Genomic DNA, 55,158 nt, shown 5'->3' with positions numbered 1-55,158 from the left:
TGGGCGAGGCAGAGGCCCGTCGCGCCGGCGGGCCGGATGGTGGCGCCGTCACGGACGAACTTCTGGTTGGCGCCGCCGTGGCAGTTCCAGATGATGAGCGCCTTGCCCGCCTGGAAGCCGGAGGATGGCACGTCCAGGCAGCGGTCCTGGGTGAGCTCGGTGTGGACGCTCCGGCGGGCGGAGTCGTACCACCAGCCCTGGTTGCGGCCGCCGTGGCAGTCCCAGCCGAGCACGCCGGTCTCGTTGGCCGAGGAGGCCGCCTCGACGTCCAGGCAGTTGCCGGTGTCCTGGTTCCTCAGCGGTTTGTACGCGTCGTCCCAGGCGACCGGGAAGAGCGTCGGCCGGCCCGAGGAGTCGACGTCGGCGCAGCCGGCCTCGCGGAGACCCGAGTCGTAGATCTGCGTGAGGCAGGAGGCGAAGGCGGCGTGTCCACGCGCGTTGGGGTGGAAGGACTGCCGGACCGAGTTCTCGTCCGGGGTGCCGGGCTTGGAGAGGTCGATGTAGAGACCGCGGGCCCAGGTGTCCTCCATGCAGACCTCGTGGCCGTGGAAGAGCCGCGAGTTGTCGAGGTAGACGGCCCCGGTCGAGGCGGCGGCCTTGCGCATGCCGCGTTCGAAGGCGGGGACGGCGGTGTTGCGGCCCCAGACGGTGTCGGAGTCGTAGCCGAGTCCGCCGCAGATGAGCTTGCCGGGGAAGGAGGGGTTGTCGTGGAAGTCGGGGCCGATGGGGCTGGGGTAGCCCATGAGGACGAGCTTGTAGTCGCCGTCGGCGTAACCGGCGTCGCGCATGACGGTCTTGAGGTCGCGGACGGTCTGCTCGACCTTGGGGACGAGCGCGTCGACGCGGGCCTGCCAGCCGGGGGCGTACTTGGGCTCGCAGGCGCCCTGGAGGAGCAGGTAGCGCTGGACGCAGTCCGTCATGACGGGGCCGAACTGCAGGTCGTCGTTGGCTCCGGCGACGAGCAGGACCATCTTGATGCGGGTGTTGCGGGCCTTGACGGCGAGGTTGTCGCTCTGGACGAGCTCGTCGGCGTACTGCTTCGAGCCACCGATCCTGATGTTGCCCGTGTACGCGCCGGAGCAGGAGACGTTGAAGGTGAGGTCCGCGGGGATGCCCGTGCGGTGGATGGCGGCGTCGGGCGAGCGGTGGCACCAGTTGGTCGGGCCGTTGGTGGGGGGCTCGTAGGTGCCGACGCCCTCGCCGGAGATCTCGCTGTCGCCGAGTGAGATCAGGCCGGTCTTGCGCTGCGCGAGCGGGCGCTCGGCCGGGTCGCCGTAGATCCTGGTGGCCTCGGCGGCCCGGATCGCCTCCAGCTCGGGCGGGAGCGGTACGGATGCGGTGACCGCCGCCGGACCGGCGGCCGGGCCGGTGGCGGGGGTCGCGCCGGCGGGGGCCGCCGCGGTCATCGTGCCGAGCGCGGCGGCGGCCGCGGCGACGGCCGCGATGGGCCAGCGGAGTCTGTACCTGGTGCGCTTCATTGCGCCTCCTGGAAGTGGGGTTACCCACGGTTTTTACTGGCCGGTACGCGTGTTGGGAATACATCGAACAAGACAAGTGCTCAACTTTTTCGGGGGGTTGGGGGTCTCCCCCCGATGGGCACGGCCAGGAGGTTGAGGAAGAGATGACGACGAACAGCGCAGCCGACGAGTACCGCGTCGAGCACGACTCCATGGGCGAGGTGCGGGTCCCCGCGCACGCCAAGTGGCGTGCGCAGACCCAGCGGGCCGTGGAGAACTTCCCCGTGTCGGGCCAGCGCCTGGAGCGCGCCCACATCGAGGCACTGGCCCGGATCAAGGCCGCCGCGGCCACGGTCAACGCCGAACTGGGGGTGATCGAAGCGGACCTGGCGGAGGCGATCGTCTCGGCGGCGCAGGAGGTCGCCGAGGGGCGGTGGGACGACCACTTCCCCGTGGACGTCTTCCAGACCGGCTCCGGCACCTCGTCCAACATGAACACCAACGAGGTGATCGCCACGCTCGCCGGCGAGCGGCTCCCGGAGGGCCGGGACGTCCACCCCAACGACCATGTGAACGCCTCGCAGTCCTCCAACGACGTCTTCCCGTCCTCGATCCACATCGCGGCCACCGGCGCCGTCACCCGCGACCTGATCCCCGCGCTCGAACATCTGGCAGGCGCCCTGGAGCGAAAATCGGCCGAATTCGCGACGGTCGTGAAGTCGGGCCGCACCCATCTGATGGACGCCACCCCGGTCACCCTCGGCCAGGAGTTCGGCGGCTACGCGGCCCAGGTCAGGTACGGCGTGGAGCGGCTGCGCTCGGCACTCCCCCGACTCGCCGAACTCCCCCTCGGCGGTACGGCGGTGGGCACCGGCATCAACACCCCGGCCGGCTTCTCCGCGGCCGTCATCGCGGAGGTCGCGCGGGCGACCGGGCTGCCGCTGACGGAGGCCCGCGACCACTTCGAGGCGCAGGGCGCCCGCGACGCCCTCGTGGAGACGTCCGGGCAGCTGAGGACCATCGCCGTCTCCCTCACCAAGATCTCCAACGATCTGCGCTGGATGTCCAGCGGCCCGCGCACGGGCCTGGCGGAGATCAACCTCCCCGACCTCCAGCCCGGCTCGTCGATCATGCCGGGCAAGGTGAACCCGGTGGTCCCGGAGGCCGTCCTGATGGTCGCCGCGCAGGTGACCGGAAACGACACCACGGTGGCGGTGGCGGGCGCGGCCGGGAACTTCGAGCTCAACGTGATGCTGCCGGTGATGGCCAAGAACCTCCTGGAGTCCGTACGACTCCTGGCCAACGCCTCCCGGCTGCTCGCGGACCGCACGGTCGACGGGATCACCGCCAACGTGGAGCGCGCCCGCGAGTACGCCGAGTCCTCGCCGTCCGTGGTGACCCCGCTGAACAAGTACATCGGCTACGAGGAGGCCGCCAAGGTCGCCAAGAAGTCCCTCGCCGAGCGGAAGACGATCCGCGAGGTGGTGCTCGCGTCCGGATACGTCGAGCGGGGCGACCTCACGGTGGAGCAGCTGGACGAGGCGCTCGACGTGCTGCGGATGACGCACCCGTAGGCGAGGGCCGACGCACCCGAAGGCGAGGGGCCGACGCACCCGTGGGCGAGGGGCCGACGCACCCGAAGGCGAGGAGGCCGACGTACCCGTGGGCGACGGGGTGGTCCGTCCGCCGCGACGGCTGACTCATCCGCACCCCTGCGTGACCTGTGCCGCAGCGCCGGTGGGAGCGCGCCCCTAAGATCTGCGCATGACAGACTCGGGCGGCCCTCAGCAGCATTGGGCGCCAGGGGAGCAGATCCTCTGGCGCTACCGCGACAACGGCACCGGCGCCGTGCACATCTGCCGGCCGGTGACCGTCGTCCAGGACACGCCCGAGCTCCTCGCCGTCTGGATGGCACCCGGCACCGAATGCGTACGGCCGGTGCTGACCGACGGGACGCCCGTGCACGAGGAGCCGCTCGCCACCCGGTACACCGCTCCGCGCACGACGGAGCGGTCCCACTGGTTCGGCAGCGGCGTCCTCAAGCTGGCCCGGCCCGGAGACCCTTGGTCGGTGTGGCTGTTCTGGGAGCGCGGCTGGCGCTTCCGCAGCTGGTACGTGAACCTGGAGGAGCCGCGGACCCGTTGGTCCGGCGGCGTCGACTCCGAGGACCATTTCCTCGACATCTCCGTCTATCCCGACCACAGTTGGCTGTGGCGGGACGAGGACGAGTTCGCGCAGGCCCAGCGGTCGGGCTTGATGGACCGTGAGCAGGCCGCGCGGGTGAAGGCGGCCGGGGCGAGGGCGGTGGAGCAGATCCGGGCCTGGGGGACGCCGTTCGCGGACGGCTGGGAGAACTGGCGGCCCGATCCGGGGTGGCCGGTGCCGCGGTTGCCCGGCGACTGGGACCGCACTCCGGCCCACACGGCCCCGTGAGACCCTTGATGCGCCCCCGGGGTTCAAACGTAGGATCGTCCTCCGCACGGCAGAAGCGGATCGAACAGCACGTCAGACCGACCGAAGACCACGTCAACGACTGAGCACAGCACAGGACCTGACCACAAGTCATCCACGAGGGGGAGAGCAGTGCCGGACGTGCGCCCGGGTGTTCCGACCCCTGCCGTTGCCGCCTCTCGCGGAACGTCCACATCCGCTGCATACGAGGGGTTTATCCCTGCCGAAGGCGCGGCATCGGCGAGAAGAGCGAGTGCATCGCACCACCGGCCCGGACGGACGGAATCCCACGCGTGACGGAGCATCCCACCTCCCACGAAGGCCGACAGCCGCTGGCTGCCCGGCCGCAGGAACGCGCACGCCCTCGCCAGGAGGCGGCGGCCGCCGGCCTGCCCTCCGACGTGCCCGCCCAGCCGGGCGGACCGGCGGACCGGACGGCGAAGGCCGCCGGTACGGGCACACCGGCGGCGGCCGGCACCCCCGCGACGGCGAGAACGGCGGGCGCGGAAGGAACGGCGGAAGCACCCGGCGCCTCCGGAGCACCCGGCTCGTCCGCCTCCCCCGACGCTCCCGCCTCCCCCGACGCTCCCGATTCCCCCGGCTCCCCCGGTTCTCCCGCTGAGGCGTCCGGCCGCCCGGCCGGCGCGCCCGGAACCGGCGCCGGGGCCGTCGCCGTCGCCGTGGCAGCTCAGATCCCCGGCGCGGGCCGGGGCCCCGAGGGCGCCGCGCGGCGCGAGGGCGAGCGGCTGCGGTTCGTCGGGGCCGCGACCCGCCGGATCGCGCGCGGGCTCGACCTCGACGAGATCGTGCTGGGCCTGTGCCGGGCGACCGTGCCCACCTTCTCCGACGAGATCCTGGTCTATCTGCGCGATCCACTGCCGGTGGGCGACGAGCGCCCGGTGGCGCCGTTCGTCTTGCGGCTGCGCCGCACCGACCGGCTCCGGTTAAGCGAAGTGGAGGGCGAGGAGCTCGTCCTCGTACCCGATCCGGATCCGACCCCCGCGGCCGAACTCTGCGAGGTGCGGTCCGGCGGGGCGCTCGCCGAGGTGCTGCGCGGCGTGCGGCCGGTGTTCGGCGACTCCGCCGCCGCCAAGGCCGCGCTGACCGAGCTCCTCGGCCCCGAGCACCCGCTGCCCGGCGGGCTGCGGGCGGTCCTCGCGCCGCTGCGCGGCCGGCGCCGGGTGATCGGCGCGGCCGTCTTCCTGCGCCGTCCCGAGCGGGCCGGCTTCGAACCGAACGACCTGCTCGTCGCGGCGCAGCTGGCGACGCACACCGCGCTCGGCATCGACAAGGCCGTCCTGTACGGCCGTGAGGCGTACATCGCGGACGAGCTCCAGCGGACGATGCTGCCGGACTCCCTCCCGCAGCCGACGGGTGTCCGGCTCGCCTCGCGCTACCTCCCGGCCGCCGAGACGGCCCGGGTCGGCGGCGACTGGTACGACGCGATCCCACTGCCCGGCAGCAGGGTCGCCCTGGTCGTCGGCGACGTCATGGGCCACTCCATGACCTCGGCGGCGATCATGGGGCAGCTGCGGACCACCGCGCAGACCCTGGCGGGGCTCGACCTGCCGCCGCAGGAGGTCCTGCACCACCTGGACGAGCAGGCGCAACGGCTCGGCGAGAACCGGATGGCCACCTGCATGTACGCGGTGTACGACCCGGTCTCGCACCGGATCACCGTGGCCAACGCGGGCCATCCGCCGCCGATACTGCTCCACCTGGGCGGCCGCGCCGAGGTGCTGCGGGTGCCGCCCGGCGCCCCCATCGGGGTCGGCGGCGTCGACTTCGAGGCGGTCGAGCTGGACGCCCCGGCGGGCGCCACGCTGCTGCTGTACACGGACGGTCTGGTGGAGTCCCGGCTGCGGGACGTCTGGACCGGGATCGAGCAGCTGCGGGAGCGCCTCGCGGCGACCGCGCAGCTGACGGGCCCGGACCACTCGCCGCCCCTTGAGGCGCTCTGCGACGACGTCCTGGACATGCTGGGTCCCGGTGACCGGGACGACGACATCGCGCTGCTCGCGGCGCGGTTCGACGGGATCGCGCCGAGCGACGTGGCGTACTGGTTCCTGGAGCCGGAGGACGCGGCTCCGGGGCGGGCGCGCCGGCTGGCCCGGCGGGCGCTGGCCCGCTGGGACCTGGAGGAGCTGACGGACTCGGTCGAGCTGCTGATCAGCGAGGTCGTGACGAACGCCGTGCGGTACGCGGAGCGGCCGGTGACCCTGCGGCTGCTCCGGACGGACGTGCTGCGCTGCGAGGTCGGCGACGACTCGCCACAGCTGCCCCGGCAGCGGCGGGCGCGGGACACGGACGAGGGCGGTCGTGGCCTGTTCCTGGTGAACCGGCTGGCCAGGCGGTGGGGGGCGACCCGGCTGTCGGGCGGCAAGGTCGTCTGGTTCGAGCTGGCCACGCGCTGAGGCTTCTGAGGCGTGACATGACGAATGGGCCGGACCCCGCGGGGTTCGGCCCATTCGTCATGTCACGGTGCTACACGTTCAACGGCCCGGCCGCTGCGTGACGCTCTGGTCCGTCTGCTCCGGATCCGGGTCCGGGTTCGGCGGCTGAGCGGTCGTCGGGTCGGTCGTCGGCGGCGCGATCGTGGGCGGTGACGTCGGCTCCTGGGTCGGCGGCGTGGTGACGGGGTCGCGCGTCGGCTCCGGCGGCGTGGTGACGGGGTCGCGGGTCGGCTGCGGCGGCGTGGTGGCCGTCGAGGTCGGCGGGGGCGTCGGGTCCGGGGACTCGGTGGTCGGCTCCTCGGTCGGCTCCTCCGGCGTCGCGGTGGTCCCGGTGGGCTCCGGGTCCGGCTCGTAGGAGCCCGTGCTGTCGGTCTCCAGGTCGAAGGTGGCGTCGGAGCCGCCGCCGAGTGCCCTGGTGGTGTAGTCGCCCCAGATCTGCGCGGGGGTACGACCACCGTTGGCGCGGCCATCGTTGATGGTGTTGGTCAGGGTGACCTGGTTGCCCTTGGTGTCCTCGCCGAAGAGGCCGACGGCGGTGACGAGTTCGGGCGTGTAGCCCACGAACCAGGCGGAACGGTTGTTCTCGGAGGTGCCGGTCTTGCCGGCGGCCTGGTAGTCGCCGGCGGCGCGGAAGCCGGAGCCGTTCTGTACGACGCCCTGCATGGCCTGGGTGACGGTGTCGGCGGCCTCGCGGCTGACGACCTGGCTGCCGATCGCGTCCACCGGGTCCACCTTGCGGTCCTTGTGGACGGCCGCCTTCACCAGGGTCGGGGTGACCTTCTTGCCGTGGTTGTCGAGCGTGGCGTACACACCGGCCATGTCCAGGGTCGAGGCACCCATGGTGCCGAGGGACATGGCGGGGGTCTCGCCGAAGTCCGCGCCGTCCTTCATGCCGAGGGCGAGCGCGGTCTGCTTGGTCTTGCCGAGGCCGACGTCGACGATCATCTGGGCGAAGACCGAGTTGATCGACTTGTTGGTGGCCTTCTGGACGGTGACGGGGCCGTAGCTGTAGTCGTCCTCGTTCTCGGGCGCGAAGTCGATGTCGGTCCCCACGACCTTCCGCTGGCTGGTGCCGTCGTAGATCGTGCCGAGACCTATGGTCCGCCCGTCCTGGGTCTCCGCCATGTGGTCGAGGGCGGAGGCGAGGACGATCGGCTTGAAGGTCGAGGCGGGCTGGTAGTCGCGGCGGGTGGCGTTGGACACCCAGTGCTCGGTGGCGCCGAGGCCGCCGTACATGGCGACGACCGCGCCGGTCTTCGGGTCGACGGAGGTGGCGCCGGCCTGGACGGTGGCCTGCTTCTTGTCGCCCTTGCGGTCGATCTTGTCTTCCAGCTGCCGGTCGACGGCCTTGACGAGGTCCTTCTGCTTCTTCTCGTCGATGTTGAGCGTGATCGTCCAGCCGCCGGCCTTGATGTCCTCCTCGCTGACGCCCTGGCGCATCAGCTCCTGGTTGGCGGCCTCGACGATGTAGCCGGTCTGGCCCTCCATGCCGGGGGCGGGCTTGGGCTTCTGCGGCACGGGGAACTTCATGCCGGCGCGCTCGGCCTGGGGGAGCCAGTCCTCGCCGACCATGTTGTCGAGGACGTAGTTCCAGCGCTCCTCGACGAGCTTGCGGCCGGTGGAGCTCGCGGAGGTCCAGTCGTACTGGTTGGGCGCCTGGAGCAGCGAGGCGAGATAGGCGCCCTGGGCGGTGGTGAGCTGGGTGGCGTCGACGCCGTAGTAGGCGCGGGCGGCGGCCTGGATGCCGTAGGCGCTGCGCCCGTAGTAGCTCGTGTTCATGTACCCGGCGAGGATCTCGCTCTTGCTCGTCTCCTGGTCGACCTTGACGGCGATGACCATTTCCTTGAGCTTGCGCGTGGCCGTCTGGTCCTGGCTCAGGTAGAAGTTCTTGACGTACTGCTGGGTGATGGTCGAACCACCCTGCTTGCCCTGGCCGGTGAGGGTCGACCAGGCGGCGCGCGTGGTGCCCTTGATGTCGACGCCGTTGTCCCGGTAGAAGCTCTTGTTCTCGGCGGCGACGAAGGCCTTCTGGACCTTCTCGGGGATCTTCTCCAGGCCGACGATCTCGCGGTTGATCTGGCCGGTGCGGGCGAGGATCTTGCCGTTGGCGTACTTGTAGATGTTGCTCTGCATGGTCGCCTCGGCGTTGGCCGTCGGCACGGGGACCAGGAGGTAGACGACGTACAGGGCGCCCATGGCGAGCAGGCAGAACACGAAGAAGGTGCCCAGGAGCTTCTTCCAGGAGAAGAAGCGGCGTATGCCGCGTCTCTTCGCCTTGCTCTTGTCCGGTCGGCCCATGGGTCCTGTCGCTCCAGTCGTCGTGTGTCTCGGCGCCTCGGCTGTCTTCCGTCCACGCCGGATCAGCTCAGCAAGCTAACACCGACGATGCAGACAAAGGGCAACCGATCACGCCTTTTCCGGACGTGAGAATCAGCACCCACCCCCAGAGGAACCGACGCTCGAAAGAGCCTGATGGTTGCGTCGCCAGGGCCGCCGAACCGGGCGCGGCCGGCGGTTCCCGCTCGCCGTCCCGTCACTATGCACACCGCGTATACACCCCGTGTACAGTGACGCGCATGTCCATCGGTCACACCCTTCTGGGGCTCCTGGAATCCGGACCGCGCCACGGCTACGACCTCAAGCGCGCGTTCGACGAGCGGTTCGGCCACGACCGGCCCCTGCACTACGGCCAGGTCTACTCGACCATGTCCAGGCTCCTGAAGAACGGCCTCGTGGTCGTCGAGGGAGTCGAGGCGGGCGGCGGGCCCGAGCGGAAGCGGTACGCGATCACCGAGGCCGGCATCACCGATGTCGCCGCCTGGCTCGCCACGCCCGAGAAGCCCGAGCCGTACCTCCAGTCCACGCTCTACACCAAGGTCGTCCTGGCGCTGCTCACCGGCCGCGGGGCCGCCGACATCCTCGACACCCAGCGATCCGAGCACCTGCGGCTGATGCGCGAGCTCACGCGGCGCAAGAAGGACGGCGACCTCGCCGACCAGCTCATCTGCGACCACGCCCTCTTCCACCTCGAAGCGGATCTGCGCTGGCTGGAACTGACCGCCGCCCGCCTCGACCGGCTCGCCGAGGAGGTCCGCCGATGACCGGCGCCCAGCCCTCCCGGGTCCCGCTCCTCCGGGCCACCGGCCTCGGCAAGACCTACGGCTCCACCCCGGCGCTGGCGGGCGCCGACTTCTCCCTCCGCGCCGGCGAGGTCGTCGCCGTCATGGGCCCCTCCGGCTCCGGCAAGTCCACCCTGCTGCACTGCCTGGCCGGAATCGTGCGCCCCGACACGGGCACGATCATCTACGACGGCCGCGAGCTCACCGCGCTCTCCGACACCGCGCGCAGCGCCCTGCGCCGTACCGACTTCGGCTTCGTCTTCCAGTTCGGCCAGCTCGTCCCCGAGCTGACCTGCGTCGAGAACGTCGCCCTCCCTCTGCGTCTCAACGGCGAGAAGCGGAAGGCCGCCGAGGCCAGGGCCGTCGAGTGGATGGCCCGACTGGAGGTCGACGACACCGCGGCCAAGCGCCCCGGCGAGATATCCGGCGGCCAGGGCCAGCGCGTCGCCGTCGCCCGCGCGCTCGCCACCTCCCCGCGGGTGATCTTCGCCGACGAGCCGACCGGCGCGCTGGACTCCCTCAACGGCGAGCGGGTCATGCGGCTGCTGACCGACGCCTCCCGGGACACCGGCGCCGCCGTCGTCCTTGTCACCCACGAGGCCCGGGTCGCCGCGTACTCCGACCGCGAGATCGTCGTACGGGACGGTTCCGTCCGGGACGCGGAGTGGGCGGTATGAGCCTCGCCACCTGGGCCCGCGACCTGGTGCTCGGTGCCCGGTTCGCGGTCACCGGCGGCCGTTCCGGCCTCCTCCGCACCCTGCTGACCGCCACCGGCGTCGGCTTCGGCGTGGCCCTGCTGCTCCTCGCGGTCTCCCTGCCCAACATGCTCTTCCAGCGGGAGGTACGGGAGTCCGTCCGCGCCGTCGACGGCAGCGAGCAGATCGACTCGCCCCGGGACGACTCCTTCCTCCACCTCGGCCGGACCACGACCTACCGGGACGACGTCGTCACCGGACTCCTGGTGACCCCCGAGGGCGACGCGCCGCCGGTCCCGCCGGGCACGGCCGAGCTGCCGGCCGTCGGCGAGATGGCCGTCTCCCCGGCGCTCCGCGAGCTGCTCGACTCCCCCGAGGGCGCCCTCCTCAAGGAGCGGATCCCGTACGAGGTCACCGGGACGATCGGCCCGGCCGGTCTGATCGGCCCGGCCGAGCTGCGGTACGTCGCCCGGGTCGACTTCCTCACCACCGACAACCTCGACGGGCGCGGCACGCGCTACGGCTGGTCGGTGCCCGAGGAGCCGATGAACGCCTTCCTCATCCTCCTCGTCATGGTCGCCTGCGTCGTCCTGCTCCTGCCGGTGCTCGTCTTCATCGCGACGGCCGTCCGCTTCGGCGGCGAGCAGCGCGACCGTCGGCTCGCGGCGCTGCGGCTCGTCGGCGCGGACACGGCGACGACCCGCCGGATCGCGGCCGGCGAGTCCCTCGCGGGCGCGCTGCTCGGCCTCCTGACGGGTCTCGGACTCTTCGCCGTGGCCCGTCAGTTCGCGGGCGCCTTCACCATCTGGGACGTCAACGCCTTCCCCTCCGACGTCGTGCCGATGCCCGCGCTCGCCGTGCTCGTCCTCGTCGCGGTCCCGGTCTCCTCGGTCGTGGTCACGCTCTTCGCGCTGCGCGGGGTGGCGATCGAGCCGCTCGGCGTCGTGCGCGTCTCCACCCCCCGGCGCCGCAGCCTGTGGTGGAGGCTGGTGATCCTTGCGGCCGGCGTGGCCCTGCTCGTCCCGCTCATCGGCCAGGTCCGGGCGACCGAGACCAGCGTCGACAGCGTGGGCCTCGTCGCGGGCACCACGCTCGCCCTGATCGGCCTCACCACCCTCCTGCCCTGGCTCGTCGAGGCCTGCGTGAAGCGGCTCCACGCGGGTCCCGTCGCCTGGCAACTGGCCGTCCGCAGGCTCCAGCTGAGCAGCGGCACCGCGGCCCGCGCGGTCAGCGGCATCGTCGTCGCCGCCACCGGCGCGATCGCGCTCCAGATGCTCTTCCAGTCCATGGAGCAGGACTTCACTCAACTCACGGGCCAGGACACCTCCCGCGCCCAGATCACGGTCGGCACCGACACCAGGAACGGCGAGGAGGCCCGCGCGATCATCGACCGCGTCGCGCGGACCGAGGGCGTCGCCGGTGTCATCGGCATCACCCAGTCGAACCTCTGGCGGCCCGGCCCTCTGAAGGGGTCCGAGGAGTTCGCCCCGATGGCCTCGCTCAGGGTCGGCGACTGCGCCTCCCTCGGGGAGTTCGCCACGCTCCCCTCCTGCAAGGAGGGCGACGTCTTCGTCTTCCTCGCGCACGGTGCGCAGGGCAGCCCGGACGACTCCCACGTCACCCGGGCCGCGCGCCCCGGGGCCGCGGTCGTCCTGCGCGACCCGCACCCCCACCCGAGCGAGCCGCAGCCCCCGAAGGACAAGCCGCTGCCGCAGTGGCGCATCCCCGCCACGGCACGGGTCGTGGACTCCCGCCCGGACCCGACGGGCATGTACGAGTACGGCGTCCTCGCCACCCCGTCGGCGATCGACACCGGACTTCTCCACGAGCCCGACGCGCAGGCCATGGTGCGGCTCGACCCGACCGTGCCGGACGCCGCCGACCACGTACGGAACACGGCGGCGGCCATCGACCCGACGTCCTGGGTCCGCGACCTGAAGGACACCCAGCGGGACGCCGCGTTCTCCAGCGTCCGCACCGGCATCCTGGTCGGCTCCACGCTGACGATGCTCCTGGTGGCGGCCTCGCTGCTGGTCTCGACCCTGGAGCAGCTCAAGGACCGCAAGCGGCTGCTCTCCTCGCTGGTCGCCTTCGGCACCCGCCGCTCGACCCTGGCCTGGTCGGTCCTGTGGCAGACGGCGGTCCCGATCGTCCTCGGTCTCGCCCTCGCCGTGGCGGGCGGGCTCGCCCTCGGCGTCGTCCTGCTGAAGATGGGCGGCCAACGGGTCCAGGACTGGTGGGCCTTCCTGCCGGTCGTCGGAGTCGGGCTCGGTCTCATCGCGGCCGTGACGCTCCTGAGCATGCCGGTCCTGTGGCGCCTGATGCGGGCGGACGGGCTGCGCACGGAGTAACCCGTCGAGCGGATGTACGGGAGCGGGCGTGGGCACCTGGAGCCGGGGGGCTCCGGGGACCCGCGCCCGTCGGCGTACGCGCCTCAGGCGCCCTCGGCCACCACCCGTACCGGAAGCCCCTTCATCGCACCCCGCAGCTCCTCCGCCAGCTCCGCGAACTCGGCGTGCCGGGCGGCCCCGGTCCGCATCGCGAGGGCGATCCGCCGCGAGGGCGCCGGTTCCGTGAAGAGCCCCGTCCACAGGGCGCTGTTGCGGGCCGTCTCCACCGTCACGGCGGTGCGCGGCAGCAGGGTCACGCCGAGGCCGCCGGCCACCAGCTGGACCAGGGTGGAGAGCCCGGCGGCGGTGGTGGTGACCTCGGCGCCGTCGGTGCGGCCTGCTTCGCGGCAGATGTCGAGGGCCTGGTCTCGCAGGCAGTGCCCCTCGTCGAGGAGCAGCAGCCGCAGCTCCTTGAGGGCCTCGCGGGGGATGTCGTCCCGCCCTGCCAGCGGATGCCCCTGCGGTGTGACGAGCACGAAGTCCTCGTCGAAGAGGGGAAGTTCGGTGACGCCGGGCATGCCGAGCGGCACGGCGAGCAGCAGCAGGTCGAGCCGCCCTGCCGCGAGACCCTCCAGGAGGGAGGAGGTCTGCTCCTCGTGGACCTGGAGGTCGAGCTCGGGGTAGCGCCGGTGGACGAGCCGCAGGACGGTGGGCAGCAGATACGGCGCGACGGTCGGGATCACGCCGAGCCGCAGGACCCCGGTGAAGGGCGCCTGGGCCGCCTCCGCCTCCTCCATCAGCTCGGCGACCGCGTCCAGGACGGCCCGCGCGCGCACCGCGAGCCGCTCCCCCGCGGGCGAGAGCAGCACCTTCCGGGTCGTACGCTCGAGGAGCTGGACACCGAGTGCCTCTTCGAGAGCCGAAACCGCGCCCGAGAGGGCGGGCTGGCTCATGCCGATGGCCGCGGCCGCATCGCGGAAGTGCAGATGCTCGGCGACCGCGGCAAAGGCCCTGAGCTGCGAAAGGCTCGGCTGCTTGCCTCGGTGCGGGCCGTACGGCGGGGTGTAGGGGGACGCCACTGATAACCACCTTCGATCAACACGACCCACTCTAGCTATTTCACTGATCAATGCACTCCGTGCCATGCTGGGGCCACGTCCAACCCCCATGGAAGACCCCAAAAGGGACCCTTCCTGTTTCGCAAGGAGAGCGCGTGCTCACTGTCGGTGACAAGTTCCCCACCTACGACCTGACCGCCTGCGTGTCGCTGGAGAGCGGCAAGGAGTTCGAGCAGATCGACCACAAGGCCTACGAGGGCAAGTGGCGCGTGGTGTTCTTCTGGCCGAAGGACTTCACCTTCGTCTGCCCCACCGAGATCGCCGCGTTCGGCAAGCTGAACGACGAGTTCGCGGACCGTGACGCCCAGATCCTCGGCGTCTCCGGCGACTCCGAGTTCGTGCACCACGCCTGGCGCAAGGACCACGCCGACCTGCGTGACCTGCCCTTCCCGATGCTCGCCGACTCGAAGCACGAGCTCATGAGCGACTGCGGCGTCCGCGGCGAGGACGGCTTCGCCCAGCGCGCCGTCTTCATCGTGGACCCGAACAACGAGATCCAGTTCACCATGGTGACCGCCGGCTCCGTCGGCCGTAACCCCAAGGAGGTCCTGCGGGTGCTCGACGCCCTGCAGACCGACGAGCTGTGCCCGTGCAACTGGAACAAGGGCGAGGGCACCCTCGACGCCGCCGCCCTCCTCTCGGGCGAGTAAGGGCGATCTGAGATGGCTCTCGACGAACTCAAGGCCGCCATACCGGACTTCGCCAAGGACCTGAAGCTGAACCTCGGTTCGGTCATCGGCAACAGCGAGCTCCCGCAGCAGCAGCTCTGGGGCACGGTCCTCGCCTGCGCGATCGCCTCGCGCTCGCCGATCGTCCTCAAGGAGCTGGAGCCCGAGGCCCAGGCCAACCTGAAGCCCGAGGCGTACCAGGCCGCCAAGTCCGCCGCCGCGATCATGGCGATGAACAACGTCTTCTACCGGACCCGGCACCTGCTGTCGGACCCCGAGTACGGGACGATGCGCGCCGGTCTGCGGATGAACGTCATCGGCAAGCCGGGCGTCGACAAGGTCGACTTCGAGCTCTGGTCGCTGGCCGTCTCCGCGATCAACGGCTGCGGCCAGTGCCTGGACTCGCACGAGCAGGTCCTGCGCCAGGCCGGTGTCGACCGCGAGACGATCCAGGAGGCCGTGAAGATCGCCGCGGTGATCCAGGCCGTCGGCGTCACCCTCGACGCGGAGGCGGTCCTCGCCGAGTAAGGCGTGACCGTCGTACGAGAAGGGCCCCGGGCGCGAAAGCCCCGGGGCCCTTCCTCGTACCCGCGCAGGTCCTCCCCGGGCGGGTCACTTCTTGAGCGCCTCCATGAGCGCGAGCATGTCCTGGGCCAGCGGGACCTCGATCCCGGAGAGGTCGACCGGCTTGGTCTCCTGGATCGGTGTGTCCTCGTCCCCGTTCCAGCTGGCCGTCTCGGTGAAGTTGATCTCGATCTCCACCTGCCCGTCGAGCACCCGGAGCTCCGCCCCCATGCCGTCCTGGACGGTCATGTACGCCTTCTCCCCCAGCCCCGCGTACGGCTCCGCCTCGCCGAAGCGCCGCGCCACGGCGTCGAACTCGGGTCCGGGATCGGTCACCAGATGGCGGGTGTAGCTGACGCTCCCGCTGTAGCCGTTCTCCAGGGGCCCGAACATCAGCGAGCACTGCGCGAACTCCAGAACCGGATCCGCGGGTCCGTTCCCTCCGCCGGAGGTGCCGACGTCCACTCCGGAGCCCGATTCGCCCGTGGATCCGCTCTCCCAGCCGTCGCCGTCGCTCGACCGCTCCCCCAGGACTGCGGCGAGCCCCTTCAGCTCCGCCGTCTCGCAGAGGCTCTTCACGCTCTTGTACCCACGCATGTCCGGCCCCGCGTCCTGGCGTTTCTCGTACGCGTAGAGTCCGCCGCCCCACACCGCCGACGCCGCCACCGCGCCGCCGAGCGCCCACAGCCAGGGGCGGCGGGCGCGGGGCGGGCGCGGCGGGCCGGACGGCGGTGTCTCGGCGAGGACCTCGGAGATGACGAAACCGTCCCCGTCGACGAGTTCCGGCTCGGATATCACGTGTGCTTCTCCCCCTTGTCGGCTCCCGATCCCGGCGCCGGGGTCGGGGCCACTGCGAACGCGGTCGCGCCGCGCGGTTCCGGCGTGCTGCGCAAGGCCTGTTCGGTGCTGTACGCGCGCAGGTAGCCGACCACGGTGTTGGACACGGCCACCAGCGGGACGGCGACCACGGCACCGCCGATGCCCGCGATCAGACCGCCGGCCGCGACCGCGAGGACGACGGCCAGCGGGTGGACCCGCACCGCGCGCCCGAGGATGAAGGGCTGGAGCACATGGCCCTCGATCTGCTGCACGGCGAGGACGACGACGAGCACCATGAGCGCGGTGAACAGACCGTTGGTGACGAGGGCGACGACGACGGCGAGTGCGCCGGAGATCACCGCGCCGACGAGCGGGATGAAGGCGAAGAGGAAGATGAAGACGGCGAGCGGCACGGCCATCGGCACATCGAGGAAGTAGAGGCCGAGGCCGATGAAGACCGCGTCGATCAGGGCGACGAGCACGGTGCCGCGCACATAGGCGGTGAGCGTGCGCCAGGCGCGCGGTCCCGCGCCGGCGACGCCCGGCCGGGCCTGGGCGGGGACGAGCTTGAGCGTCCACTCCCAGACCTTCTTCCCGTCGTAGAGCAGGAAGAGCGTCGAGAACATGGCCAGCAGGATGCCGGTGAGCGTCTCGACGACGACCGTGACGCCCTGGAGTCCGACCTGCGTGATCTGCTCGGCGTTCGTCCCGACGGAGTCGCTGAGGTTCTTCGCGATCGCGTTGATCTGCTGCTCGGTCACATGGAAGGGACTGTTGAGCAGCCCGAGCTTGAGCTCCTCGATGCCGTCCTTGACCTGGTCGGACAGGTTGTCGATGTTGTCCATGACCTGCCAGACCACGAACCAGCCGACCAGTCCCATCACGACGAAGCCGGAGACGGCGGTGACGGCGGTGGCGAGTCCGCGCGGCAGGCCCATGGTGCGGAGCCGGGCGACGGTGGGCTGGAGCAGGGCGGTGACGAGCAGCGCGGCGACGAAGGCGAGGACGACGAGCTGGACGGAGCTGATCACCTTCATCAGCACCCAGAGCGTGCCCGCGAAGACGAGGAGCCGCCAACTCGCCTCCGCCGCCACGCGCATGCCCCAGGGGATAGCGGCGGCGGGGTCGGGGCGGGCGGCGACGGCGGGGGCGTACGAGGGAGGCGCGGGGACGGAGCGGCCGGTTCCGTCCTTGTCGTCGCCCACCGGGACCGGGGCGGCTGTCGGGAAGGGCGGGAGGGCGTCGGCATCCGCCTCCGCGGCGGCGCGGCGCTCGGGCGCGGGGGTGGTCGCGTCCTCGTGCGGGTCGGGGGCGGTGGTGTCCCCGTGCCCCGCCTCGCTCTCGTACGACGGCCCGAGCGGATCTTCGCGTTCCGCCTCGGCCCTGCGCTCGTCCAGGCGTTCGCCCATGCGGCTCAGGCCCTCGCCCAGCCGCGCCAGCCATCCCGGCAGTCTCGACATCGCTTCCTTCTTCCCCCCGCTCGTTTTCGCAACCTACACGCAAGAGCCCCTCACCGTAGGACGGTGAGGGGCTCCACGAGGTTGAGCACGCCGGTACTAGTACCAGCGGTTGGCCTGCCAGAACGACCAGGCGCCACAGGGGCTGCCGTAGCGGCTGTCCATGTAGCTGAGGCCCCACTTGATCTGGGTGGCGGGGTTCGTCTGCCAGTCGGCGCCGGCCGAGGACATCTTGCTGCCCGGCAGGGCCTGCACGAGGCCGTAGGCGCCCGAAGACGGGTTGACCGCGCGGTAGTTCCACGTGGACTCGTGGTTCACGATGTTGCTGAAGCACTGGAACTGCGAGGCCGGGATCATCTGGCGGGCCATCGCCTTGACCTCGGCGACGGAGTACGAGCCCTGGGCGGAGAAGCTGGAGGCGTCGCGTACCGCGGAGCGGCTGGCGCGCTCGGCCTCTTCCTTCTCGCGCTCCTTGCGCTCCTCCTCGGCCTTGGCCTCGGCGGCGGCCTTGTCGGCTGCCTCCTTCTTGGCCTCGGCGTCCTTGGCGGCGCGGAGCCGGGCGTTCTCCTCCGCGGTCTTCTTCGCGGTGGCGTCGGCGGCCGCGGCCTGGACGTCGGCCTGCTCCGAGAGCGAGGAGACCTGTACCTGGGCCTGCTCGCCCGCGGGGATGTCCGCGAGCAGCGTGGTGTCGGCCGCGGTGGCCTCGAAGTTGTCATCCGAAGCCTGGACGGCGTTGCCCGAGGCAACGCCGACGACGGCGCCGACGGTGGTGACCGCAGTGGCCGAAGCCACCGCGAATCCCCGGACCGAGATCCGGCTCACACGGTTTCCTTCCAGCACGCCCGCACAGGTGACCACGCGGGCGAAATCGTGCCCCTGGCGCTGGTCTCCGACGTACTGGGTCACTGAAGACACGGGCCCGTGGTGCTGTGGGCGGCATACGGCTGACGACTGTTGAGTTGTTCAGGGGTGCGCACCGATGAGGGTGCACGGGTGCCGTATGCGGGGCCTGACGGAAGCAAGACTTTGCCGGACGGCGACACCGCAAGGCAATTCTGCGATGCGTGTGAAAGCTCACACCTCGCTGGACGCAGGTGTTTTGGGAGATACAGCGGACAGGAGTGCGCCGCCCGGCTAAGCTCCTGCGCTTTGCCGGGCGGCGCCAACTGCCGTACGCGTACAGAGGCGTACGAAACGGGTCAGATCTGACCGTCCTCCAGCATCTCGGTGACGAGCGCGGCGATCTGGGAGCGCTCGGAGCGGGTGAGGGTGACGTGGGCGAAGAGCGGATGCCCCTTCAGTTTCTCGATCACGGCGACGACTCCGTCGTACCGGCCGACCCGGAGGTTGTCGCGCTGGGCGACGTCATGGGTCAGGACGACCCGTGAATTCGCCCCGATCCGGGACAGAACGGTCAACAGGACGTTCCGCTCCAGGGACTGGGCCTCGTCCACGATGACGAAGGCGTCGTGGAGGGAGCGGCCCCGGATGTGGGTGAGCGGCAGGACCTCCAGCATCCCGCGGCCGAGCACCTCCTCGATGACCTCGCGGCTCGCCACCGAGGACAGCGTGTCGAAGACCGCCTGAGCCCAGGGGCTCATCTTCTCCGCCTCGCTGCCCGGCAGGTAGCCGAGCTCCTGGCCGCCGACCGCGTACAGCGGGCGGAAGACCATCACCTTCTGGTGCTGCCGGCGCTCCAGGACCGCCTCCAGGCCCGCGCAGAGCGCGAGCGCGGACTTGCCCGTGCCGGCCCGGCCGCCCATCGAGATGATGCCGACGTCCGGGTCGAGGAGCAGATCGAGCGCGATCCGCTGCTCGGCGCTGCGGCCGCGGAGCCCGAAGGCCTCCCGGTCGCCCCGGACCAGCTTCACGTTCCCGTCGGCCGTGACCCGGCCGAGCGCCTTGCCGCGCTCGGACTGGATGGTCAGGCCCGTGTGCACCGGCAGGTCGGCGGCCTCCGGCACGTGCAGCGAGTCCTGGTCGTAGAGCAGGTCGACCTGCTCCCCGGAGAGCGCGAGCTCGGACATCCCGGTCCAGCCGTTGGCGTCCGTGATGGCCAGTTCGGCGCGGTACTCCTCCGCGAGGAGGCCGACCGAGGAGGCCTTGATGCGCAGCGGCAGGTCCTTGGAGACGACCGTGACGTCGTACCCCTCCGCCTGGAGGTTCCGCGCTACCGCGAGGATCCGTGAGTCGTTGTCCCCCAACCTGTAGCCGGCGGGCAGTACGCCGGGGTCGGAATGGTTGAGTTCGACACGCAGGGTGCCGCCGAGCTCCCCGATGGGGAGCGGGGCGTCGAGGCGTCCGTACCTGACCCGGAAGTCGTCGAGCAGGCGCAGGGCCTGCCGGGCGAAGTAGCCGAGCTCGGGGTGATGCCGCTTGGCCTCCAACTCGGTGACCACGACGATCGGGAGCACGACTTCGTGCTCGTCGAACCGGGACAACGCGTTGGGGTCGGCCAGCAGGACGCTGGTGTCGAGAACATAGGTGCGCCGGTCGTTAAGGCGGCGCTTCGTGCTGGTCACCACGGAAGGACAGACCCCCTCTGAAGACCCCATAGAGGTCGGGGCGCGACGGAACCGGTGTCGCTGCGGAATGGGACCGGGTTCAGGCCGCGATGCGCGGGCCGAACCACGGCCCTCCGCTTCTCCCGTACGTGTCCCGCACGGTCGTCCTGGTGCAAGGGGCCTCCCGGGTGGCGGTCTCCGTGCCGCTCACTTCACCAGGGATATGCCCTCGAACCACCTCTGCCATGCCATGGCATATGACGACGTGTTCGTGAACACCAGATGATCGGTTCCGACCGGGTCTGTCAGGTCCCGTAGCGCCGGTGCCGGGCCGCGTAGTCGCGCAGGGCCCGCAGGAAGTCGACCTTACGGAAGGCCGGCCAGTGCACTTCACAGAAGTAGTACTCGGAATGGGCGCTCTGCCACAGCATGAATCCGGACAGACGCTGCTCGCCACTCGTACGGATCACCAGATCCGGGTCGGGCTGACCGCGCGTGTAGAGGTGCTCCGAGATGTGCTCGACGTCGACGATCTCGGCGAGCTCCTCGAAGCTCGTCCCCCGCTCCGCGTGCTCCAGGAGCAGCGAGCGGACCGCGTCCGCGATCTCCTGTCGGCCGCCGTAGCCCACCGCCACGTTCACCAGTATTCCGGTGTTGGCGCGGGTGGCCTGCTCGGCCTCCTTCAGCACGGACTGGGTACGGGCCGGCAGCAGGTCCATCGTGCCGACGTGGTTGACCCGCCAGCGGCCGTCGGCGGCCAGCGCGCGCACGGCGTTCTCGATGATGCCGAGCAGCGGGACCAGCTGCTCCTCGGGCCGGTTCAGGTTGTCCGTGGACAGCATCCAGAGCGTGACGACCTCGACGTCCGTCTCGGCGCACCAGCCGAGCAGCTCCTGGATCTTGTCCGCGCCCGCCTTGTGCCCCTGTTCGGGGGTCCCGCCGGACGCCTTGGCCCAACGCCGGTTCCCGTCGAGGATGACCCCGATGTGCTTGGGCACCTGGGCGTGGTCGAGGCGGCCTTCCACCCGGCGTGCGTAGAGCCCGTACACCAGGTCGCGCAGGTTCACTGTTCTTTACCTCTCCATGCACCGGCGGGCCCGCCCGGCAGCGGCGGTCCGCAAGCCGCCACACTACTGCGGACGGGCGAGGGGCTCCCAGCCCGGGACTGTCACAAGTCCGTGATAAGCAGAGATACGTGACTGATTCCCCCCTGTACCGCGCCTCCGCGGACCGCTACGACACCATGGAGTACCGCCGCACGGGCCGCAGCGGCCTGAAGCTCCCGGCGGTCTCCCTCGGCCTCTGGCACAACTTCGGCGACGACAAGGCACTCGGCACCCAGCGCGCCATCCTGCGCCGCGCCTTCGACCTGGGCGTGACCCACTTCGACCTGGCGAACAACTACGGGCCCCCGCCCGGCTCGGCCGAGCTCAACTTCGGCAAGCTCTTCGCCCAGGACTTCGCGCCCTACCGCGACGAGCTGATCGTCTCCACCAAGGCCGGTTACGAGATGCACCCCGGCCCGTACGGCGAGTGGGGCTCCCGCAAGTACCTGATGTCCTCGCTCGACGCCTCGCTGAAGCGGATGGGCCTCGACTACGTCGACATCTTCTACTCGCACCGCTTCGACCCGCACACCCCGCTGGAGGAGACGATGGGGGCCCTGGCCTCCGCCGTCCAGCAGGGCAAGGCGCTGTACGTCGGCGTCTCCTCGTACAACAGCGAGCAGACCGCCGAGGCCGCCCGGATCCTGCAGGAGATGGGCGTCCGGCCGCTCATCCACCAGCCCTCGTACTCCATGATCAACCGCTGGACCGAGGAGGACGGCCTCCTCGACACCCTGGAGGACGCCGGCATGGGGTGCATCTCCTTCGTGCCGCTGGCGCAGGGGCTGCTCACCAACAAGTACCTGAAGGGCATCCCGGAGGGCTCGCGGGCCACCCAGGGCAAGTCCCTCGACCCGAACCTGCTCTCGGACGAGGTGCTGCGGCGCCTGCGCGGCCTCGCGGGCATCGCGGAGCGAAGGGGCCAGTCGCTGGCGCAGCTCGCGCTGGCGTGGGTGCTGCGCGACGAGCGGATGACCTCGGCACTGATCGGCGCGTCCAGCGTGGCCCAGCTGGAGGAGAACGTGGCCGCGCTCGCGGGTGCGCCGCTGACCGCCGAGGAGCTCAAGGAGATCGACTCGTTCGCGGTCGACACCGCCGGCACGAACATCTGGGCGAGCCGGGGCTGACACCGGGCCCGTAGACCGGAGAAAGAAAAACGGGCCGGTCCGTGGGGGGGATACGGACCGGCCCGAGGGGGGGTTTCCACCATAACCCTTCGATAGTCGTGTTGCGCGCCACGTACGCGGAACTCATCCCGCGGGAAGTGGCGGATCCCAGTCCGGACAAGGGCTCTGGGGCCGTGTGGCGGGTTTGCGCCCCCGCGTGGCGGCGGGGTTCCGTCCCTCCGAAGAGGGACCGGCCGGCAGAGGCGCGGCGTTGACGGGACGGCCCGTCACGGGAGCGCGCTGAACGCCCCGAGGAGCAGCCCGAGCAGGGCTCCCACCAGCATGAACGGGCCGAAGGGGATCGCGGAGGAACGGTCCGCACGGCGCAGCAGGACGAGCCCGATGCCGTAGACGGCTCCGAGGAGGAAGCCCGCGAAGGCCCCGGCGAAGAGGACGCCCCAGCCGTACCAGCCGAGCGCGGCGCCCAGCGGGAGCGCCAGTTTGACGTCACCGAAGCCGAGTCCGGCCGGGTTGATCACGTACAGCACCAGATAGGACCCGCCGAGGGCGAGCGCGCCGAGGAGGGCGTGGAGCCAGGAGCCGGCCTCGTACGGCAGGAGCTCGGCGGCGCCGAGGAGCAGCGGGACGGCGGCGGCGAGCGGCAGGGTGAGCCCGTCGGGGAGCCGGTGGACGCGGGCGTCGACGCAGGCGAGGAGGACGGCGAAGGGCGCGCCGATCAGCCAGACCGCCAGCTCGGGCCGGGGCCCGCCGGTCGCGGCGGCGAGCGCGGCGCAGGCGAGGGCGGTGAGGAGCGGTGCGGCGAGCGGGGTGGGAGTGGTGGCGCAGTCCTGCCGCCCGGGCCCGCCGAGCCAGCCGCGCGCGGGACCCGCGAGCGGGTGCCCGGCGGGACACCGGTCCCGCCACGGCTCCTCGGCGGGCACGGCCAGCCGGTACGCGGCCCGCGGGACGAGCAGCCCGACGGCGGCCCCCCACAGGGCCGCGGCGAAGATCAGCGTGACGTACACGGACCCGACCCTAGGGTCGGGGGGCCGCTACGGTCTGGCGCATGGGGAAATGGGTGGACGGGGCGGGGACGCTGATGCCGGCTTCGCCGGGGCCGGAGATCCCGCTGGAGATCGCGGCGTCGTACCGGGCGCGGCGGAGGGGCCTGCTGGGCCGGGACGGAATCGCGGGAGCGCTCCTGATCACGCCGACGAACAGCGTGCACACCTTCGGCATGCGGTTCGCGATCGACGTGGCCTATCTGGACCGCTCGCTGCGGGTGCTGTCGGTGGTGACGATGCGGCCGGGCCGCCTCGGGATGGTGAGGCCGCGCGGCCGGCACGTCCTGGAGGCGGAGGCGGGCGCGATGGCGGAGTGGGGACTGCGGCCGGGCACGTCCGTGCGGATCACGGCGGACCCGAGCCGAGGAAGGTGAGGTGCACCGACGTCGTCACGGCGGGCCCGAGCCGAGCAGGGTGAAGGCCCCGTAGGCGGCGGAGGCGAGCGCGAGTCCGGCGAGGACGGGCGGGGTCGTGCGTGTCCTGAGCCGCGCGAGGGCGACGGCGGGCGGGAGCAGCAGCCCGAAGGCGGGCATCATCAGGCGCGGCCGGGATCCGAAGTAGGCGGCGCCGACGAGCGAGACGAAGACGACGCCGATCGTGTGGACGAGCAGCGGCAGCGGCTGCTTCTGCCGTACGCACAGGGCGACGAGCCAGCCGAGCAGCGCGAGCGCCGCGCAGAGGCCGAGGGCCGCGGGCCAGGGCAGGCCGGCGATGAACCGGGCGAGGGCGACGCCGCCGTCGATGGAGTTGCCCCAGGCGGCCTGGACGTCGAAGTAGGCGGTGGGACTGTGCCGGCGGACCCCGACGTAGGCGATGTACGCGAACCAGCCCAGCGGCGCGATCAGCACCCCGGCGACCGTCCGGAGGGGCAGCCTCCGCTCCCGTACGAGGGTGACGAGGGCCGTGATCCCGAGGGCGGCGATCAGCGCGACGGCGGTCGGCCGGGTGAGCCCGGCGGCGGCACACAGGAGGCCGGCCAGGATCCACCGCCCGCGCAGCACGGCGTACAGCGACCAGGCGGCGAAGGCCGTGAACAGGGTCTCGGTGTACGCCATCGACTGCACGAACGCGGTCGGGTACACGCCCCAGAGGACGGCGAGCAGCACGCCCGCGCGCTCCCCCGCGAAGTGGGCGCCGCACTTGTAGATGCCCCAGGCGGCGGCGACCGCGGCCGTCCAGGACACGACCAGCCCGGCGGTGGCCGCGTCGAGGGGGAGGACGGCGGACAGGCCCCGTTCCAGGGCGGGGAGGAGCGGGAAGAAGGCGAGGTCGGAGTGGACGTCGCCGTTCGGCAGGGTGACCTCGTACCCGTATCCGTGCTCGGCGACGCGGACGTACCAGACGGAGTCCCAGCGGCCCTTGAGCCGGTGCAGGCCGTCCTTGCCGGTCGCGGCGGCGGCGATGGCGAGGACGGCGAGCCCGATGACACGGGTGAGGACGTAGCCACCGACGGCTAGGACGGTGGGGCTGATGCCGGTGGGGCTGATGCCGGTGGGGCTGAGGGGACGGCGGAGGCTGAGGGTGTTGCGGGGACGGTCGGGCGCGGACATGCCGCCGATTATCCCGATTATCCGTACGGGTCTGTCCCCCGCCTCACCCGAGGGGCCTTATGCGGACGAACTTCGCAGAAAGGGCGGGGCCGAGCTGATGGACGATGGCGTGACCGGGCTCCTGCGGGGAGGGCAGGTCACCGAGGAACGACGTGACGATGACCTCGTCGATACCGAGGACACCGCGACAGCACTGCTCCTCCAGGAAGTCGAGCGTCCGGCGCCAGTCGGCGGCGGTCGGGTCCTCCCCGAGGAAGGAACGGACGGTGCCCTGGACGACGTCCCAGAAGAAGACGTGCGGCAGGACATCGCCCTGGGTGAAGACATGGGTCTCGTACGCACCCCGGAACTCGGGAATCCGGGTGACGAGATCACTGACCAGCTGGACACTCGGCGTCGTCGACGTCATCGGCAGCCCACTTCGGAACGATCCATGTGGTGTCGGGTACTCCGATCACTCCGCTCCAGAATGCTCCTCGACGGCGGGGACGTCTCGTCAGTTTTGCGCTTTCCTGACGACGAGTTTCTCCGGGTTTTCCACAGGGGGTGCGAAGTATCCCTCTTCCGTGGATCGTTGGGCGTATGTACGAGTTGGCGATCCTCGCGAGGGGCGGGGTACTCCTCACGGTCTGGGCGCTCGCGGCGGGCTGGCCCCGGGGCCGCCTGGCGGGACGCCTGCGCCGGGACGGATGGCAGGGGATCTGCCGGGGCGCGTGGGCGGTCCCGGGGAAGGACGTGGACTGGCGGGTGCGGGCGACGGCGCTCCAGCTCCTCCGCCCGGAGCTGGTGTGCAGCCACGGGACGGCGGCGCGGCTGCACCGCATCGAGCTGCTGGGCGGGGCGGCCGTGGACCTCGTGCCGCCGCTCGACTTCACGGCACCGGCGTCGTCCCGTTCGACCCAGGACTCCCTGATACGGGTGAGGGCCACGTCCTTCCTGACGGACGGGGACGAGTCGGTCCGGCGGGGGCTTCGGGTGACTACCCCGGCGCGGACGGTCGGCGACCTCATACGGAGCTGCGGCAGCCGCGAGGAGGCGGTAGTCGCGGCGGACTCGGCGCTGGCGCGGCGGGTGGTCGGGGGCGTACGGCGCGAGGCGCTCGTCCGGTACGAGGACCTGGCCGCCGAACTGGCCAGGCCCCGCACGGGCGGGCCGCGCGCCCGCGCCTGGCTGCCCCTGACCGAGGCGGCCTCGGGCTCGCCGGCGGAGTCGGTCGCCCGGCTCCGGATGCGGGACGCGGACCTGCGCCCCGAGTCGCAGCCGCCGCTGTGGCCGGCCGGAGCCGGCCGACCCCTGCGCCCCGACTTCCTCTTCCGCGAGGCGGGCCTGGCGGTGGAGGTGGAGGGCTACGCCTTCCACGGCACGCGCCGGGCCCACGAACGGGACGTCGCCCGCTTCAACGCGCTCCAGTCCTGCCCGGAGGTCCGCCGGGTGCTGCGCTTCACGGCGAGGGAGGTCTTCACGGCCCCGGACCGGATGACGGCGACGATCCGGACGGCGCTCGCGTCCCTGTCGCCCTAAGGGGCGACTGTCGTCCGGGGGAAGGAGACCTCGACGCGCCGGTTCTTCTTCCGGCCCTCCTCGGTGGCGTTGTCCGCGATCGGGTAGTCCTCGCTGTAGCCCCGGATGTCGAACGTCGTCCCGGGGTCGAGACTCCGGGCGAGAACCTGCTGCACGGCGACGGCACGCTGCTTGGAGAGCTTGAGCCCGTGCTCGTACGTCCCAAGGTTGTCGGTGAACCCGAAGACCCGGACCCGACCGGAACCGAGCTTGTTGACCTCGGCGGCGATCGCGGCGATACGGGAGGTGGCGGCGGGGCTCAGCTTGGCGCTGTTCTTCGGGAACAGGACCTCGGCCTGAAGCGCGAAGGTCACGTCCACGTTGGTGTCCTGCCGGCGCTCCGCACCGCCCTCCTCCTCGACGATCTGCTTGATGTCGAGCACCTTGGCGGGCGCGAGGGTGGCCCCCTCGGGAAGCATGAGGCCGGGCGCGTTCGCGTTGATGGCGGGCGGCGGAGCGGCAATGCCGGCGGAGCCGGGCGGATCGTCGGCGTGCGCGGTGGGCACGGTGAGCGGCCAGATGGCCACGGAGACGAGGGCCAGGGCGGCCAGGCGGCGGTTCGTCGTCGTCATGGCGTCGCCTCAGGAGAGTTTGAGGGTGGCGGGTTCGAAGGTGGGGAGCTGGAAGGAGACTTCGGTGGTGGTGGCGGGGGGTGCGGGGAATTGCATGAAGACCTCGACCGGGTCACTCGCCGAGACGATGCCGAGGCCAGCTGTCGTCAGCGGCCTCCCATCTGTGTCCCGCAGCACGTAGTAGCGCTTCTTTCCTACGGAGTCGACGAGGGTTGCTCCACCCAGCGAAGTACCGTGCTTCACGACCTCGGTCTCGTTGCCGCTGACCTGAGCAGGCACTGCGCTCCCGGAGCCACCGCTATTGCTCAGACGACCCTTTACGGTGAGGAATCCACCCGCGTCTCGCTCCGCCGAACTGATGGAAAGCTCCAAACCTTTCTGCCCCTTCAAGGTGGCGAGCACCTCCACAGGTTCGCCAGCGGTGGGCTGCTTCTCCCCGCCCTGTGTCGTCTGGGGAGCAGCCGTAGTCGCGTTTGGCTTGGCGGTCTTCGGCTTCTCCTCAGCTCCGCAGCCGACCGCAAGGAGAGCCACCGACGCGACTGCGAGGGAGGCCAGCCCCTTGCGTGCATAACGAACGTTCATGAAGCGCGCTTCCTTTACTCGTCGTCGCAGGTCATTCGGACAGCCGGACCGTGAAGAGGTCGACAGTGTCGGGCAGGGTCGGATTCTCCGGATCGATCTCCCAGTCCACTCCGTCGCACTCGAGCCCCTCGATCGGGACCTCTTCTTCCTCCTCGCCCTCACCGGGTGCCGTTGGCGTCGGAGTCGGCTCCAAAGTGGGCTCCGGCTCCGTGAACGAACAGCGCGGTTCGATGACTGCTTCGGCAGACGCCGTTGCATGCCGCGACTCCGGACCCGTCGTACGTACCGTCACACGAAATCCCCATGAGGCGAGAGGCTCACAGCCACCCCCCGAGAAAGTTGCCTGGTTCCGGGCCGCGAACTCCCCCGCCCGTTGACACGCGGCAGGGTCCATGTAGGCCCCGCCGTGGAGGAAACCGTCCCATTGGTCCGGGGAGAGAATGACTTCGAGCCAGTCCTCACGCAACCGATCCCGAGCAGCCTGCGCGGCTGCAAGAGCTGCGGCGTCGGCCGCGGTCTGGGCACTGTTCCGAGTGAATGCAGCCTGCCCCACGGCAAAGTAGGCAAAGGCCAGGAACAACAAGCCACCTACGACCGCGATATAGACGGGGAAGGCCTGGCCTTCATCGCCTAGCCGTGAGGATCGCGCTACTTCGTCAGGTCGGCGATCTTCTGCGTAATGGCGGTCTTGATCGACTGGCCGATATCCGTACCGGTGATCGCCACCACGATCGCCACCACCACCACAATGATCCCCAGGTACTCCACCGCCGTCTGCCCCCGGTCCCCGGACAGCAGTCGGCTCGTCAGCCGTACCTTGGCCTTGGTCACGGCCTTCAGCATCGCGTCGTTCATCGTGGTCCCCTCCGCGTCGGTTCGCCGGCGGTCGTGTCGACTCACAGGGCCCGTGGGCCCCTCTGTGGGCCCCGGTCATCGCGTGGGCCTGGTGCCCAGCCACGAGGCTATGGCCTCGGCGCGCAGCGTGGAGTGGAGTTCGGCGAAGCAAGTCGCGGCGATCCGCCGGTCGTTCAGGCCCGCAGCAGTCACGTCCACCACCCCCACCTCTCTCACACTCGGTCCGCACTCTGTCACATGCGGTTGCGTGCGCGAAGGGGGATCGTCAACCTGCGGTGAGATTGAGACAGTTCAGGCGCCGGCGCCGCCCTCCTCGGGCGCGTCGACCGGCGGCTGCTCCGCGACGAAGCTGCCCCGCTGCGGAAGGGTGATCACCCAGCCCTCCGAGCGCAGGAGGGCGACGGCCTGCCGTGCCGTGTCCCTCGCGACGCCGTACTCCGCCACCAGCTTCGACTCGGACGGGATCGGGTCCCTCGGCCGGAGTTCGCCGGACTCGATCCGTCCACGGATGACTCGGGCGACCTGCTTGTAGATGGGCGTCGGATCGAAGCGGTCTATATCCATGTGTCGGACGTTAGCCACGTCCTCTACGCCTAACATATGGGCAACGTCCTAGACGAGGTAGACAAGCTATACAAGCGAGGTCTAGCGTGCACAACGCAAGGACCCCGGCGAGTGCGCTAACACTCCCGGGGCGTGGTCCACCTGAAGAAAGCAGGTCGACATGGCAGACCTTATCCGCGCCCTCACCCTGTGGGCGAGGCTGGTGCTCGGGGCTAGGAGCAGCGGCTGGCATCGGGCCCGTACCGCACCGCCGTTCCACCCGACCCCGACCCCCGCTCCCGCCCCCGTACAACCGCCCGCCCCGCGCTCCCCCTACGGGCTCGACGTACCGCTGAACGGCGACGAGTCCGCGCTCGTCCGGCCCTACCTGGTCGCCTACGACCAGCGGCAGGAGCGGGCTCGGCAGCGGCAGCGGCGGCTCGCGCTCGTCCTCGCGGCGGACTTCGGCTTCGATCTGGACACCCGGGACCTGCACGGGCTGGGGGTCGCGTGATGAACCCGCCCGTGCGGATGTGCGTGCGCTGCTGTCTGATCACGCCGGATCCGGTACTCGTCTCCGAGGTGCACCAGGGCTCCGGGCCCGGCTTCAACGTCTACGCCTGCCCGGAGTGCGCCCCGCACTTCCCGCCCGTCCCCGACGTACTCCACCTGCTCGCCCCCGGGTGGCGCGAGCGGTGAACGCACGCCGCCCCGGGCACGGCTCGCGCCCGGGGCGGCGCATCACCCGCTCACTCCCCCGTCACCGAGCCGAAGTCCGTGCCCGTGCCCAGGAAGAGGCCCGCGCCCAGCAGGATCATCGTCGCCGGGACCATCAGGGTCGTGATGACCATCGTCGCCTTCGGGACGGCCTTCGCCGCCTTGCGGCGGGCGTTCTGCGCGTCCGTGCGCCGCATGTCGTTGGCGATCTGTATGAGGGTGTCCACGATGGGGGCGCCGAGCTCCTCGCCCTGCTGGAGTGCCGTCACGAACTGCGCCACCTGCTCCGAGTCGTTGCGGCGGCGCAGTTCGTCGAAGGCCTGGCGGCGGCTGACGCCCATGTCCATCTGGCGGAGAGTGATGCGGAGTTCGTCGGACCAGGGGCCCTCGTACTGTTCCGCGACCCGCTCCAGGGCCTGGCGGAAGCCGAGGCCGGCCGAGACCACGACGGCGAGGACGTCCAGGAAGTCCGGGAGGGTGCGTTCGATCTGGTCCTTGCGGATGCGGACCGCCGACCAGATGCCGACCTCCGTCCAGAACGCGCCGAAGGCAAAGAGGAGGAGCGCGACCAGGACAGAGCCCTTGCTCAGCATGAGCAGGCCGCCGAGTACGCCCAGGAAGCCGTAGACCGCACGCCTCGCCCCGTACCGGTCGATCGTCAGGCCGCCGGGGTTTCCCGCGAGGTCGATGCGGCGGCGCACCGCGCTGACCCGCTTGGGGCCCATCAGGCGCAGGACGGCCGGCGACCAGCGCATGCCGAGGCGGTCGACGGCCGAGTCGACCGCCCCGGTACGGGTCGCGCCGACCTCCAGGGCCAGTTTCAGGTCGTCGGGGAGGCGGGCGTCTGCCCGATAGAGGCGCAGGCCGTAGGCGATGCCGGTGACGGCCAGGCCGGCGAGGAGGGCGAGGAGGAGGTCCATGGTCGGCTGCCCGTCCCTATACGTCGATCTTCGAGAAGCGGCGGATGGCGGCGAAGCCGACCACGTACAGCGCGAAGGCGACGACCACCGCGAACTGTCCGACGGTCGAGCCGGTCATGCGGTCGAGGGCGCCCGGCTGCATGTTGTCGATGAGGAGGAGCGAGCCGACGCCGATGACGGGGACGCTGTACGCGGTCATGCTCACCTGCGAGAGCTGGGTGCGGACCTCGCGCCGGGTCTCCTTGCGCTCCTCCAGGGTCTCGGTGAGGTTCCGGAGGGAGGAGACGACGGTGCCGCCCGCCCGGTTGGCGAGGACGAGGGTGGTGACGAGGACGACGAGCTCGCGGGAGGGGAGCCGCTCGGCGAGCTCGCCGAGGGCGTCGTCGAGGGAGGTGCCGACGGCCAGCTGCTGAGCGACCTTCTCCAGTTCGTCCCCGGCCGGGGACTCCATCTCGTCGGCGGCGAGGCTGAGCGCCATGCGGAGGGCCAGTCCGGCCTGGGTGGCGTTGGCCAGGATGCGGGAGAGCTCGGGGAGTTGGTTGATGAACTTCTCGATGCGCTTCTGCCGCTGCCAGTTGAGGTAGCCGAGGGCCACCCAGATGCCGAGCAGGCCGCAGATCGGGCCGAAGAAGGGGGAGAGTGCCGACTGGCCCACCACCCACAGGACCGCCACGGTCGCCGTCAGCGCGACCGTGAACTCGCCCGGCGTGACGTCCAGGCCCGTCGCCGCGATCCGCAGCTCCAGCTTCCGGCCGAGCGCCGTCCGCCGCACGCGCCGGTCGACGCCCTTGAAGTAGCGCCTGCGGCGGCCGGTCGTCTCCGGGTCGGCCGTCTCGTCGAGCCGGGCGACGAGCGCCGCGTGCCGCCGGGCCCCGCTCGCGTACACCTGGACGCCCGTGACGGCGAGGACGCAGCAGAGCAGCGCCACGCCGATCGTCAGCCAGAAGGGGTCGGTCAGCATGCCCTCGCTCCTAGTTCGCTTCGCGGGTGGCGAGCCCGGCGTCGGTCGCGGCCACTCCGAAGGCCTGGGGGATGGGCTGGCCCGCCATGTAGAGCCGCTCGGCGACCCGTCGGGGCAGCGGGTGGTACGTGAACTGTCCGTACACCCGGCCGTCGGCGGCGACCGGCTGCGCCTGGAAGCGGCAGATCGTGGCGAGGAGGAAGCGCTCGCGCCCGTGGGAGGCGAGGACGGCTATCTCGGTGATCCGGCGGGTGCCGTCCGGGTGGCGGGTCAGCTGGACGAGGACGTCGACCGCGCTGTTGATCTGGTCGCGGAGCGCCTCGAAGGGCACCTTCACCTCGGACATCGAGGCGAGCGTCTGGAGCCGCATCAGGGCGTCCTCGGCCGAGTTGGCGTGGACGGTCGCGAGGGAGCCGTCGTGGCCGGTGGACATCGCCTGGAGCATGTCGAGCGTCTCGCCGCCACGGACCTCACCCACGATGATGCGGTCGGGGCGCATGCGCAGGGAGTTGCGGACGAGGTCGCGGATGGAGATGGCGCCGCGGCCCTCGATGTTCGGCGGGCGGGCTTCGAGGCGGATGACGTGGGCCTGCTGGAGCTGGAGTTCGGCCGAGTCCTCGATGGTGATGATCCGCTCCCCCTCCGGAACGAGACCGGAGAGGGCGTTGAGGAGGGTCGTCTTCCCGGTGCCGGTGGCGCCGGAGACGATCAGGTTGAACTTGGCCTGGACGAGCCCGGACAGCAGGAGCAGCATCTGCTCGTCGAGCGAGCCGAGGCCCATCATCTCGTGGAGCGTGTACGCGCGGGGGAAGCGGCGGATGGTGAGCGTCGCGCCGGTGAGGGAGAGCGGCGGGATGATCACGTTGACGCGCTCCCCGGAGGGGAGGCGGGCGTCGACCATCGGGTTCGACTCGTCGACGCGGCGGTTGACGGTCGAGACGATCCGCTCGATGGTCTGCATCAGCTGGTCGTGCGAGGCGAAGCGGAGCGGCAGCAGCTCGACGCGGCCGGCGCGCTCGATGAAGATCTGGTCGGGGCCGTTGACCATGATCTCGGTGATCGAGGCGTCTTCGAGGAGCGGTTCGAGGACACCGAGCCCGAGGGCCTCGTCGACGACCCGGCGGATCAGCTGGCCGCGCTCGGCCGTGGAGAGGACCGGGCCCTCGCGGCTGATGATGTGGCCGAGTACGCGCTCCAGACGGGCGCGCCGCTCGGCGGCCGCGAGCGCGGACATCTCGGTGAGGTCGATCTCCTCCAGGAGCTTGGCGCGGAAGGCGGCAACGAGGTGGCTGTCCTCGCGGCCTCCGCCGGTGCCCTTGTCCTCGGGGGCGTTGATCCGGGCGCGCAGGCTCATGGCCCCTCCTCGTCCTGTTGTGGCATGGGCATGGTGGCGGTCTTGACGATGGGGTCGAAGTCCCAGAAGGGGAGGACGCGGGGGATCTCGACGCGGACGGTGATCACGGCCGCCTCGTCTCCCCCCGGGCACCCCCCGATGTCGGGGTCGACCCAGCCGCTCACGGCCGCGCGACCCGCCGTCTCGCAGTCCGGCGCGTTCTCTTCGTCGGTGGTCGCCGCGCGGGCGGCAGCCCGTGCCGCCGTGCCCGCCTGCTGGGCCGCGTACGCGGCGAGGCCGAGCTGAAGGCCCGCGAGGCCGACGATGAGCAGGATGGGGAGGAAGCCGAGGTACTCGATGGCCACCTGGCCGCGATCCCGCGCCCTCCGGCTGAGGTGCTTCCTCATCGTTTGAGGCCCTCCTCCGAGATCGCGCCCGCCGTGGCGTCCACGCGGAAGAGGCCGCCCACGCCCGGGAGGAGGACGGGGACCGAGACCGCCACGGTCAGGTTCGCCATCCCGCCGCTCGGGGAGCAGCCCCCCACCACCGCGCCGTCCCTCCACGCCCCGTCCAGGTGCCGCAGCGCAGCCTCGTTGTAGTCGCTGCCGACGGCGCAGGCCCGCGCCCCCTCATCCGCCGCATTCGCCGCCAGCGTGTACGTGTACCCCACCAGAACGACCTGCCACAGCAGCGCCAGCGTGATCAGGATCAGCGGCACCATGCCGAGGAACTCGATCGCCACCTGCCCCCTGTCGTCGCCGTCCCGGATCGTCGGCCGCATGGCTCAGCGGCCTCCGTGGCGGCGCCGAAGCCCGAGCGAGCCCCGGTCGCCGGCCCGGGCGAGCTGCTTGCCGGTCTCGCGGGGGGCCGGGGGCCCGACGAGGCCGAGCTCGCCCGCGAGCGCCCACAGCGCCTGCTTGACCGTCGACTTGGCGTCCAGGTCGTGCAGCCGGCCCGCGTCGACGACGGCCTGGAGCTCCTTGAAGTTGGCGGGGACGGAGACGCCGGACGTCCGGGTGCCGGTGATCTTCTGGACGAGCGGCGGCTGGATCTCGGTGGAGCGGTGGTGGCGGTTGACGAGGGTGACGGTCTCCTCGGCCTTGCGTACCTGGAGGCGTTCCCACATCCGTACGGTCCGCTTGGCGGCCCGCACCGCGACCACGTCCGGCGTGGTGACGAGGAGGGCGGTGTCGGACATCTCGATGGCGGCGGCGTTGGCTCCGGTGAGCTGGGAGCCGCAGTCGACGACGACGACCTCGTGCCGGGCGCGCAGGGCGCTGACGATCTGGCGGGCGGACCGGTCGGTGACCTCCTCGCCGCGTTCGCCCTCCGCCGGGGCGAGGAGCAGGGCAAGGCCGGTCTCGTGGACGAAGACGGCGTCCTGGAGGACCCGGGGCGAGATGTCGGCGATGGCCGCGAGGTCGGCGGCCGACCGGCGGAACTGGACGTCGAGGTAGGAGGCGATGTCGCCGCCCTGGAGGTCGAGGTCGAGGAGGGCGACGGTCCGCCCGGAGGCACGGGCGGCGAGGGCGAGGTGGACGGCGGTGACGGTGGTGCCGACGCCGCCCTTGGCGCCGCTGACCGTGACAACGGTGCCGCCTGGTCCGGTGGGGATCTCGGCCCCGGCGCCGAGGTGGCGGCGGACGCCCGCGGACCACTGGGCGGCGGCCTGCACGCGGCTGGCGAGCTCCTCGTATCCGAGGGGCAGGGTGACGAGGCCGCGCGCGCCGGAGTCCATGGCGGCGGAGAAGAGGACCGGGCTGGCGTCTGCGGTGATGAGGACGACGCCGACGGCCGGGAAGCGGAGGGCGACCTCGCGGACGACGTCGAGTGCGGGGACGGGTCCGATCCGCTCGTGGACGAGGACGACCTCGGGGAGTTCGTCGAGGGACTCGGCGGCGAGCCGGGCGAGGGTGTCGACGAGCTGGGTGGAGTCGGTGACGGGCGCGGCGGGTTCGGCGTCGGGCAGCTGGCTGAGCAGGGTGACGACGGACCGGGCCGCGTCGGGGTCACCGACGGCCGGCAGGATCCTGGTGGTCATTCCGGCCTCACTTGTCCTTGTCGAGCGTGTAGGTGCGGTCGCGCTGGTCGGCCGGGGCGCCGCCGGTGGTGGGGGCGACGAGGGCGAGGCGTACGTGCTCGGCGAAGGACTCGGCGTACGCGACGCGCTGGGTGTCGAGGGTGGAGAGCGCGAAGCTGATCGGGACGGCGTTGGAGGCACGGCCGGCGCGGTCGTTGCTGTCGCTGATCGGGGTGAGGCGGCCGACGGAGAGGACGCGGGCGCCGGCGACGATCATCCGCGACTGGGAGGGGTCGCCCTTCTTCTCACCTTCGAAGGTTGCGTAGATGTTGACGGTGGCGCCGGCGTTGATCTTGCCCGCGACACCGGTCGCCGCGTCGATCATGATCGCGATCTCCTGCTCGCCGGGCTTGAGCTCGGGCCGCTCGACGATCATGTCGCTCTGGAGGAGGGAGCCCTTCTTGAGCTCGGTGACGGCGATCCTGCCCTCGATCTTGCGGAGATCGGTGACGGCGGTGGCGGAGAGCCAGCGCTTGGGCATCGAGATCTTCTCGAACTGGTCTGCTCTCAGGGGGGCGTAGGGGGCCACGTTGTCCGTGAGCCGGTACGCGGTGACCTCGGGGCCGACCTTCGAGTTCACGTCGCTGATGACCGTGAGGACGCCGACGAAGGCGCCGAGGGCGCACAGGACGGAGAGCAGCAGGAGGATCACGCCGCGGCGCTGGCGGGAGTTCATGACCGTACTTCCTCGATCGGATCCGTGGGTCTGGGCGGACGGGGGTGGCGCACGGGGCGGGGGTGGTGCACGGTGCGGGCGGGGCGCACAGGGTGGGAGTGGCACCCGGAGGGGGCGTGGCACCCGGGGCTGGAGTCGCGCCCGGAGCAGGACTCGCGCCGAGAGCAGGACTCGTGCCCGGAGCAGGAGTCATGCCCGCGGCAGGAGTCGTGCCCGGCGTCGCTCACGGGACCGTGCGGGGGTCGATCGCGGGGCCCGGGAGGGGGCGCGCCGCGTGGGCCGGTGGCGCGCCCAGGGCCCGTGTGACGCCCCGGGCCGGGACCGCGTCGAGGGCGGGTCCCGCGCCTCGTGCCGGAACCGCGCCCTGTGCCGGGACCACCCCGCGAGCCGGGGCCGCGTCGAGCGCCGGTGCCGGGCCTCGGGCCGCACCGAGCGCCTGGGTCGCTTCCCCGGCCCCGTGCGCCGGGCCCGTGAGCCCCGTCGACGCCGTCAACGGGGCCGCGCAGAAGCCGCAGCGGTCGCCGATGAGCTCCATGCCGCACCAGTGGCAGACCTCGCGCCGTACGGAGGAGACGAGTTGGTAGAGGACCGGCAGGTCGGGGAGGTACGCGGCGAACTCCACGAGCTTGCCGGTGCCCCACCAGCCGGGCGAGGTCTCGGGCAGCGCCGTCTCCTGGACGGGTCCCTGGATCTGCCAGGCGGGCACGAGAGCGGTGGCGGGCCAGTCGGTCTGGAGCTGACCGCGCGCGACGAGGAGCTGTGTGCCGAACTCCGGACCCGCGAGCCGCTGGTCGCCCGCTCCGCCGAGCCGGACGATCTGCGGCGTGGGCCCGGCGAGGACCGCGAAGTGGGCGCCGGGCAGCCAGCCCTTGAGGTGGGAGGAGAGGCTGACGGGTACGCGGTCGAGGCGGGACACCGAGCCGAGTACGGCACCGGCGTAGATGTAGTGGGCGAGCAGTCTGGCGGCGGAGGCGAGCACGCCGGGGCTGAAGTCGCAGGCCGCGAGTTGCCTTAACTGGCGGACCAGTACGGCCGCTCCGAGCGGCGGCAGGTCGGTCCTGACCAGCGCGATCCGGTCGCTTTCGAGGAGGGCCCGGACGGCGTGCAGGCGCCGCTCGACGGCGGCGGGGGCGGAGGTGGGGCAGACGACGACCACGCTGCCGTAGCGCGCGAGGAGTTGCTGCATGTCGGCGACGGAGGCGTCGAGGGACCGCCCCTCGGGGGCGGGGAGCACGGCGGCGTTCGGCGTCTGGGGGTCGGTCGGCGGCAGCACCAGGTCGGTGCTGGTGACCGCGATCGCTGTCGGCACGTCAGACCCCCGTCCCCTCCGGCCTCCGGAGTTCCCGGGGGCCGCAGATCACCTACCGCGTTCGCGGCGTCACCGAAGGGCGCCGCCGCCTCTGCACTTTATCCACGTCACCCGGGGTGGTGAACACACAATCCGCCAAGCTCCCCTCACTTTCTTCGGGCCCCGGAAGGGTCCGGGGCGGGCCCGGAGGCGGACCCGGAGGCGGACCCGGAGGCGGACCCGGCGGCCGACCCGGAGGCAGGCCCGGAGGCAGGCCCGGCGGCGGACCCGGCGGCGGACCCGGGGCGCCGACGTCACCCCCGCCGACCTCCCCTTGTTGTCGGAAGCCTTGACAACGCGATTGGTCTGGACCAACTTGTTCCGACAACGGTGGCCACCGTCCGCACCCCGCACCAGGCTCGTACCCCCGTACGAGCCCCTCCGTACGACGACGTACGGCACCTCCACATCCCCAACTCCCCCACCGGAGGATGCACGTGGACCGCACCACCACCCGCCCTCACGGACGTCGATGGCTCGGCGGAGCCCTCGCGATCGCCGTCGGATCCGGGCTCGTCCTCGTCGGCGGAGCCGGCACCGCCCAGGCCGCCGACGTGAACGTCGCCAAGAACGCCGGGTTCGAGAACGGCCTCGCCAACTGGTCCTGTTCGGCCGGGAGCGGCGCCGCCGTCTCCTCGCCCGTACGCACCGGGGCCGGCGCCCTGCGGGCCACCCCGGCCGGTCTCGACAACGCCAAGTGCGTGCAGACCGTGACCGTCAAGCCCAACTCCACGTACACGCTGAGCGCCTGGGTCCAGGGCGGATACGCCTACCTCGGCGCGAGCGGCACCGGGACCGGCTCCGGCAGCGTCTCCACCTGGACACCCGACAGCGCCGCCTGGAAGCAGCTCACCACCAGCTTCACGACCGGCGCGAGCACCACCTCCGTCGAGGTCTACACCCACGGCTGGTACGGCACCACCCCGTACTCCGTCGACGACGTCTCCGTCTTCGGCCCCGACGGCGGTGGCGGCCAGGACCCCGACCCGGTCGTCCCCGCCACCCCGGCCGGCCTCACCGCGGGCGGCGTCACCTCCTCCTCCGTCGACCTGAGCTGGACCGCCGTCTCCGGCGCCACCGGCTACAAGGTGTACCGCGACGGCGCCAACCCCCAGGCCGTCACGGGCACTTCGACGACCGTCTCCGGTCTCACCGCCGACACCGCCTACCAGTTCCAGGTCGCCGCGACGAACTCCGCCGGCGAGTCCGCGAAGTCCTCCGCCGTGTCCGCGCGGACCGCCAAGGTCACCGACCCCGGCCCCGGCCCGGCCGTGCCCAAGCACGCACTGACCGGCTACTGGCAGAACTTCAACAACGGCGCGACCGTCCAGAAGCTGCGGGACGTGCAGTCGCAGTACGACATCATCGCCGTCTCCTTCGCCGACTCGACCGCCACGCCCGGCCAGATCGTCTTCAACCTCGACCCGGCCGTCGGCTACGCCTCCACCGCCGACTTCAAGGCCGACATCGCGGCCAAGAAGGCGGCCGGCAAGTCCGTCATCATCTCGGTCGGCGGCGAGAAGGGGAACGTCACGATCAACAGCGACGCCTCCGCCACCGCCTTCGCGAACAGCGCCTACGCCCTGATGCAGGAGTACGGCTTCAACGGGGTCGACATCGACCTGGAGCACGGCATCAACTCCACCTACCTGACCAAGGCGCTGCGCCAGCTCTCCGCCAAGGCGGGCTCCACCATGGTCCTGACGATGGCCCCGCAGACCATCGACATGCAGAACACCGGCACCGAGTACTTCAAGACGGCGCTCGCCGTGAAGGACATCCTCACGGTCGTCAACATGCAGTACTACAACAGCGGTTCGATGCTCGGCTGTGACGGCAAGGTCTACAGCCAGGGCTCGGTGGACTTCCTCACCGCGCTCGCCTGCATCCAGATCCAGGGCGGCCTCGCCCCGTCCCAGGTCGGCCTGGGCGTCCCCGCCTCCACGCGGGGCGCGGGCAGCGGCTACGTCGACCCGCAGATCGTGAAGAACGCGCTCGACTGCCTGACCAAGCTCACCGGCTGCGGCACCTACAAGCCGGCCCAGGCCTGGCCGACGCTGCGCGGCGCGATGACCTGGTCGACCAACTGGGACGCGACGGCCGGCAACGCCTGGTCGAACGCGGTGGGTCCGCACGTGCACAACCTGCCGTAACGGCAGGCGAGTCGACCGCGCCGCGCCGCCGCTCCCCCGGCGGCGCGGCGCCGTGTCCTCACGCGGGCAGGTACCGGGCGAGCGCCATGCCGAGCCGGAGGATCCACTCGTCGACCCGGGCGGCACGGCGACCGTCGACCTCGCAGTCGTAGACCGAGCCGTCGTGGAGAGTGACGGCCACGCGCAGCGCGCGCCCGCGCCGGAAGCGTTCGTACCGCACGGCCCTTACCTCGGCCCAGACGAAGTCGGCCTCCTCGCCGAAGAGGTGCAGGGACACCCCGCTCGCGTCGACGGCGATCCCGGAGTTCGGGTCGGCGGCGACGAATTCCGGCCCGGGCAGCGGCGGCGCGGAGGGCTGCGGGGGTACGACGAGGGTGGCGGGGTGCGGTACGGGGGCGGGGTGCGGTACGGGGGTGGGGACGGCGTCCTGGACACCGGCCGTCTGCGTGGGCAGAGCATCAGCGGGCGTCGGCGGCGCGGGGATGGACGGCGGGATCGCATCGGCGGGCATGGGCCGCGCGTCGACGGCCGCCACGCCAACGCCGACGCCGACGTCGGCCTCAGCCCCGGCACCGGCACCCGCACCCGCACCCGCACCCGCACCCGCACCCGCACCCGCACCCGCACCCGCACCGAGTACATCCAGGATCTCGTCCGGCGTAGGCCGCTCCGCCGGGTTCTTCTCGAGGCAGCGCCCCACGAGCCCCCGCAGCGCCTCCGGCACCATTGCGAGGTCCGGCGCCTCGTGCACCGACCGGTACATGAGCCCCATCGGCGTACCGTCCCCGAAGGGCCGCCCGCCCGCCGCGGCGACGAGCACGGCGCCGAGTGCGAAGACGTCCGCGGCGCCCGTCACCTCCTCGCCCAGCGCCTGCTCGGGCGCCAGGTAGCCGGGGGTGCCGAAGGCGGAGCCGGTGGCGGTGAGGCGGGTCGACTCCAGGGCGCGGGCGATCCCGAAGTCCAGCACCCGGGGCCCGTCGGGAGCCATGACGATGTTGCCGGGCTTGAGGTCCCGGTGGACGAGCCCGCAGGCGTGGATGGCCTCCAGGGCCTCGGCGAGCGCGGCCCCCAGCGAGCTCAGCGCCGGCTCCCCCATCGGCCCTTGGGCGGCGAGGAGGCCCGAGAGGGTGGGTCCGGGGATGTAGGCGGTGGCGAGCCAGGGCGCCTCGGCTTCGGGGTCGGCGTCGACGACCTGCGCGGTGTGGAAGCCGCCGACCCGACGGGCCGCCGCGACCTCGGCGCGGAAGCGCTCGCGGAAGGACGGGTCGGAGGCGAGTTCCGGCCGTGCGACCTTGACGGCGACGGCGCCCGCCGCGCGATCGGGCCAGGTAGACGGTTCCCATGCCGCCTTCGCCTAGCTTGTGCTCGATGACGTATCTGCCGATGAGGGTCCCCACGCGGGACAGTATGGCCGAACTCGACATCTTGACCGGTCCATGACATGGCTTCACCATGTGGCCGGACACCCGCACGAGTTTGTCGCACTCCCCCACACTCCCCACCCAGGAGACACCATGCGACGTCCCACCCGCGGCAGAAGGTCCGCCACCCTCGCGGCCCTCGTGGCGCTCGCCCTCGCGGCACCCCTCTCCGCCCTCTCCTCACCCGCCGGGGCCGACCCGGCGCCGACCGCCGCCCGCATCGCCTCCGGCGCCGAGGAGGTGATCCGGCAGTACGAGATCGCCGGACCGTCCACCGTCGCCGCCCGCACCGCGCTGACCGCCACCGGCGTCTCGATCGACGAGGTCGACGCCCGCGCGGTCGTCGTCAGCGCCAACACCGAACAGCTCGCCCGGCTCAAGGCACTCGGCCACAAGCCGGTCGCCCTGCCCGGCCCGCCGAACCGGAAGACCGCCCAGGACCAGAGCCTCGGCCCGCTCGACTTCCCCTCCGCCGACTCGAAGTACCACAACTTCGCGGAGATGAACGCGGAGATCGACCAGCGCCTCGCCCAGTACCCGTCGATCATGCGCAAGCAGGTGATCGGAAAGACGTACCAGGGCCGGGACATCGTCGCGATCAAGATCAGCGACAACGTCGCCACCGACGAGAACGAGCCCGAGGTCCTCTTCACCCACCACCAGCACGCCCGCGAGCACCTCACGGTCGAGATGGCGCTCTACCTCCTGCGCGAGCTCGGCGCGGGCTACGGCAGCGACTCCCGGGTCACCAACGCCGTGAACGGGCGCGAGATCTGGATCGTCCCGGACCTCAACCCGGACGGCGGCGAGTACGACATCGCCTCCGGTTCGTACCGGAGCTGGCGCAAGAACCGGCAGCCCAACTCCGGCTCCTCGTACATCGGTACGGACATGAACCGGAACTGGAACTACAAGTGGGGCTGCTGCGGCGGCTCCTCCGGCTCCAAGAGCTCGGAGACGTACCGGGGCGCGGCCCCCGAGTCGGCCCCCGAGGTGAAGGTCGTCGCCGACTTCGTCCGCTCGCGGGTCGTCGGCGGCAAGCAGCAGATCACCGCGGCCATCGACTTCCACACGTACAGCGAACTGGTCCTCTGGCCCTTCGGCTGGACGACCGCGGACACCGCCACGGGCATGACGAAGGACGACCGCGACGCCTTCGCGACCGTCGGCGGCAAGATGGCCGCGAGCAACGGCTACACGCCCGAGCAGTCCAGCGACCTCTACATCACGGACGGCTCGATCGACGACTACCTGTGGGGCGCGCACAGGATCTTCGGCTACACGTTCGAGATGTACCCGGCCTCCTCCTGGGGCGGCGGCTTCTACCCGCCCGACGAGGTCATCGAGCGCGAGACGAGCCGCAACCGCGACGCCGTCCTCCAGCTTCTGGAAAACGCGGATTGCATGTACCGCTCGATCGGCAAGCAGGCCCAGTACTGCACGACGGCCTGACGTTCCCTGAGTGAGCCGGGGCCGGCGGGGGCACTCCCGCCGGCCCCGGTCCCTTTCCCATCGGCAGCCGTGGCAGTCCTGTTGAAACCGATTCAGGGCCCTTCGGGGCCCTGTAGGTTCTCGCCATGGCGAAGAGCAAGGTGATCGAGAACCCGGCGTCACGCTTCTCCGCGGTGCTGGCGAGCGCGGCGAGCCTTCCGGGTGTACGTGTCGACAGGGCGGCGTACCTCCGCAAGGCCCTGGCCCGCCACTGCTCCGAGGAGGAGATCCGCAGGGCGATCGAGGAGACCCCCGCGGCGGCGGGCATCCCTCTGGAGGTTCTCGACAGGGCCGCCGACGACTCCATCGGTTACGAGACCGCCAAGGCCAGCGCCCTCTCCGCCGCCGCCGGGTTGCCCGGCTTCATCGCCATGCCGGCCACCGTGCCCGCCGACCTGGCCCAGTACTTCGGTCACATGCTGCGCATCGCGCAGAAGCTCGCGTACCTCTACAGCTGGCCCGATCTGTTCTCCGGCGACAGCGACGGGGTCGACGACGCGACCAAGAGCGTCCTGACGCTCTTCTTCGGCGTGATGTTCGGTACCCAGTCGGCGAACGCCGCGGTGGGGCAGATCGCGGGGATGATGTCGAAGGAGGTCGCCAAGAAGCTGCCGCAGAAGGCGCTCACCCAGGGCGTCGTCTATCCGATCGTGAAGAAGGTCGCGGGCTACCTCGGCGTGCAGATGACGAAGCAGACCTTCGCGAAGACCGTGTCGAAGGCCATCCCCGTCGTCGGGGCCGTCGTCTCCGGCGGGCTGACGTACGCGACCTACCGCCCGATGGCGAAGAGGCTGAAGAACCACCTCGCCGGCCTGGAACTCACGCAGCCGCAGTCGCAACCGCAACCGACGCACCGAGCGGCCCGCGCCGAAGCCGAAGCCGCAGCCGATTTCGTGGACGGAGAAGTCGTGGACGCGGAACTCGTGGACGCGGAACTCGTGGAATTCCACGACTCCACCGTCGCGGACCGCTCCGCGCCCGCCTCGGCCTGACCCGCGCCCCGGTCGCGCCGGGCCGGGGGCCGGGGGTCCGGCCGCCCGGGGGTCCGGCCGCCCGTCTCAGCCCAGGACCGCGAGCGCGTCGATCTCGATGAGGAGGCCGGCCGGGAGGCCGACGTAGACGGTCGTCCGGGCGGAGGCCGGGGCCTTGAGGCCCTGCTCCTCGAAGTACTGGTTGTAGATCTCGTTCATCTCGGCGAAGTGGTCCACGTCCGTCAGGTAGACGCGCGTCATCATGACGTCGTCCCAGCTCGCGCCGCCCTCCTCCAGGATCGCCTTGACGTTGGCGAAGGTCTGGAGGGTCTGCTCGCGCAGGGTCGGGCCCGCGACCACCGGGGCCTGGCCCTCGACGGCCGGCAGGAAGCCGACCTGGCCGGCGACCTGGAGGATGTTGCCCTTCTTCACGCCGTGCGAGAACTTCGCGGGCGGGGCGGTGTGGGTGGCGGGGGTGAGGGCGATCTTCTCGGTGGTCATCCGTTGTCCTTGGTGGGTGCGGTGCCGGAGTACTCGCGGCTGATGGCGTCCGCGGTGCGGCGCACCTGCGGGAGGAGGGTGAGGAGTTCCTCGGCCGTGACGACCACGTTGGGCGCCGAGACCGACATGGCGGCGACGACCCGGCCGTCGGCGCCGCGGATGGGGGCGCCGACGCAGTTGATGGACTCCTCGTGGCCGCCGAGGTCGGTGGCCCAGCCCTGTTCGCGTACGGTCGCCAGCTCCTTGAGGAAGGCGGCGGCGTTCGGGGTCGAACGGGGCGTGTACGGGGGGTAGTCGAGCTTCGCGGCGACGGCTCGGCGCTCCGGCTCGGGCAGGTCGGCGAGGAGCAGCTTGGCGACGGCGGCGACGGTGATCGCGACCGGCTTGCCGATGCGGGAGTACATGCGGACCGGGTAGCGGCTCTCGACCTTGTCGATGTAGAGGACCTCGCCCTCCTCGTACACGGCGAGGTGGACGGTGTGCCCGATCCGCTCGTTGAGCGCGGCGAGGTAGGGGTGGGCGATCTCGCGGACGTCGAGGTTCTCGACGGCCTCCTGCGCGAGGGCGAAGAGGCGGGCGCCGAGGCGGTAGCGCTGGTCCTGCTGCCGGTGGACGAGGCCGTGCTCGTGGAGCGTGCGCAGGAGGCGCAGGGCCGTGGACTTGTGGACGCCGAGCTCGTCGGCGACCTGCCCGAGGTCGGCGGGGCCACGGGCGAGCAGCGGCAGGATGCTGAGCGCCCGGTCGACGGTCTGGCTCATGGCGTACGTACCTCCTGGTCGTCCCCCGTCCGGTCGGGGCCCTCCTGGTCGCGCCCCGTCCAGCCGGGGCCGAGGTGAAGTGTCCCCCAGGCGTGCGCGTCGAGGGCGGCGAGCCGGTCGGCGTGGGCGCGGCGGGGCGGGACGGCGACGTCGCCGGGGACGGTGAGGGCGGCGGCGGCCATGAGGTGGCCGTGGCGGAGGCGTGCGGTCATGCCGAGTCCCCGGAGGGTGGCGGAGAGGAACCCGGCGGCGAAGGCGTCCCCGGCACCGACGGGGGCGAGGACGTCGACGCGGGGGGCGGGGACGGTGGTGACGGTGTCGGGGGTGGGGGAGGAAGCCGCGCAGCGCTCGAACGCCACCGCCCCCTCCCCGCCGAGCTTCACCACGAGCACCCCGGGCTCCGGCAGCGCGGCGCGGATCGCGGACGGATCCATGAGGCCCCACAGCGTCTGCGCCTCGTCCGCGCCGACGAAGACGAGGTCGGCGCGGCGGGCGAGTTCGAGCAGGACGTCGGGCGCGGTGCCGTCGCGCCACAGCGCGGGCCGGTGGTTGACGTCGAAGGAGACGAGGGGGCGCCCGGGGCGCGGGGCGGTCAGCTCGCGTACGAGGGCGAGGCAGTCGGCGGAGAGCGCGGCCGTGATGCCGGTGAGGTGCAGGACGCGGCCGTCGGCGACGGAGCCGTACGGGACGGTGGCGGGCGACATCGCGGAGGCGGCCGAGCCGGCGCGGTAGTAGACGACTTCGTGGGCCTCGGTGGCCCGGTCGTCGGCCGTACGGAAGTAGACGCCGGTCGGGCGGTGCGGGTCGCGGCCGACGGCCGTGACGTCCACGCCGTACGCCCCGATCGTCTCGACCAGGTGGTGGCCGAAGCCGTCCCGGCCGACGCGGCCGACCCACCTCACGCGGTGTCCGGCGGCGGCGAGGGCGCAGGCGACGTTGGACTCGGCGCCGCCGATCGCGCGGGCGAAGGAGGGGACGTCGGCGAGGCGGCCGGGCCGGGAGGGCAGGAAGGTGACCATGGACTCGCCGAGGCAGACGAAGTCCGGGGGCGCGTGTCCGCTCACTCTCGGGCTCCCTGTGGCTCCTACGGGTCCATTGACCCGGCCTTGGCCCGGATGTTAGACAGCCATGAGCAGTATGCGCAATGAGCGTTGCACAACCTGCAACGTGCACGATGAGGAGGACCCATGCCCGACCTGGCGAACGAGCGAGTCGACCACCGTTTCAAGGGGCTGCCCCCGGACGCCGAGGGCCTGACCGTCGGCGAGCTGGCGGCGCAGCGGCGCAACCTCTTCACCGGCGGCTTCACCACCCCCGTCCTCGCGCTCTCCGCCGAGTCCGTCGAGCACAACCTCCGCCTCCTGGAGGTCTACGCCGAGCGCCACGGCCTCGCCTTCGCCCCGCACGGCAAGACCTCCATGGCCCCCCGGCTCTTCGACCGCCAGCTGGAGCACGGTGCCTGGGGCATCACCGCCGCCATGCCGCACCAGGCCCGCGTCTACCGCGTCCACGGCGTCGCCCGGATCTTCCTCGCCAACGAGCTGGTCGACGCCGTCGCCCTGCGCTGGCTCGCCGCCGAGCTCGACGCCGATCCGGACTTCCGCTTCGTCTGCTACGTCGACTCGGTGCGCGGCGTCGAGCTGATGGACGAGGCGCTCACCGAGGCCGGCGCCGGACGCCCGGTGGACGTCGTCGTCGAGCTGGCGGCGGGCGCGGCCGGGCGGACGGGCGTGCGGACCGAGGCGGAGTGCGCGGCCGTCGCCGACGCGGTCGCGGCCGCCTCCACCCTGCGGCTCGTCGGCGTCGCCGGCTACGAGGGCACGATGCCCGGGGCGGACGGGGAGCGGGTCAGGGAGTGGCTGAACCGGCTGGTGGGCCTCGCGGCCGACTTCGACAAGGCCGGCCGCTTCGACCCCGCGATCGGCGAGATCGTGATCAGCGCGGGCGGAAGCGAGTGGTTCGACGCGGTCGCGGACGTCTTCGCGGAGATCCCGGAGCTCTCCCTGCCCGTCCTGAAGCTGCTGCGCTCCGGCGCGTACGTCTCACACGACGACGGGCAGTACCGCGAGAAGACGCCCTTCAACCGGGTCCCCGAAGAGGGCGCGCTCCAGCCCGCGTTCAGGCTCTGGTCGCAGGTCGTCTCCCGGCCGACGGCCGAGCAGGCGTTCACCAACGCGGGCAAGCGGGACGCCGCCCACGACCTCCACCTCCCCGAGGCGCAGGTCGTCCGCGACGCCCGCACGGGCGAGTTCCGCGCCGCCGAGGGCGTCACGGTCACCGGCCTCTCCGACCAGCACGCCTGGCTCCGCACGGAGCCCGGGGCGGACGTGGAGGTCGGCGACTGGGTCGGCATGGGCCTGTCCCACCCGTGCACGTCCTTCGACAAGTGGCAGCTGATCCCGCTGGTCGAGGCGGACGGCACGGTCGTCGACTACATCCGCACGTTCTTCTAGCCGTAGAGCCGTAGAGCCGTAGAGCCGTAGAGCTGTAGAGCTGTAGAGCTGTAGAGCTGTAGAGCCGGAGAAAAGGGGAAGGGTCTTGGATCTCGTCTTCCGCGACGCGGAGGTCGTCGACGGCAGCGGCGGCCCGTCCTACCGGGCCGACGTGGCGATCGACGGCGGCCGGATCGCCGCGATCGTCAAGGAGGGCGCCGCCGCCGGCTGCCAGCGCCCGACCGCCCGACGCGTCGTGGACGCCGAGGGTCTCGCGCTCTCCCCCGGCTTCGTCGACATGCACGCCCACAGCGACCTCGCACTGCTCCGCGACCCCGACCACAGCGCGAAGGCCGCGCAGGGCGTGACGCTCGAAGTCCTGGGTCAGGACGGCCTGTCGTACGCGCCGGTCGACGACCGCACGCTGGGCGAGGTCCGGCGGGCGATCTCCGGCTGGAACGGCGGTGCGCCGGGTGACACGTCCGTCGACCTCGACTGGCGGACGGTCGGCGAGTACCTGGACCGTCTGGACGGCGCGCACGGCGGCCGGGGCATCGCGGTCAACGCCGCGTATCTGGTCCCCCAGGGGACGGTCAGGATGTACGCGGTCGGCTGGGAGGACCGCCCCGCGACCGGTCCCGAGCTGGACCGGATGCGGCGGCTCGTCGCCGAGGGCCTGGAGCAGGGCGCGGTCGGCATGTCCTCGGGCCTGACGTACACCCCCGGCATGTACGCGCCGGACGCCGAACTCACCGAGCTCTGCCGGGTCGTGGCGGAGTACGGCGGCTACTACTGCCCGCACCACCGCTCGTACGGCGCCGGGGCCCTCCGGGCGTACGAGGAGATGGTCGCCCTCACCCGCGAGGCGGGCTGCGCCCTCCATCTGGCCCACGCCACCATGAACTTCGGCGTGAACAAGGGCCGGGCGCCGGAGCTGCTGGCCCTCCTGGACGAGGCCCTCGCCGGGGGCGCGGACATCACCCTCGACACGTATCCGTACACGCCCGGCAGTACGACCCTGGTCGCCGTCCTGCCGAGCTGGGCGGGCGAGGGCGGCCCGGAGGCGGTGCTGGCGCGCCTGCGTGACGAGGGGACGGCGGACCGGATCCGTCACCATCTCGAAGTGGTCGGCTCGGACGGCTGCCACGGGGTGCCGGTGGAGTGGGACACGATCGAGATCGCGGGCGTGGGCGACCCCGGTCTCGCGGGGTTCGTGGGCCGCCGTCTCGACGGCTGGGCCACGGCCCGCCGGCTCCTGCTCGACGACCGGCTGGGCACGACGATCCTCCAGCACGTGGGCCACGAGGAGAACGTCCGGGCGATCATGCGGCACCGCGTGCACACGGGCGGCTCGGACGGCATCCTCCAGGGCCTCAAGCCGCACCCCCGCGCGTACGGCACGTTCCCCGAGTATCTGGGGCGGTACGTGCGCGAGCTCGGTGTCCTCTCCCTGGAGGAGTGCGTCGCCCACCTGACGTCCCGCCCGGCGGCCCGCCTCCGTCTCCCGGACCGGGGCCTGGTGAAGGAGGGGTACGTGGCGGACCTGGTCCTCTTCGACCCGGTGACGGTCGCGTCGGGGGCGACGTACGACTCCCCCCGCACGCTCCCGGTGGGCATCCCGCACGTCCTGGTCGACGGCAGGTTCGTCGTCGAGGACGGCCGCCGGACGGACGTCCTGGCGGGCCGGTCGATCCGCCGGACTCCCCTCAGCGGGTGAGCCGGGCGCGCACCCAGGCGGGGTCGGGGTTCACGTGCGCCCGGCCCTCGACGACGACGGTCGGCACCGTCTCGTCGCCGCCGGTGGCCGCCCGTACCTCCGCCGCGCCCTCCGGGTCGCGCCAGATGTCGACCCAGTGCGCCCGGCGGGCGCGGGTGCCGAGCCGGAGGCGCAGCCGCAGGCAGTACGCGCAGCCGGGCCTCCAGTAGACGACCGGGCGGCCGTCGGCCTCGGCGCGCCGCCGGGCCTCGGCCGCCCCGGTCGACCTCGGGAAGACCAGGGGGGAGGTGACGGCCGCGAGCAGCACGAAGAGCAGCAGCAGGGGGACGACCACGACGACGGGTCCGCCGTCGGCGGCCCGGGCTCCGGCGACGAGCCCGCCGCAGAGCAGCAACAGCATCGGCAGGATCCACGCGCGCGTCATGCTCCCGGAGGCTACCGGGACGGGACGCCGGGCGAGCGGGCGGGCAGGCCGGATCGGCCGGGGCCGGCGCGGCAGGTCCCGCAGGTCCGGTAGGTCCCGCAGATCCCGCAGGTCCCGCAGGTCACGCAGATCCCGCAGGTCCCGCAGGTCCGGTAGATCACGCAGGCCCCGCAGATCCCACAGGTCCGCCGGAGGCTACCGGGACAGGACGCCCGGCGGGCGCGCAGGTCGCTACCGGGACCGGGCGTCCCGCAGGTCCGCGCGGGGCCCGTCCGTCGGTGCCGCGGTCGCGGCCGCCGGCCAACCGTCCCGCCGGACCCACAGCAGGCCGAGCGCGAGGACGAGGCCCGCGAGGACGAAGCCGTACCAGGGGGTGTGGCCGGAGGGCGCCGTCTCGTACACGAGGGCCGCCGACAGCACGGCGAGGACCTGCCCGGCCCGGCTGTGCCAGGCGACGGCCGCGACGACGACCGTCCCCCACAGCAGGTACCAGGGCTGCACCATGGGCGAGAGCGCGACCAGCGCGACCAGGGCGAGGCCGAGTGCGAGGACCGGGTCGATCCGCCCCTTCCAGGCCCGCCGGGCGAGCGTCAGGATCAGCCCGACGGCGACGAGGAGCCCCAGCTTCTGGACGGCGCCCTTGACCGGGTCCGGGTCGTCGGCGAGGAGCGTGCCGAGTGCGAGCCCGAGGTCGCTGGTGACGGACAGGGCTGTGTGGATCGCTCCCGCGACGCTCTGCGTCCGCAGCCACCCGAAGCCGGTCCCGGCGGCGAGCGTCGCCGCGACGGCGACCCCGCCCGCGACGAGCCCGGGCAGGACCAGCCCCTTCACGACACCCCGTACGCCGCCGTCGCGGCGGGCGACCATGACGCCGATGAACAGCAGGGCCACCGCGGCCGGCGACTTCACCATCATCGCGAGGCCGACGAGGACGCAGCCGAGCACCCACCGCCCGCGCACCGCGAGCAGCACCCCGCCCAGCATGAGGCCGATCATCAGCCCGTCGTTGTGCATGCCGCCGACGACATGGATCAGGAGCAGCGGGTTGAGCACGGCGAGCCACACCGCGCCGTCCCGGTCGGCCGCCCCGCGGGCGAGGCCCCGTACGGCCCAGACGATCAGCGCGAGCGCGCCGAGGGCGATGAGCCGCATCCCGAGGACGGCGGGCACGACCGCCCCGCCGGTCAGCCCGACGACTGCTTCGGCGAGGAGCAGGAAGACGGGGCCGTACGGCGCGGGGGTCTCGGTCCAGTTCCCGCCGACGCTCGCCGCCGCGTCCGCCCCGAGTTCGCCGGGGCCGAGGACGGCGGGCCCGCCGCCGTAGACGTCGTGGCCTTCGAGGACCATCCCGCCCTGGGCGATGTAGCTGTAGACGTCCGCGCTGTGGAGCGGCGGGGCGAGGAGCAGCGGCGCGGTCCAGAGGGCCAGGGTCCCGAGCACCCCGTCCCGTACGCCCCGCGCGAGCAGGACGCCGTACCGCCACCAGGCGGCGACGAGCAGGGTCAGACCGAGGTACGCGAGGACGGCGCCGGCCACGGCGATCGTGGCGCCGCGCGGCTCCCACAGCCCCCCGCCTCCGCGCACGGGCAGCGTCCCGGCGGCCCACCCGCCCACGGCGACGGCGAGCGACCCGGCAGCACCCAGCCACCGGCATCCGGAGGCACTGAAGACCCACATGACGTGCCAACCTATCCCGCGCGCCGGGGACCCCCGAATCCTTCCCCCGGATCCCTCTACCTCGGCCGCTTGGTGGCGCCGCGCCCCCGGCCCTGCTGCTTCCCCGGGTGGTCGGTGGCGGTGGAGGCGCCGGCGGTGGGCGTGGCGTCCGGGGCGTCCGCATCGGCCGTCGCGGCCCCGGACGGAGCAGCCGTCGCCGTCGGGCCCTTGCCCGTGGCGGTCGGGCCGGTACTCCGCGGGGAGGGGGCGGTCGCGGTGGCCCCGGCGGTCGGGCCGGAGGGTGCGGAGGTCCGGGCGGTCGCGCCGCCGTCGGTGGGATCCGCCTGGATCAGCGCGGGCGGCCCGTCGGAGCCGCGCTCGGGGGAGCCCGTGCCGCCCTTCGTGCCGGACCCGCCCGCGAGCAGCGCGGCGGCGGCGCCGAGGACGGCGACCCCGCCCGCGGCGATCAGCCACACCGGGCCGCGGGCCCGGCGGGCGGGGGCGTGGCGGCGGCGGGCTCGCCGGGGAGCGGCGGCTCCGGGGTCGTGCTGGCTCATGGGCCCGAATTGTAGGGAGCACAACACGGAGCGTGCGACGGGGGTCACATCGGGGTGTCCGACGTGTCCCAAAACACGAGGCGTCCCGCGCGGCCCCGCCGTAAGCTCTCGTCATGCAGGTGATCCAGTCCACGAAGCTCGCCAACGTCTGTTACGAAATCCGGGGTCCGGTGCTCGAAGAGGCGATGCGGCTTGAGGCTGCGGGTCATCGCATCCTCAAGCTCAACACGGGCAACCCGGCCGCCTTCGGCTTCGAGTGCCCGCCCGCCATCCTCGAGGACGTGCTGCGGAACCTCTCCGAGGCACACGGCTACGGCGACGCGAAGGGTCTGCTCTCGGCCCGCCGTGCGGTGATGAGCCACTACGAGACGAAGGGCATCCCGCTCTCCGTCGAGGACATCTACCTCGGCAACGGCGTCTCGGAGCTGATCCAGATGTCGATGCAGGCTCTCCTCGACGACGGCGACGAGGTCCTCGTACCGGCTCCGGACTATCCGCTGTGGACCGCCTCGGTCTCGCTCGCGGGCGGTACAGCCGTGCACTACCGCTGCGACGAGCAGGCCGACTGGATGCCGGACCTCGCGGACATCGAGCGGAAGATCACCGACCGCACCAAGGCGATCGTGATCATCAACCCGAACAACCCGACGGGCGCCGTCTACGACGACGAGATGCTCCGCTCCCTGACGGAGATCGCCCGCCGCCACGATCTGGTGGTCTGCTCGGACGAGATCTACGACAAGATCCTCTACGACGGCACGACGCACACGCCGACCGCCGCGATCGCCCCGGACCTGCTCTGCCTGACCTTCAACGGGATGAGCAAGAACTACCGGGTGGCGGGCTTCCGCTCCGGCTGGCTCGCGGTCTGCGGCCCGAAGCACCACGCGAGCTCGTACATCGAGGGCCTCACGATCCTCGCCAACATGCGACTGTGCGCGAACATGCCCGCGCAGCACGCGGTGGCCGCCGCCCTCCAGGGCCGGCAGTCGATCGAGGACCTGGTGCTGCCGGGCGGGCGGCTCCTGGAGCAGCGGGACACGGCGTACGAGCTGCTGACCCAGATCCCGGGCGTGACGTGCGTGAAGCCGAAGGGCGCGCTGTACCTCTTCCCGCGCCTCGACCCGAACGTCTACAAGATCAAGGACGACCGGCAGATGGTCCTGGACCTGCTGCGGGCCGAGAAGATCATGGTCGTGCACGGGACGGGGTTCAACTGGCACGAGCCGGATCACTTCCGGATCGTCACGCTGCCCGCGGCGGCGGACCTGGCGGACGCGGTGACGAGGATCGGCCGGTTCCTGGACGGCTACAGCCAGCCCTGAGAGCCGCGACCGCGCACGATTGCCGGACCTCGCTCAACTTTAGACAGAATCTAAGCTAGGATGGCTCCAGAGCACTACAGGAGGCCATCCCATGTACGAACCGATCCGCACCAAGTCGGTCCACCGGATGGCCGACGACGACCATGCGTACCCGCACCGCTCCCGCGAGGAGGAGCTGGACATCCAGCTCGCCGGACACCTCGCCGCCCTGCTCGCCGTCACCGACGAGCTCGGTGACACGGAGGCCGGCGAGCTCATCGCCCGCCAGGTGGCACGGCTGCGCGGCGCGCCGCCGGCCCGTCACGCGGGCCTGAGCGGCTCACCGGTCCGGGACCTGCACCACAAGGCGCACGCCCTCGCGGGTCGCGCCCTGGTCGTCGCCGCCTCCCGGGCGGACACGGCCGTCGCGATCCTCGCCGCCGGGCGTATGGACGCGCACACCGCGGCCCTGGCCGGGGAACCCACCCTGGCCGCGGCCGGCGCCCCCTGACGGCCCCGGTCCGCGCGGCACGAACCGCGCGGACCGGGCGCCACCCATTCCCGCCCCCTCCGACGGACGGGATACGGCAGCCCCCGCTCCGGTTCGGTACCGGGATCGGCACTTCACGCGCCGTACACCCAACTCCCCCTGGAATGTGGGTTTCCGCGAGCACTCTGCCCGCGTGAGACGCATCCTGGGAATCGTCCTGGCCGTCCTGCTCCTCGGCGGCGTGGCCGCCGTCCTCGTGACGGGCGGCGACAAGGACACAGACACGGCAACGAAGACCGTGCGAGGAGTCATCGGGTCGGAGAAGGCCGAGTTCTTCGCCGACCCGCAGGTCGTGAAGGCGCTCGCCGTCAAGGGCTTCACCGTGGGCACCGAGACCTCCGGGTCCTGGGACATGGACGAACTGCCCCTCGACGGCTATGACTTCGCCTTCCCCTCCTCCCGCGGGCCCGCCGACGGGCTCCGCGCGAAGGCGAAGACGAAGGACAAGGCGACCACCGCCCCCCTGCGCCCCTTCTACTCACCGCTCGTCGTCGTGGCGCACAGCCCGGCGGCCCGGGTCCTCGCCGACAACGGCCTCGCGACCCTCGGCCCGCGCGGGACGACCGGCACCCTGCGGATGGACGCCTACCTGGCCGCCGCCCGCGCCGACCGGACGTGGCAGCAGCTGAAGGGCTCCGCAGGGCACGCCGAGCTGAGCGGCACCCTCTTCATCACCTCCACCGATCCGGTCGCCTCCAACTCCGGCGCCCTCTACCTGGCGGCGGCGAGCTATGTCGCCGACGGCGGCAAGGTCGCGGGCGACTCCGCCGCCGTGACCCGCACCGCCCCCCTCATGCGCAAGCTGATCCAGGTCCAGGGCGCCCAACAGGCGAGCTCCGACGCGCCGTTCCGCGACTTCGTCAGCGGCGTCGGCAACCCCCTGGTCCTGGTGTACGAGTCCCAGGTCGCCGCCCAGCTCCTCGCGAGCCGGCCGATGGGCGACCTCGTCGTCCTCTACCCGGACACCACCGTCAACAGCGACCACACCCTCGTACCGCTCACCGAGAACGGCCGGGCGCTCGGCGAACTCCTCTCCAACGACCCCGAGTTGCGCAAGCTCGCGGTCCGTCACGGCTTCCGGCCGCAGGGCCCGGCGGCCGAGTTCACCTCGGCCACCGGCAGCCACGCCGCCTATCTCAACCAGACACTCACCGGTGTCCGCCAGGCGCCCGTGCCCACCGGCAAGGTGTTGCACGAGATGGCGCTGCGGGCCCGCGACCAGGGGGACCCCGCATGACCAGGCAGCAGTCCGAGGATCCGAGAAGAACGATGGCCCTGACCCCGCCCGAGCACGACACCCCGCTCGTCCTCACCCCGCCCGAGCCGGTCCCGCCCGTCCGCCCCGCGCAGGCCGCCGCCGGCCTCGTACCGCTGGACGAGTCCACCCGCACCGAGATGTCCCGGCGGGCCTCCGAGTACGTCACCACGCTCGAAGGGCTCGACCCGCGCTCCCCCGACTTCGCGGGCCGCATCGGCGAGATCGCGGCGCTCGGCGCCGGCGAGATACGCTCGGCCGCCCAGCAGTCGAACCGCATGCTCGACCGCACGGTCCGCTCCCTCGGCGCCGGCGCGCCCGGCGGCGACGCCCGGACCCGCGTCGGCGCCTCTCTCGTCGAACTCCGGCGCACCGTCGAGGACCTGGACCCCCGGGACGCCCCCGCCAAGGGCATCAAGGGGCTGCTCGCCAAGCTCCCCGGCGGCAACAGACTGCGCGACCACGTCGCCAAGTACGCCTCCTCGCAGGCCACGCTGAACCGGATCATCGGCTCGCTCCGCGGCGGCCAGGACGAGCTGCGCCGCGACAACGCCGCGTTGCAGACCGAGCGTGCCCGCCTGTGGGAGACCCTGGGCAAGCTCCAGGAGTACGCGGTGCTCACGGAGGCCCTCGACGCGGCCGTCGAGCAGCGCGTCGCGCTCACCCCGGACCCGGCCCAGGCGGACGCGCTGCGCGCCGACGTCCTCTTCCCGGTCCGGCAGAAGCACCAGGACCTGCTGACCCAACTGGCCGTCTGCGCGCAGGGATACATGGCGATGGACGTGGTCCGCCGGAACAACGACGAGCTGATCAAGGGCGTGGACCGCGCGGCGTCGACGACGCTGACGGCCCTGCGGATCGCGGTCATGCTCGCCTCCGCGCTGGAGAACCAGGCGAAGGTCACGCAGCAGGTGAACGTGCTGCGGTCGACGACGGAGGACCTGATCCTCGGCAACGCGGCGATGCTGTCACAGCAGGCCGAGGACATCCACGAGATCGCGGCGAACCCGGCGGTGGGCGCCGAGACGCTCCGCACGGCGTTCCAGCAGATCTACTCGACCCTCGACGCCATCGACAGCTACAAGGTGCGGGCGACGGAGTCCATGGCGGCCACGGTCGACTCCCTGACCGCGGAACTCCAGGTGGCCAGTGCGCACCTGGAGCGCAGCCGCCGCACGAGCGCCCTGGAAGGGGGCGGTCCCGCATGAGGAAGACCGCCTCCCTCCCCCGGGCGCTCGCCGCCCTCGCCCTCGCCCTGCTCGTCACGGCCACGGGCAGCTCCTGCTCCACGATCGACAACAGCACCGTCGGCGGCCAGGGTGGCCCGACGCCCGACCGGTACGGCACGAGCTACGCCCCC

General features: G+C 71.9%; 52 protein-coding genes and 3 pseudogenes (2 of these 55 only partly in view). 23 read left to right on the top strand and 32 right to left on the bottom strand.

All coding sequences use genetic code 11. The features are described from left to right. Positions 1-1,478, bottom strand: partial view of a ricin-type beta-trefoil lectin domain protein gene (locus tag IE124_RS24330; RefSeq protein ID WP_189510135.1) — the 5' portion only. Its footprint begins 67 nt before the window's first position; only the first 1,478 of its 1,545 coding nucleotides appear in the window; its start codon is at positions 1,476-1,478; its stop codon lies beyond the left edge, outside the window. 143 nt (positions 1,479-1,621) lie between these two features. Here IE124_RS24330 and IE124_RS24325 point away from each other — a divergent pair, with 143 nt between their 5' ends. The 3 genes from IE124_RS24325 to IE124_RS24315 all read left to right on the top strand — a co-directional run bounded on the left by IE124_RS24325 (position 1,622) and on the right by IE124_RS24315 (position 6,322). Continuing rightward, entirely contained in the window at positions 1,622-3,031 is a 1,410-nt protein-coding gene (locus tag IE124_RS24325; RefSeq protein ID WP_189510133.1) for a class II fumarate hydratase, read from the top strand. Between the two features lie 190 nt (positions 3,032-3,221). Then, on the top strand, positions 3,222-3,890 hold the full coding sequence (fomD, locus tag IE124_RS24320; RefSeq protein ID WP_189510131.1) for a cytidylyl-2-hydroxypropylphosphonate hydrolase: 669 nt from the start codon (positions 3,222-3,224) through the stop codon (positions 3,888-3,890). Between the two features lie 311 nt (positions 3,891-4,201). Further along, the gene (locus tag IE124_RS24315) at positions 4,202-6,322 is read left to right on the top strand and encodes an ATP-binding SpoIIE family protein phosphatase (RefSeq protein WP_189510129.1); all 2,121 of its coding nucleotides are present in this window, start codon (positions 4,202-4,204) and stop codon (positions 6,320-6,322) included. Between the two features lie 78 nt (positions 6,323-6,400). Here the strand turns inward: IE124_RS24315 and IE124_RS24310 are convergent, their stop codons facing one another. Next, on the bottom strand, positions 6,401-8,659 hold the full coding sequence (locus tag IE124_RS24310; protein ID WP_189510127.1) for a transglycosylase domain-containing protein: 2,259 nt from the start codon (positions 8,657-8,659) through the stop codon (positions 6,401-6,403). A gap of 278 nt (positions 8,660-8,937) precedes the next feature. Between IE124_RS24310 and IE124_RS24305 the strand changes: the two genes are divergently transcribed. From IE124_RS24305 to IE124_RS24295, 3 genes are read left to right on the top strand one after another with little or no spacing between them, the layout of a single operon-like run. Then, on the top strand, positions 8,938-9,462 hold the full coding sequence (locus tag IE124_RS24305) for a PadR family transcriptional regulator (protein WP_189510125.1): 525 nt from the start codon (positions 8,938-8,940) through the stop codon (positions 9,460-9,462). Beyond that, the gene (locus IE124_RS24300; protein WP_189510124.1) at positions 9,459-10,157 is read left to right on the top strand and encodes an ABC transporter ATP-binding protein; all 699 of its coding nucleotides are present in this window, start codon (positions 9,459-9,461) and stop codon (positions 10,155-10,157) included. The genes IE124_RS24305 and IE124_RS24300 overlap by 4 nt, the downstream gene beginning before the upstream one ends. After that, positions 10,154-12,526 (top strand): FtsX-like permease family protein, encoded by a 2,373-nt coding sequence (locus IE124_RS24295; protein WP_189510122.1) that lies wholly within the window; start codon positions 10,154-10,156, stop codon positions 12,524-12,526. The genes IE124_RS24300 and IE124_RS24295 overlap by 4 nt, the downstream gene beginning before the upstream one ends. An 83-nt stretch (positions 12,527-12,609) precedes the next feature. Here the strand turns inward: IE124_RS24295 and IE124_RS24290 are convergent, their stop codons facing one another. Then, a complete protein-coding gene (locus tag IE124_RS24290; RefSeq protein ID WP_189510120.1) occupies positions 12,610-13,584 on the bottom strand; it encodes a hydrogen peroxide-inducible genes activator in 975 nt (324 codons plus the stop codon). A gap of 134 nt (positions 13,585-13,718) precedes the next feature. On the opposite strand from IE124_RS24290, the gene IE124_RS24285 reads away from it, so the two are divergent. Beyond that, positions 13,719-14,273 carry a peroxiredoxin gene (locus tag IE124_RS24285; RefSeq protein ID WP_024758658.1) on the top strand — a complete coding sequence of 185 codons (555 nt, stop codon included), beginning with the start codon at positions 13,719-13,721 and terminating at the stop codon, positions 14,271-14,273. A 12-nt stretch (positions 14,274-14,285) separates the two neighbouring features. Next, positions 14,286-14,819: an alkyl hydroperoxide reductase gene (locus tag IE124_RS24280; protein WP_150266481.1), complete on the top strand. Its 534-nt coding sequence runs from the start codon at positions 14,286-14,288 to the stop codon at positions 14,817-14,819. A gap of 84 nt (positions 14,820-14,903) precedes the next feature. Here IE124_RS24280 and IE124_RS24275 read toward each other — a convergent pair whose 3' ends face one another. The 5 genes from IE124_RS24275 to IE124_RS24255 all read right to left on the bottom strand — a co-directional run bounded on the left by IE124_RS24275 (position 14,904) and on the right by IE124_RS24255 (position 20,702). Continuing rightward, the gene (locus IE124_RS24275) at positions 14,904-15,653 is read right to left on the bottom strand and encodes a hypothetical protein (RefSeq protein WP_189510118.1); all 750 of its coding nucleotides are present in this window, start codon (positions 15,651-15,653) and stop codon (positions 14,904-14,906) included. Further along, complete coding sequence (locus IE124_RS24270) at positions 15,650-17,134, bottom strand: AI-2E family transporter (protein WP_189510116.1); 1,485 nt, start codon at positions 17,132-17,134, stop codon at positions 15,650-15,652. Before IE124_RS24270 ends, IE124_RS24275 begins: the two co-directional genes overlap by 4 nt. Positions 17,135-17,230: 96 nt before the next feature. Continuing rightward, positions 17,231-17,953 carry an aggregation-promoting factor C-terminal-like domain-containing protein gene (locus IE124_RS24265; RefSeq protein WP_189510114.1) on the bottom strand — a complete coding sequence of 241 codons (723 nt, stop codon included), beginning with the start codon at positions 17,951-17,953 and terminating at the stop codon, positions 17,231-17,233. A gap of 377 nt (positions 17,954-18,330) precedes the next feature. Continuing rightward, a complete protein-coding gene (phoH2, locus tag IE124_RS24260; protein ID WP_189510112.1) occupies positions 18,331-19,656 on the bottom strand; it encodes an RNA 5'-3' helicase PhoH2 in 1,326 nt (441 codons plus the stop codon). 284 nt (positions 19,657-19,940) lie between these two features. Beyond that, positions 19,941-20,702, bottom strand: coding sequence for an isoprenyl transferase (locus tag IE124_RS24255; RefSeq protein ID WP_189510110.1), 762 nt, complete (start codon positions 20,700-20,702; stop codon positions 19,941-19,943). A gap of 128 nt (positions 20,703-20,830) precedes the next feature. On the opposite strand from IE124_RS24255, the gene mgrA reads away from it, so the two are divergent. After that, positions 20,831-21,868, top strand: a complete 1,038-nt coding sequence (gene mgrA, locus IE124_RS24250; RefSeq protein WP_189510108.1) for an L-glyceraldehyde 3-phosphate reductase — start codon at positions 20,831-20,833, stop codon at positions 21,866-21,868. A gap of 266 nt (positions 21,869-22,134) precedes the next feature. Here the strand turns inward: mgrA and IE124_RS24245 are convergent, their stop codons facing one another. Further along, positions 22,135-22,872, bottom strand: a complete 738-nt coding sequence (locus tag IE124_RS24245) for a prepilin peptidase (protein WP_189510105.1) — start codon at positions 22,870-22,872, stop codon at positions 22,135-22,137. Between the two features lie 41 nt (positions 22,873-22,913). Here IE124_RS24245 and IE124_RS24240 point away from each other — a divergent pair, with 41 nt between their 5' ends. Continuing rightward, positions 22,914-23,285, top strand: coding sequence for a DUF192 domain-containing protein (locus IE124_RS24240; RefSeq protein ID WP_189510103.1), 372 nt, complete (start codon positions 22,914-22,916; stop codon positions 23,283-23,285). 15 nt (positions 23,286-23,300) lie between these two features. Here the strand turns inward: IE124_RS24240 and IE124_RS24235 are convergent, their stop codons facing one another. After that, positions 23,301-24,461 carry a mannosyltransferase family protein gene (locus IE124_RS24235; protein ID WP_189510101.1) on the bottom strand — a complete coding sequence of 387 codons (1,161 nt, stop codon included), beginning with the start codon at positions 24,459-24,461 and terminating at the stop codon, positions 23,301-23,303. A 43-nt stretch (positions 24,462-24,504) separates the two neighbouring features. Continuing rightward, positions 24,505-24,870: a hypothetical protein gene (locus IE124_RS24230; RefSeq protein ID WP_150266500.1), complete on the bottom strand. Its 366-nt coding sequence runs from the start codon at positions 24,868-24,870 to the stop codon at positions 24,505-24,507. Between the two features lie 173 nt (positions 24,871-25,043). Between IE124_RS24230 and IE124_RS24225 the strand changes: the two genes are divergently transcribed. Continuing rightward, positions 25,044-25,982, top strand: coding sequence for a PDDEXK family nuclease (locus IE124_RS24225; protein ID WP_189510099.1), 939 nt, complete (start codon positions 25,044-25,046; stop codon positions 25,980-25,982). Here IE124_RS24225 and IE124_RS24220 read toward each other — a convergent pair. The 6 genes and pseudogenes from IE124_RS24220 to IE124_RS24200 form a co-directional block, all read right to left on the bottom strand. Further along, a complete protein-coding gene (locus IE124_RS24220; RefSeq protein WP_189510097.1) occupies positions 25,979-26,593 on the bottom strand; it encodes an OmpA family protein in 615 nt (204 codons plus the stop codon). The two genes, IE124_RS24225 and IE124_RS24220, sit on opposite strands and share 4 nt — an antisense overlap. Before the next feature lie 9 nt (positions 26,594-26,602). Then, positions 26,603-27,175 carry a hypothetical protein gene (locus tag IE124_RS24215; protein WP_189510095.1) on the bottom strand — a complete coding sequence of 191 codons (573 nt, stop codon included), beginning with the start codon at positions 27,173-27,175 and terminating at the stop codon, positions 26,603-26,605. A gap of 31 nt (positions 27,176-27,206) precedes the next feature. Next, positions 27,207-27,785, bottom strand: a pseudogene (locus IE124_RS24210) (pilus assembly protein TadG-related protein); the annotation flags it as partial. Positions 27,786-27,823: 38 nt separating this feature from the next. Continuing rightward, positions 27,824-28,018, bottom strand: a complete 195-nt coding sequence (locus IE124_RS24205; RefSeq protein WP_189510337.1) for a Flp family type IVb pilin — start codon at positions 28,016-28,018, stop codon at positions 27,824-27,826. A gap of 87 nt (positions 28,019-28,105) precedes the next feature. Next, positions 28,106-28,228 carry a hypothetical protein gene (locus IE124_RS35035; protein ID WP_306432426.1) on the bottom strand — a complete coding sequence of 41 codons (123 nt, stop codon included), beginning with the start codon at positions 28,226-28,228 and terminating at the stop codon, positions 28,106-28,108. A 93-nt stretch (positions 28,229-28,321) separates the two neighbouring features. Further along, a complete protein-coding gene (locus IE124_RS24200) occupies positions 28,322-28,594 on the bottom strand; it encodes a GntR family transcriptional regulator (RefSeq protein WP_189510094.1) in 273 nt (90 codons plus the stop codon). Between the two features lie 160 nt (positions 28,595-28,754). Here IE124_RS24200 and IE124_RS24195 point away from each other — a divergent pair, with 160 nt between their 5' ends. Both IE124_RS24195 and IE124_RS24190 read left to right on the top strand, forming a co-directional pair. Beyond that, complete coding sequence (locus IE124_RS24195) at positions 28,755-29,087, top strand: hypothetical protein (protein ID WP_189510092.1); 333 nt, start codon at positions 28,755-28,757, stop codon at positions 29,085-29,087. Next, entirely contained in the window at positions 29,087-29,272 is a 186-nt protein-coding gene (locus IE124_RS24190) for a hypothetical protein (RefSeq protein WP_189510354.1), read from the top strand. Before IE124_RS24195 ends, IE124_RS24190 begins: the two co-directional genes overlap by 1 nt. 50 nt (positions 29,273-29,322) lie before the next feature. Here the strand turns inward: IE124_RS24190 and IE124_RS24185 are convergent, their stop codons facing one another. The 8 genes and pseudogenes from IE124_RS24185 to IE124_RS24150 all read right to left on the bottom strand — a co-directional run. Further along, on the bottom strand, positions 29,323-30,210 hold the full coding sequence (locus IE124_RS24185; RefSeq protein ID WP_189510089.1) for a DUF5936 domain-containing protein: 888 nt from the start codon (positions 30,208-30,210) through the stop codon (positions 29,323-29,325). 16 nt (positions 30,211-30,226) lie between these two features. Further along, complete coding sequence (locus IE124_RS24180) at positions 30,227-31,171, bottom strand: type II secretion system F family protein (RefSeq protein WP_189510087.1); 945 nt, start codon at positions 31,169-31,171, stop codon at positions 30,227-30,229. 10 nt (positions 31,172-31,181) lie between these two features. Then, the gene (locus IE124_RS24175; RefSeq protein WP_189510080.1) at positions 31,182-32,525 is read right to left on the bottom strand and encodes a TadA family conjugal transfer-associated ATPase; all 1,344 of its coding nucleotides are present in this window, start codon (positions 32,523-32,525) and stop codon (positions 31,182-31,184) included. Continuing rightward, positions 32,522-32,911 carry a TadE/TadG family type IV pilus assembly protein gene (locus tag IE124_RS24170; protein WP_189510078.1) on the bottom strand — a complete coding sequence of 130 codons (390 nt, stop codon included), beginning with the start codon at positions 32,909-32,911 and terminating at the stop codon, positions 32,522-32,524. The genes IE124_RS24175 and IE124_RS24170 overlap by 4 nt, the downstream gene beginning before the upstream one ends. Further along, positions 32,908-33,285 carry a TadE/TadG family type IV pilus assembly protein gene (locus tag IE124_RS24165; RefSeq protein ID WP_189510076.1) on the bottom strand — a complete coding sequence of 126 codons (378 nt, stop codon included), beginning with the start codon at positions 33,283-33,285 and terminating at the stop codon, positions 32,908-32,910. The genes IE124_RS24170 and IE124_RS24165 overlap by 4 nt, the downstream gene beginning before the upstream one ends. 3 nt (positions 33,286-33,288) lie before the next feature. Then, positions 33,289-34,545, bottom strand: coding sequence for a CpaE/TadZ family protein (locus tag IE124_RS24160; protein WP_189510074.1), 1,257 nt, complete (start codon positions 34,543-34,545; stop codon positions 33,289-33,291). Between the two features lie 7 nt (positions 34,546-34,552). After that, complete coding sequence (cpaB, locus tag IE124_RS24155; RefSeq protein WP_189510072.1) at positions 34,553-35,260, bottom strand: Flp pilus assembly protein CpaB; 708 nt, start codon at positions 35,258-35,260, stop codon at positions 34,553-34,555. A 442-nt stretch (positions 35,261-35,702) separates the two neighbouring features. Continuing rightward, positions 35,703-36,569, bottom strand: a pseudogene (locus IE124_RS24150) (hypothetical protein); the annotation flags it as partial. A gap of 470 nt (positions 36,570-37,039) precedes the next feature. Here IE124_RS24150 and IE124_RS24145 point away from each other — a divergent pair. Then, positions 37,040-38,761, top strand: a complete 1,722-nt coding sequence (locus tag IE124_RS24145; RefSeq protein ID WP_189510070.1) for a chitinase — start codon at positions 37,040-37,042, stop codon at positions 38,759-38,761. A 58-nt stretch (positions 38,762-38,819) separates the two neighbouring features. Here the strand turns inward: IE124_RS24145 and IE124_RS24140 are convergent. After that, a pseudogene (locus IE124_RS24140) lies at positions 38,820-40,019 on the bottom strand (serine/threonine-protein kinase); the annotation flags it as partial. Positions 40,020-40,275: 256 nt separating this feature from the next. On the opposite strand from IE124_RS24140, the gene IE124_RS24135 reads away from it, so the two are divergent. Next, a complete protein-coding gene (locus IE124_RS24135; RefSeq protein WP_189510068.1) occupies positions 40,276-41,634 on the top strand; it encodes a M14 family metallopeptidase in 1,359 nt (452 codons plus the stop codon). Positions 41,635-41,759: 125 nt separating this feature from the next. Further along, on the top strand, positions 41,760-42,665 hold the full coding sequence (locus tag IE124_RS24130; RefSeq protein WP_189510066.1) for a hypothetical protein: 906 nt from the start codon (positions 41,760-41,762) through the stop codon (positions 42,663-42,665). A 66-nt stretch (positions 42,666-42,731) separates the two neighbouring features. Here the strand turns inward: IE124_RS24130 and IE124_RS24125 are convergent, their stop codons facing one another. The 3 genes from IE124_RS24125 to IE124_RS24115 are packed head-to-tail and all read right to left on the bottom strand — an operon-like array spanning position 42,732 to position 44,922. Continuing rightward, a complete protein-coding gene (locus IE124_RS24125) occupies positions 42,732-43,145 on the bottom strand; it encodes a RidA family protein (protein ID WP_189510064.1) in 414 nt (137 codons plus the stop codon). Continuing rightward, on the bottom strand, positions 43,142-43,903 hold the full coding sequence (locus IE124_RS24120) for an IclR family transcriptional regulator (RefSeq protein ID WP_189510062.1): 762 nt from the start codon (positions 43,901-43,903) through the stop codon (positions 43,142-43,144). Before IE124_RS24120 ends, IE124_RS24125 begins: the two co-directional genes overlap by 4 nt. Next, a complete protein-coding gene (locus IE124_RS24115; protein WP_229832807.1) occupies positions 43,900-44,922 on the bottom strand; it encodes a sugar kinase in 1,023 nt (340 codons plus the stop codon). Before IE124_RS24115 ends, IE124_RS24120 begins: the two co-directional genes overlap by 4 nt. A 168-nt stretch (positions 44,923-45,090) precedes the next feature. Between IE124_RS24115 and IE124_RS24110 the strand changes: the two genes are divergently transcribed. After that, on the top strand, positions 45,091-46,356 hold the full coding sequence (locus IE124_RS24110) for an alanine racemase (protein WP_189510057.1): 1,266 nt from the start codon (positions 45,091-45,093) through the stop codon (positions 46,354-46,356). A gap of 85 nt (positions 46,357-46,441) precedes the next feature. Beyond that, positions 46,442-48,052 (top strand): N-acyl-D-amino-acid deacylase family protein, encoded by a 1,611-nt coding sequence (locus IE124_RS24105; protein ID WP_189510055.1) that lies wholly within the window; start codon positions 46,442-46,444, stop codon positions 48,050-48,052. On the opposite strand, the gene IE124_RS24100 is transcribed toward IE124_RS24105, so the two are convergent. The 3 genes from IE124_RS24100 to IE124_RS24090 all read right to left on the bottom strand — a co-directional run bounded on the left by IE124_RS24100 (position 48,042) and on the right by IE124_RS24090 (position 50,689). Continuing rightward, the gene (locus IE124_RS24100; RefSeq protein WP_189510053.1) at positions 48,042-48,476 is read right to left on the bottom strand and encodes a glutaredoxin domain-containing protein; all 435 of its coding nucleotides are present in this window, start codon (positions 48,474-48,476) and stop codon (positions 48,042-48,044) included. The genes IE124_RS24105 and IE124_RS24100 overlap by 11 nt on opposite strands. A gap of 231 nt (positions 48,477-48,707) precedes the next feature. Beyond that, positions 48,708-50,153, bottom strand: coding sequence for a polyprenol phosphomannose-dependent alpha 1,6 mannosyltransferase MptB (gene mptB, locus IE124_RS24095; RefSeq protein ID WP_189510051.1), 1,446 nt, complete (start codon positions 50,151-50,153; stop codon positions 48,708-48,710). A 56-nt stretch (positions 50,154-50,209) separates the two neighbouring features. Beyond that, positions 50,210-50,689, bottom strand: a complete 480-nt coding sequence (locus IE124_RS24090) for a hypothetical protein (RefSeq protein WP_189510050.1) — start codon at positions 50,687-50,689, stop codon at positions 50,210-50,212. A gap of 113 nt (positions 50,690-50,802) precedes the next feature. Here IE124_RS24090 and IE124_RS24085 point away from each other — a divergent pair, with 113 nt between their 5' ends. From IE124_RS24085 to IE124_RS24065, 5 genes are all read left to right on the top strand, one after another. Further along, complete coding sequence (locus IE124_RS24085) at positions 50,803-52,014, top strand: pyridoxal phosphate-dependent aminotransferase (RefSeq protein ID WP_189510048.1); 1,212 nt, start codon at positions 50,803-50,805, stop codon at positions 52,012-52,014. A gap of 91 nt (positions 52,015-52,105) precedes the next feature. Next, on the top strand, positions 52,106-52,504 hold the full coding sequence (locus tag IE124_RS24080) for an SCO4983 family protein (RefSeq protein ID WP_189510046.1): 399 nt from the start codon (positions 52,106-52,108) through the stop codon (positions 52,502-52,504). Between the two features lie 145 nt (positions 52,505-52,649). Beyond that, positions 52,650-53,780, top strand: coding sequence for a hypothetical protein (locus IE124_RS24075; protein WP_189510044.1), 1,131 nt, complete (start codon positions 52,650-52,652; stop codon positions 53,778-53,780). Further along, positions 53,777-55,006: a toxic anion resistance protein gene (locus tag IE124_RS24070; RefSeq protein WP_189510042.1), complete on the top strand. Its 1,230-nt coding sequence runs from the start codon at positions 53,777-53,779 to the stop codon at positions 55,004-55,006. The genes IE124_RS24075 and IE124_RS24070 overlap by 4 nt, the downstream gene beginning before the upstream one ends. Then, on the top strand, positions 55,003-55,158 hold the 5' portion of the coding sequence (locus IE124_RS24065; protein WP_189510040.1) for a substrate-binding and vWA domain-containing protein. It continues 1,449 nt past the right edge of the window; 156 of the gene's 1,605 nt are visible here — the first part of the coding sequence; it begins with the start codon at positions 55,003-55,005; its stop codon lies beyond the right edge, outside the window. The genes IE124_RS24070 and IE124_RS24065 overlap by 4 nt, the downstream gene beginning before the upstream one ends.

It is taken from the genome of Streptomyces narbonensis, from assembly GCF_014649015.1.
In the GTDB taxonomy this organism is placed as follows: domain Bacteria; phylum Actinomycetota; class Actinomycetes; order Streptomycetales; family Streptomycetaceae; genus Streptomyces; species Streptomyces narbonensis.
Note: the sequence above shows the minus strand (reverse complement) of the source record. Positions and strands in the feature narration are given on the sequence as shown.

Excerpts from the sequence above, each read along its gene's own strand:
- IE124_RS24165 (WP_189510076.1), bottom strand. The coding sequence starts at position 33,285 with ATGCGGCCGACGATCCGGGACGGCGACGACAGGGGGCAGGTGGCGATC.
- IE124_RS24270 (WP_189510116.1), bottom strand. The coding sequence starts at position 17,134 with ATGTCGAGACTGCCGGGATGGCTGGCGCGGCTGGGCGAGGGCCTGAGC.
- IE124_RS24125 (WP_189510064.1), bottom strand. The coding sequence starts at position 43,145 with ATGACCACCGAGAAGATCGCCCTCACCCCCGCCACCCACACCGCCCCG.
- IE124_RS24070 (WP_189510042.1), top strand. The coding sequence starts at position 53,777 with ATGACCAGGCAGCAGTCCGAGGATCCGAGAAGAACGATGGCCCTGACC.
- IE124_RS24280 (WP_150266481.1), top strand. The coding sequence starts at position 14,286 with ATGGCTCTCGACGAACTCAAGGCCGCCATACCGGACTTCGCCAAGGAC.
- IE124_RS24110 (WP_189510057.1), top strand. The coding sequence starts at position 45,091 with ATGCCCGACCTGGCGAACGAGCGAGTCGACCACCGTTTCAAGGGGCTG.
- IE124_RS24130 (WP_189510066.1), top strand. The coding sequence starts at position 41,760 with ATGGCGAAGAGCAAGGTGATCGAGAACCCGGCGTCACGCTTCTCCGCG.
- IE124_RS24295 (WP_189510122.1), top strand. The coding sequence starts at position 10,154 with ATGAGCCTCGCCACCTGGGCCCGCGACCTGGTGCTCGGTGCCCGGTTC.
- IE124_RS24205 (WP_189510337.1), bottom strand. The coding sequence starts at position 28,018 with ATGCTGAAGGCCGTGACCAAGGCCAAGGTACGGCTGACGAGCCGACTG.
- IE124_RS24235 (WP_189510101.1), bottom strand. The coding sequence starts at position 24,461 with ATGTCCGCGCCCGACCGTCCCCGCAACACCCTCAGCCTCCGCCGTCCC.
- IE124_RS24185 (WP_189510089.1), bottom strand. The coding sequence starts at position 30,210 with ATGGACCTCCTCCTCGCCCTCCTCGCCGGCCTGGCCGTCACCGGCATC.
- IE124_RS24240 (WP_189510103.1), top strand. The coding sequence starts at position 22,914 with ATGGGGAAATGGGTGGACGGGGCGGGGACGCTGATGCCGGCTTCGCCG.
- IE124_RS24300 (WP_189510124.1), top strand. The coding sequence starts at position 9,459 with ATGACCGGCGCCCAGCCCTCCCGGGTCCCGCTCCTCCGGGCCACCGGC.
- IE124_RS24305 (WP_189510125.1), top strand. The coding sequence starts at position 8,938 with ATGTCCATCGGTCACACCCTTCTGGGGCTCCTGGAATCCGGACCGCGC.
- IE124_RS24230 (WP_150266500.1), bottom strand. The coding sequence starts at position 24,870 with ATGACGTCGACGACGCCGAGTGTCCAGCTGGTCAGTGATCTCGTCACC.
- IE124_RS24100 (WP_189510053.1), bottom strand. The coding sequence starts at position 48,476 with ATGACGCGCGCGTGGATCCTGCCGATGCTGTTGCTGCTCTGCGGCGGG.
- IE124_RS24310 (WP_189510127.1), bottom strand. The coding sequence starts at position 8,659 with ATGGGCCGACCGGACAAGAGCAAGGCGAAGAGACGCGGCATACGCCGC.
- fomD (WP_189510131.1), top strand. The coding sequence starts at position 3,222 with ATGACAGACTCGGGCGGCCCTCAGCAGCATTGGGCGCCAGGGGAGCAG.
- IE124_RS24145 (WP_189510070.1), top strand. The coding sequence starts at position 37,040 with ATGCACGTGGACCGCACCACCACCCGCCCTCACGGACGTCGATGGCTC.
- IE124_RS24160 (WP_189510074.1), bottom strand. The coding sequence starts at position 34,545 with ATGACCACCAGGATCCTGCCGGCCGTCGGTGACCCCGACGCGGCCCGG.
- IE124_RS24180 (WP_189510087.1), bottom strand. The coding sequence starts at position 31,171 with ATGCTGACCGACCCCTTCTGGCTGACGATCGGCGTGGCGCTGCTCTGC.
- IE124_RS24190 (WP_189510354.1), top strand. The coding sequence starts at position 29,087 with ATGAACCCGCCCGTGCGGATGTGCGTGCGCTGCTGTCTGATCACGCCG.
- IE124_RS24085 (WP_189510048.1), top strand. The coding sequence starts at position 50,803 with ATGCAGGTGATCCAGTCCACGAAGCTCGCCAACGTCTGTTACGAAATC.
- IE124_RS24120 (WP_189510062.1), bottom strand. The coding sequence starts at position 43,903 with ATGAGCCAGACCGTCGACCGGGCGCTCAGCATCCTGCCGCTGCTCGCC.
- IE124_RS24115 (WP_229832807.1), bottom strand. The coding sequence starts at position 44,922 with ATGGTCACCTTCCTGCCCTCCCGGCCCGGCCGCCTCGCCGACGTCCCC.
- IE124_RS24215 (WP_189510095.1), bottom strand. The coding sequence starts at position 27,175 with ATGAACGTTCGTTATGCACGCAAGGGGCTGGCCTCCCTCGCAGTCGCG.
- IE124_RS24135 (WP_189510068.1), top strand. The coding sequence starts at position 40,276 with ATGCGACGTCCCACCCGCGGCAGAAGGTCCGCCACCCTCGCGGCCCTC.
- cpaB (WP_189510072.1), bottom strand. The coding sequence starts at position 35,260 with ATGAACTCCCGCCAGCGCCGCGGCGTGATCCTCCTGCTGCTCTCCGTC.
- IE124_RS24090 (WP_189510050.1), bottom strand. The coding sequence starts at position 50,689 with ATGAGCCAGCACGACCCCGGAGCCGCCGCTCCCCGGCGAGCCCGCCGC.
- IE124_RS24220 (WP_189510097.1), bottom strand. The coding sequence starts at position 26,593 with ATGACGACGACGAACCGCCGCCTGGCCGCCCTGGCCCTCGTCTCCGTG.
- IE124_RS24170 (WP_189510078.1), bottom strand. The coding sequence starts at position 32,911 with ATGAGGAAGCACCTCAGCCGGAGGGCGCGGGATCGCGGCCAGGTGGCC.
- IE124_RS24200 (WP_189510094.1), bottom strand. The coding sequence starts at position 28,594 with ATGGATATAGACCGCTTCGATCCGACGCCCATCTACAAGCAGGTCGCC.
- IE124_RS24080 (WP_189510046.1), top strand. The coding sequence starts at position 52,106 with ATGTACGAACCGATCCGCACCAAGTCGGTCCACCGGATGGCCGACGAC.
- mptB (WP_189510051.1), bottom strand. The coding sequence starts at position 50,153 with ATGTGGGTCTTCAGTGCCTCCGGATGCCGGTGGCTGGGTGCTGCCGGG.
- IE124_RS24195 (WP_189510092.1), top strand. The coding sequence starts at position 28,755 with ATGGCAGACCTTATCCGCGCCCTCACCCTGTGGGCGAGGCTGGTGCTC.
- IE124_RS24175 (WP_189510080.1), bottom strand. The coding sequence starts at position 32,525 with ATGAGCCTGCGCGCCCGGATCAACGCCCCCGAGGACAAGGGCACCGGC.
- IE124_RS24325 (WP_189510133.1), top strand. The coding sequence starts at position 1,622 with ATGACGACGAACAGCGCAGCCGACGAGTACCGCGTCGAGCACGACTCC.
- IE124_RS24225 (WP_189510099.1), top strand. The coding sequence starts at position 25,044 with ATGTACGAGTTGGCGATCCTCGCGAGGGGCGGGGTACTCCTCACGGTC.